At 32.9% G+C, this 57,671-nt stretch carries 52 protein-coding genes (1 of these 52 running past the window's edge); 18 read left to right on the plus strand and 34 right to left on the minus strand.

Annotated elements, in window-relative coordinates:
• The 8 genes from ACI9TV_RS03005 to ACI9TV_RS03040 form a co-directional block, all read right to left on the minus strand.
• Positions 1 to 1,771: hypothetical protein (locus tag ACI9TV_RS03005; RefSeq protein ID WP_415249277.1), on the minus strand; the 1,771-nt coding region annotated here is incomplete at its 3' end.
• A 103-nt stretch (positions 1,772 to 1,874) separates the two neighbouring features.
• Complete coding sequence (locus ACI9TV_RS03010) at positions 1,875 to 2,456, minus strand: response regulator transcription factor (RefSeq protein WP_415249278.1); 582 nt, start codon at positions 2,454 to 2,456, stop codon at positions 1,875 to 1,877.
• Positions 2,457 to 3,794, minus strand: coding sequence for an HlyD family type I secretion periplasmic adaptor subunit (locus ACI9TV_RS03015; protein WP_415249279.1), 1,338 nt, complete (start codon positions 3,792 to 3,794; stop codon positions 2,457 to 2,459).
• On the minus strand, positions 3,787 to 5,946 hold the full coding sequence (locus ACI9TV_RS03020) for a type I secretion system permease/ATPase (RefSeq protein ID WP_415249330.1): 2,160 nt from the start codon (positions 5,944 to 5,946) through the stop codon (positions 3,787 to 3,789). Before ACI9TV_RS03020 ends, ACI9TV_RS03015 begins: the two co-directional genes overlap by 8 nt.
• A gap of 17 nt (positions 5,947 to 5,963) precedes the next feature.
• A complete protein-coding gene (locus ACI9TV_RS03025; protein ID WP_415249280.1) occupies positions 5,964 to 7,094 on the minus strand; it encodes an OmpA family protein in 1,131 nt (376 codons plus the stop codon).
• Positions 7,095 to 9,140, minus strand: coding sequence for a TolC family outer membrane protein (locus tag ACI9TV_RS03030; RefSeq protein WP_415249281.1), 2,046 nt, complete (start codon positions 9,138 to 9,140; stop codon positions 7,095 to 7,097). It lies immediately after the preceding gene.
• A 113-nt stretch (positions 9,141 to 9,253) separates the two neighbouring features.
• A complete protein-coding gene (locus tag ACI9TV_RS03035; protein ID WP_415249282.1) occupies positions 9,254 to 9,934 on the minus strand; it encodes a response regulator transcription factor in 681 nt (226 codons plus the stop codon).
• A gap of 3 nt (positions 9,935 to 9,937) precedes the next feature.
• Positions 9,938 to 12,487 carry an ABC transporter substrate-binding protein gene (locus ACI9TV_RS03040; protein ID WP_415249283.1) on the minus strand — a complete coding sequence of 850 codons (2,550 nt, stop codon included), beginning with the start codon at positions 12,485 to 12,487 and terminating at the stop codon, positions 9,938 to 9,940.
• A 132-nt stretch (positions 12,488 to 12,619) separates the two neighbouring features.
• On the opposite strand from ACI9TV_RS03040, the gene ACI9TV_RS03045 reads away from it, so the two are divergent.
• Complete coding sequence (locus tag ACI9TV_RS03045) at positions 12,620 to 13,114, plus strand: hypothetical protein (RefSeq protein WP_415249284.1); 495 nt, start codon at positions 12,620 to 12,622, stop codon at positions 13,112 to 13,114.
• A 1-nt stretch (position 13,115) separates the two neighbouring features.
• On the opposite strand, the gene ACI9TV_RS03050 is transcribed toward ACI9TV_RS03045, so the two are convergent.
• The 12 genes from ACI9TV_RS03050 to yajC all read right to left on the minus strand — a co-directional run bounded on the left by ACI9TV_RS03050 (position 13,116) and on the right by yajC (position 27,164).
• Entirely contained in the window at positions 13,116 to 13,925 is an 810-nt protein-coding gene (locus ACI9TV_RS03050; protein ID WP_415249285.1) for a TIGR00282 family metallophosphoesterase, read from the minus strand.
• On the minus strand, positions 13,925 to 16,915 hold the full coding sequence (locus ACI9TV_RS03055) for a DEAD/DEAH box helicase (RefSeq protein ID WP_415249286.1): 2,991 nt from the start codon (positions 16,913 to 16,915) through the stop codon (positions 13,925 to 13,927). The genes ACI9TV_RS03050 and ACI9TV_RS03055 overlap by 1 nt, the downstream gene beginning before the upstream one ends.
• A gap of 23 nt (positions 16,916 to 16,938) precedes the next feature.
• Positions 16,939 to 17,250 (minus strand): bactofilin family protein, encoded by a 312-nt coding sequence (locus ACI9TV_RS03060; protein WP_415249287.1) that lies wholly within the window; start codon positions 17,248 to 17,250, stop codon positions 16,939 to 16,941.
• Complete coding sequence (locus tag ACI9TV_RS03065; protein ID WP_415249288.1) at positions 17,247 to 18,203, minus strand: M23 family metallopeptidase; 957 nt, start codon at positions 18,201 to 18,203, stop codon at positions 17,247 to 17,249. The genes ACI9TV_RS03060 and ACI9TV_RS03065 overlap by 4 nt, the downstream gene beginning before the upstream one ends.
• Positions 18,196 to 19,353 (minus strand): bifunctional folylpolyglutamate synthase/dihydrofolate synthase, encoded by a 1,158-nt coding sequence (locus tag ACI9TV_RS03070; RefSeq protein WP_415249289.1) that lies wholly within the window; start codon positions 19,351 to 19,353, stop codon positions 18,196 to 18,198. The genes ACI9TV_RS03065 and ACI9TV_RS03070 overlap by 8 nt, the downstream gene beginning before the upstream one ends.
• The gene (locus ACI9TV_RS03075; protein ID WP_415249290.1) at positions 19,353 to 20,897 is read right to left on the minus strand and encodes a GGDEF domain-containing protein; all 1,545 of its coding nucleotides are present in this window, start codon (positions 20,895 to 20,897) and stop codon (positions 19,353 to 19,355) included. Before ACI9TV_RS03075 ends, ACI9TV_RS03070 begins: the two co-directional genes overlap by 1 nt.
• A 9-nt stretch (positions 20,898 to 20,906) precedes the next feature.
• Positions 20,907 to 21,440: a hypothetical protein gene (locus tag ACI9TV_RS03080; protein ID WP_415249291.1), complete on the minus strand. Its 534-nt coding sequence runs from the start codon at positions 21,438 to 21,440 to the stop codon at positions 20,907 to 20,909.
• Positions 21,441 to 21,442: 2 nt separating this feature from the next.
• A complete protein-coding gene (gene leuS / locus ACI9TV_RS03085) occupies positions 21,443 to 23,893 on the minus strand; it encodes a leucine--tRNA ligase (RefSeq protein WP_415249292.1) in 2,451 nt (816 codons plus the stop codon).
• 2 nt (positions 23,894 to 23,895) lie between these two features.
• The gene (locus ACI9TV_RS03090; RefSeq protein WP_415249293.1) at positions 23,896 to 24,234 is read right to left on the minus strand and encodes a DUF6394 family protein; all 339 of its coding nucleotides are present in this window, start codon (positions 24,232 to 24,234) and stop codon (positions 23,896 to 23,898) included.
• A gap of 134 nt (positions 24,235 to 24,368) precedes the next feature.
• Positions 24,369 to 25,340, minus strand: a complete 972-nt coding sequence (secF, locus tag ACI9TV_RS03095) for a protein translocase subunit SecF (RefSeq protein ID WP_415249294.1) — start codon at positions 25,338 to 25,340, stop codon at positions 24,369 to 24,371.
• 2 nt (positions 25,341 to 25,342) lie between these two features.
• On the minus strand, positions 25,343 to 26,908 hold the full coding sequence (gene secD, locus ACI9TV_RS03100; RefSeq protein ID WP_415249295.1) for a protein translocase subunit SecD: 1,566 nt from the start codon (positions 26,906 to 26,908) through the stop codon (positions 25,343 to 25,345).
• The gene (gene yajC, locus ACI9TV_RS03105; RefSeq protein WP_415249296.1) at positions 26,898 to 27,164 is read right to left on the minus strand and encodes a preprotein translocase subunit YajC; all 267 of its coding nucleotides are present in this window, start codon (positions 27,162 to 27,164) and stop codon (positions 26,898 to 26,900) included. Before yajC ends, secD begins: the two co-directional genes overlap by 11 nt.
• Positions 27,165 to 27,302: 138 nt before the next feature.
• Between yajC and ACI9TV_RS03110 the strand changes: the two genes are divergently transcribed.
• From ACI9TV_RS03110 to ACI9TV_RS03135, 6 genes are read left to right on the plus strand one after another with little or no spacing between them, the layout of a single operon-like run.
• Positions 27,303 to 29,297, plus strand: a complete 1,995-nt coding sequence (locus ACI9TV_RS03110) for a diguanylate cyclase (protein ID WP_415249297.1) — start codon at positions 27,303 to 27,305, stop codon at positions 29,295 to 29,297.
• 3 nt (positions 29,298 to 29,300) lie between these two features.
• Entirely contained in the window at positions 29,301 to 31,154 is a 1,854-nt protein-coding gene (locus ACI9TV_RS03115) for a 7TM diverse intracellular signaling domain-containing protein (protein ID WP_415249298.1), read from the plus strand.
• The gene (locus ACI9TV_RS03120) at positions 31,151 to 31,843 is read left to right on the plus strand and encodes a response regulator transcription factor (RefSeq protein ID WP_415249299.1); all 693 of its coding nucleotides are present in this window, start codon (positions 31,151 to 31,153) and stop codon (positions 31,841 to 31,843) included. Before ACI9TV_RS03115 ends, ACI9TV_RS03120 begins: the two co-directional genes overlap by 4 nt.
• Positions 31,844 to 31,880: 37 nt before the next feature.
• Positions 31,881 to 33,116, plus strand: coding sequence for an apolipoprotein N-acyltransferase (locus ACI9TV_RS03125; RefSeq protein ID WP_415249300.1), 1,236 nt, complete (start codon positions 31,881 to 31,883; stop codon positions 33,114 to 33,116).
• Positions 33,117 to 33,175: 59 nt separating this feature from the next.
• Entirely contained in the window at positions 33,176 to 35,275 is a 2,100-nt protein-coding gene (locus ACI9TV_RS03130; protein ID WP_415249301.1) for an RNA degradosome polyphosphate kinase, read from the plus strand.
• Positions 35,276 to 35,286: 11 nt separating this feature from the next.
• On the plus strand, positions 35,287 to 35,823 hold the full coding sequence (locus tag ACI9TV_RS03135) for a gamma carbonic anhydrase family protein (protein ID WP_415249302.1): 537 nt from the start codon (positions 35,287 to 35,289) through the stop codon (positions 35,821 to 35,823).
• Between the two features lie 11 nt (positions 35,824 to 35,834).
• On the opposite strand, the gene argJ is transcribed toward ACI9TV_RS03135, so the two are convergent.
• The 3 genes from argJ to rpmB are packed head-to-tail and all read right to left on the minus strand — an operon-like array spanning position 35,835 to position 38,358.
• Entirely contained in the window at positions 35,835 to 37,013 is a 1,179-nt protein-coding gene (gene argJ / locus ACI9TV_RS03140) for a bifunctional glutamate N-acetyltransferase/amino-acid acetyltransferase ArgJ (RefSeq protein WP_415249303.1), read from the minus strand.
• Positions 37,006 to 38,136, minus strand: coding sequence for a potassium channel family protein (locus ACI9TV_RS03145; protein ID WP_415249304.1), 1,131 nt, complete (start codon positions 38,134 to 38,136; stop codon positions 37,006 to 37,008). Before ACI9TV_RS03145 ends, argJ begins: the two co-directional genes overlap by 8 nt.
• Positions 38,137 to 38,169: 33 nt before the next feature.
• Complete coding sequence (rpmB, locus tag ACI9TV_RS03150; protein ID WP_013326380.1) at positions 38,170 to 38,358, minus strand: 50S ribosomal protein L28; 189 nt, start codon at positions 38,356 to 38,358, stop codon at positions 38,170 to 38,172.
• Between the two features lie 160 nt (positions 38,359 to 38,518).
• Between rpmB and ACI9TV_RS03155 the strand changes: the two genes are divergently transcribed.
• The 5 genes from ACI9TV_RS03155 to ACI9TV_RS03175 all read left to right on the plus strand — a co-directional run bounded on the left by ACI9TV_RS03155 (position 38,519) and on the right by ACI9TV_RS03175 (position 42,893).
• Entirely contained in the window at positions 38,519 to 39,316 is a 798-nt protein-coding gene (locus ACI9TV_RS03155) for an HDOD domain-containing protein (protein ID WP_415249305.1), read from the plus strand.
• The gene (locus ACI9TV_RS03160) at positions 39,313 to 40,707 is read left to right on the plus strand and encodes a chemotaxis protein CheX (protein WP_415249306.1); all 1,395 of its coding nucleotides are present in this window, start codon (positions 39,313 to 39,315) and stop codon (positions 40,705 to 40,707) included. Before ACI9TV_RS03155 ends, ACI9TV_RS03160 begins: the two co-directional genes overlap by 4 nt.
• A 143-nt stretch (positions 40,708 to 40,850) precedes the next feature.
• Positions 40,851 to 41,492: a ribulose-phosphate 3-epimerase gene (gene rpe, locus ACI9TV_RS03165; RefSeq protein ID WP_415249307.1), complete on the plus strand. Its 642-nt coding sequence runs from the start codon at positions 40,851 to 40,853 to the stop codon at positions 41,490 to 41,492.
• Positions 41,492 to 42,076: a phosphoribosylanthranilate isomerase gene (locus ACI9TV_RS03170; RefSeq protein WP_415249308.1), complete on the plus strand. Its 585-nt coding sequence runs from the start codon at positions 41,492 to 41,494 to the stop codon at positions 42,074 to 42,076. The genes rpe and ACI9TV_RS03170 overlap by 1 nt, the downstream gene beginning before the upstream one ends.
• Complete coding sequence (locus ACI9TV_RS03175) at positions 42,066 to 42,893, plus strand: 3'-5' exonuclease (protein WP_415249309.1); 828 nt, start codon at positions 42,066 to 42,068, stop codon at positions 42,891 to 42,893. The genes ACI9TV_RS03170 and ACI9TV_RS03175 overlap by 11 nt, the downstream gene beginning before the upstream one ends.
• Position 42,894: 1 nt before the next feature.
• Here ACI9TV_RS03175 and accA read toward each other — a convergent pair whose 3' ends face one another.
• The 4 genes from accA to ACI9TV_RS03195 all read right to left on the minus strand — a co-directional run bounded on the left by accA (position 42,895) and on the right by ACI9TV_RS03195 (position 46,349).
• Positions 42,895 to 43,830, minus strand: a complete 936-nt coding sequence (gene accA / locus ACI9TV_RS03180; protein ID WP_415249310.1) for an acetyl-CoA carboxylase carboxyl transferase subunit alpha — start codon at positions 43,828 to 43,830, stop codon at positions 42,895 to 42,897.
• Between the two features lie 13 nt (positions 43,831 to 43,843).
• Positions 43,844 to 45,061, minus strand: a complete 1,218-nt coding sequence (locus ACI9TV_RS03185; RefSeq protein ID WP_415249311.1) for a beta-ketoacyl-ACP synthase II — start codon at positions 45,059 to 45,061, stop codon at positions 43,844 to 43,846.
• Positions 45,062 to 45,178: 117 nt separating this feature from the next.
• Positions 45,179 to 45,406 (minus strand): acyl carrier protein, encoded by a 228-nt coding sequence (gene acpP / locus ACI9TV_RS03190; RefSeq protein ID WP_415249312.1) that lies wholly within the window; start codon positions 45,404 to 45,406, stop codon positions 45,179 to 45,181.
• A gap of 136 nt (positions 45,407 to 45,542) precedes the next feature.
• Positions 45,543 to 46,349 carry a TerB family tellurite resistance protein gene (locus tag ACI9TV_RS03195; RefSeq protein ID WP_415249313.1) on the minus strand — a complete coding sequence of 269 codons (807 nt, stop codon included), beginning with the start codon at positions 46,347 to 46,349 and terminating at the stop codon, positions 45,543 to 45,545.
• A 179-nt stretch (positions 46,350 to 46,528) separates the two neighbouring features.
• Between ACI9TV_RS03195 and ACI9TV_RS03200 the strand changes: the two genes are divergently transcribed.
• Both ACI9TV_RS03200 and ACI9TV_RS03205 read left to right on the plus strand, forming a co-directional pair.
• Positions 46,529 to 47,542 (plus strand): cytochrome-c peroxidase, encoded by a 1,014-nt coding sequence (locus ACI9TV_RS03200; RefSeq protein WP_415249314.1) that lies wholly within the window; start codon positions 46,529 to 46,531, stop codon positions 47,540 to 47,542.
• A gap of 69 nt (positions 47,543 to 47,611) precedes the next feature.
• Complete coding sequence (locus ACI9TV_RS03205; protein ID WP_415249315.1) at positions 47,612 to 48,040, plus strand: desulfoferrodoxin family protein; 429 nt, start codon at positions 47,612 to 47,614, stop codon at positions 48,038 to 48,040.
• Positions 48,041 to 48,191: 151 nt separating this feature from the next.
• On the opposite strand, the gene ACI9TV_RS03210 is transcribed toward ACI9TV_RS03205, so the two are convergent.
• From ACI9TV_RS03210 to mnmH, 4 genes are read right to left on the minus strand one after another with little or no spacing between them, the layout of a single operon-like run.
• Entirely contained in the window at positions 48,192 to 48,395 is a 204-nt protein-coding gene (locus tag ACI9TV_RS03210; RefSeq protein ID WP_415249316.1) for a hypothetical protein, read from the minus strand.
• Complete coding sequence (locus ACI9TV_RS03215; protein ID WP_415249317.1) at positions 48,373 to 48,882, minus strand: toxin-antitoxin system YwqK family antitoxin; 510 nt, start codon at positions 48,880 to 48,882, stop codon at positions 48,373 to 48,375. Before ACI9TV_RS03215 ends, ACI9TV_RS03210 begins: the two co-directional genes overlap by 23 nt.
• Before the next feature lie 50 nt (positions 48,883 to 48,932).
• Positions 48,933 to 49,835, minus strand: coding sequence for a 4-(cytidine 5'-diphospho)-2-C-methyl-D-erythritol kinase (locus ACI9TV_RS03220; protein WP_415249318.1), 903 nt, complete (start codon positions 49,833 to 49,835; stop codon positions 48,933 to 48,935).
• Between the two features lie 12 nt (positions 49,836 to 49,847).
• The gene (gene mnmH, locus ACI9TV_RS03225) at positions 49,848 to 50,939 is read right to left on the minus strand and encodes a tRNA 2-selenouridine(34) synthase MnmH (protein ID WP_415249319.1); all 1,092 of its coding nucleotides are present in this window, start codon (positions 50,937 to 50,939) and stop codon (positions 49,848 to 49,850) included.
• Positions 50,940 to 51,041: 102 nt separating this feature from the next.
• On the opposite strand from mnmH, the gene ACI9TV_RS03230 reads away from it, so the two are divergent.
• From ACI9TV_RS03230 to ACI9TV_RS03240, 3 genes are all read left to right on the plus strand, one after another.
• Positions 51,042 to 51,518, plus strand: coding sequence for an HAD family hydrolase (locus ACI9TV_RS03230; protein ID WP_415249320.1), 477 nt, complete (start codon positions 51,042 to 51,044; stop codon positions 51,516 to 51,518).
• A gap of 181 nt (positions 51,519 to 51,699) precedes the next feature.
• Positions 51,700 to 52,212 carry a YeeE/YedE thiosulfate transporter family protein gene (locus tag ACI9TV_RS03235; RefSeq protein ID WP_415249321.1) on the plus strand — a complete coding sequence of 171 codons (513 nt, stop codon included), beginning with the start codon at positions 51,700 to 51,702 and terminating at the stop codon, positions 52,210 to 52,212.
• On the plus strand, positions 52,209 to 52,805 hold the full coding sequence (locus ACI9TV_RS03240; RefSeq protein WP_415249322.1) for a YeeE/YedE thiosulfate transporter family protein: 597 nt from the start codon (positions 52,209 to 52,211) through the stop codon (positions 52,803 to 52,805). Before ACI9TV_RS03235 ends, ACI9TV_RS03240 begins: the two co-directional genes overlap by 4 nt.
• Positions 52,806 to 52,815: 10 nt before the next feature.
• On the opposite strand, the gene ACI9TV_RS03245 is transcribed toward ACI9TV_RS03240, so the two are convergent.
• Positions 52,816 to 53,193: a group III truncated hemoglobin gene (locus ACI9TV_RS03245; protein ID WP_415249323.1), complete on the minus strand. Its 378-nt coding sequence runs from the start codon at positions 53,191 to 53,193 to the stop codon at positions 52,816 to 52,818.
• A 225-nt stretch (positions 53,194 to 53,418) separates the two neighbouring features.
• Here ACI9TV_RS03245 and ACI9TV_RS03250 point away from each other — a divergent pair, with 225 nt between their 5' ends.
• Entirely contained in the window at positions 53,419 to 56,571 is a 3,153-nt protein-coding gene (locus ACI9TV_RS03250; RefSeq protein WP_415249324.1) for a putative bifunctional diguanylate cyclase/phosphodiesterase, read from the plus strand.
• Positions 56,572 to 56,618: 47 nt separating this feature from the next.
• On the opposite strand, the gene ACI9TV_RS03255 is transcribed toward ACI9TV_RS03250, so the two are convergent.
• Positions 56,619 to 56,972: a DUF1641 domain-containing protein gene (locus ACI9TV_RS03255; RefSeq protein ID WP_415249325.1), complete on the minus strand. Its 354-nt coding sequence runs from the start codon at positions 56,970 to 56,972 to the stop codon at positions 56,619 to 56,621.
• 10 nt (positions 56,973 to 56,982) lie between these two features.
• On the minus strand, positions 56,983 to 57,671 hold the 3' portion of the coding sequence (locus ACI9TV_RS03260; protein WP_415249326.1) for an NAD(P)/FAD-dependent oxidoreductase. 502 nt of this gene lie beyond the right edge of the window; 689 of the gene's 1,191 nt are visible here — the last part of the coding sequence; its start codon lies off the right edge, out of view; the stop codon is at positions 56,983 to 56,985.

Below are 57,671 nucleotides of genomic sequence, written 5' to 3' on the forward strand. Positions count from 1 at the left end.
TTGTTCCAGCCGCAGCAGTAATTGCTACTCCATTTTCATCTACAAGTGTTACTGTATGATCAAGTGTTGCGCCTGTCGCTTCATCTACTGCATCACTGTTTGAGAGTTGTACGAATACTGTATCATCTTCTGCACTTGGAGGAGTATCAACACCTTGTTGATCTGTAATTGTTCCAGTTACTGTATCAGCTGTAGCTTCTATTGCTTCATATATTGCATTAACATCAGTTACGTTTGAGATACTTAATGTATAACTCTCAACACCCTCTGCTAAGAAATCATCCAATACTGTATTTGAAATCTGTGCTGTACCTGTCGCATCTACTGTTACTTGTGTTACTAGTTCAGCTCCAAAGTCTGCTGACTCTGTATCATTGTTTGTATATGTAAGATCTACTGTAATACTTGTTCCAGCCGCAGCAGTAATTGCTACTCCATTTTCATCTACAAGTGTTACTGTATGATCAAGTGTTGCGCCTGTCGCTTCATCTACTGCATCACTGTTTGAGAGTTGTACGAATACTGTATCATCATCATCTGTAATTGTTCCAGTTACGGTATCGTTTGTAGCTGCGATACCTTCATAAGTTCCATTTACATCACTTACATTTGAAATGTTCAGTGTGTAACCTTCTACACCTTCGGTTCCTTCTGCTAAGACATCATCTATAACTTCATTTGAAATCTGTGCTGTACCTGTCTCGCCAATTGTAACTTGTGTTACTAGCTCAGCTCCAAAGTCTTCTGACTCTGTATCATTGTTTGTATAAGTAAGATCTACTGTAATACTTGTTCCAGCTGCAGCAGTAATTGCTACTCCATTTTCATCTACAAGTGTTACTGTATGATCAAGTGTTGCGCCTGTAGCTTCATCTACTGCATCACTCTCACTCAGTTGTACGAATACTGTGTCACTACTACCGAGAATAGGTTCATCTTGTATCGTTCCAATTCCCTCTTCATCTGCGAATACAGCATTAGTACTTGCATTTGTCAATACTAGATCAAATGTTTCATCTTCTTCGGATATAAAATCATCTGTAATACCTAGGCTTATCTCAACACTTGTTTGACCAGCTGGAATGATTCCTTTTCCTTCAATTACTGGCGTAAAATCACTTTCAGAAGTAGCACTATTATCTTGTGAACTAAAGTCAAATGTTATATCTGATGAAGAAGGTTGATTGATAGACACTGTGAATGTAATCACTCCAGCATCCTCATTTACAGTCACATCATTTATACTTATTTCAGATAAAGGTATGATACCTTCATTAGCCACCGTATTATTATTTTCATCAAAAGCAGCATCACGAAGACTAGCAACTATATCCGTTTCTCCAGCATCTCTAGCAGCAAACTGACCTTCTATACCATCTGTAGTCAGTCCATCTTCTTCACCCGCGGCAGTATCTTCATCAAGAATTGCTAAATCTTCTTCATTCTCAGTATCTGTTTTATCATCTTCAAGTGCAGCTAAAACTCCTTCGGAACCATTAACATTTTCTTCTGCCAAAGCAGCTTCCATTGTTTCATCACTATGAAGAGATGCATCAAATGTTTGCTCTGAGTTTCCTGCGATAATTATTTCTTCTTTAGAATCTATCATTACAACATTGATGTACGCACTTGCAGGGTTATTTTTATCACCAAATACAGTCATATTTTCAGTAATTGTATTACCATTTTGTAGTTCCACAACATTGCCTTCTGTATCTTTTGCGAAAAACTTACCTTCTAAACCTTGTACTTTACCAATAATAGCGTCCATAATAGCGCTCCTTGAAGAAATATTTTTTTATTGTGATTAGTATAGGGAAAATTAGGAAATATTACAATTGTCCATAGGGACAATAGATAAGGATTTATGATAATTATTTAAGTAAGAGGGCTAAGCCAAGTCGATCTTTAACAGCTAGTTTTTTATATATATGAGAAGCATGTGCCTTTACCGTTCGAGGAGTAATATCGAGTTCTATAGCTATCTCTTTGTATGCAAGAGCATCTTTTAGTAAAAGTGCTACTTCTTTCTCCCGAGAGCTTAGTATATCTAATTTAAGAAGGTTATTATTTTTTTTTGAAGGAATCTCGGCTATAAGCATTGTCGTAAACTCAGGATACAACCAAATCATATTTTCTCGTATAGTCTCTATAGCTGAAATAATAAAATGATCTCGCATAAGTGCATTTCCATAGCCTTTTGCACCATGTGTTAAAATATATTTTGCTGTATCTATATTTGGTGTACGGTGAAGAATAAGAACCTTATTAGTCTGTGTAAGTTGTTTAAGTATATCTTCACATTGAGAGTTACATGCTGAATAATTTATAATTATTATAGCCCCTGTAACACTTTTAAGTTCCTCAATGTCATCAATAAGAATACACTTTTCTTTGATAGATTTTTCCCAATGTTCTGTAAGTAATATGTCATCACTATGTAATACAATCTGCATTTATCGCTCCGTAAAGGTGTATTGTTTTGTTTTAAGGATTGGCTTAAGTATATAATCAAGTACAGATTTTCGACCTGTTATAATATCAACACTTACTGTCATACCTGGAATGATTTTAAGTTGCTTACCTTGTCTTTCAAGATAATTTTTATTCGTTTTAATTCTTACAGTATAAAAAACATTTTCTTTTTGATCAGTAATAGTATCTGCACTTATATGCACTACCTCACCATAAAGACCACCATATATCGCAAAATCATACGCAGAAAATTTAACAATGGCTTTTTGTCCAAAGTAAATAAACGCAATATCTGAAGGTTTAATTTTCACTTCTACTAATAAGGTAGAATCAGTTGGAACAACCTCAAGAATATCTGCTCCAGGCTGTATTACACCGCCAACTGTATGCACAAATAGTTCTTGAACAATTCCTTTCATTGGTGAACGAACCAAAGTTCTTTTTACCTGATCTTGTAATGCTGAAGAATTTGCCCTATATCCACGTAGCTCCGATACAGATTCATTAAGCTTTAACTTTGCATCACTTTGGAAAAGTAGGGTTGTCTCTTTAATTGTACTTTGTACCTCTTTAATTGCAGAATTTAACCTTGGGATAGATAATCGTACAGAATCATATCTCTCCTTCGCTTCATTTGCCTCACGTTGAAGCTTTAAAAAATCTACTTTAGAGCGCACACCACGGGCTACCATTGGTCTTGTTATTTTCACTTCTTTATTGATAAAACTAAGTGACTTTTTCAAAGAGTTACGAGAACTTTTTGCTTCTGAGAGTTCCTGCTTTCTTTGTATTAATTGTTCTTTTAAAGCATTTAACTTTGAATTCAATTGTTGTTTATTGGTGTTGTATAAACTTTGTTCATTTTCTACAAATTGTGGAATATTTTCCATCATAATCTTTGTTACTTTAAACTTCTTTCCATTTGCTTCTGCAGTTAAACGAAGGATTTTAGCATCAAGAGCATCGGCTTTAATCGTATTTGTACTAAAAGAGGACTGTGATTTTTGATTGTCAATTTTGATAAGAAGTTGTCCTTTTTCAACAATTTGACCCTCTTTTACTAAAATTTCTTCAACTATACCACCCTCCAGATTTTGGATCATCTGGTTTTCGCCACTTGGTACAATATCTCCATCCCCTCGTGCTATCTCATCAATCTGTGCAAAATACGCCCAAGTAATAAACATTGCAATAGCTACTACCCAAAAATACATAATAGTTCTAATCTTGTTTGGAGTCGATTGAAGCACTGCAGAACTAAGAGAATGCATAAACTCATAATCTTTTTCTGTTAGCTGTTTTTCTAACCTTTTAGACATGAGAGCCTCCTCTTAACTTATTTGTAACCTCATTTTTTGGACCGTCTAAAATTAACTTAGACTTATGCATAACAATAATCCTGTCTACTAAATCAAGTAAGGTTAATTTTTGAGTAACTAAAATCATTGTTTTATCTCTGAGTTCCTCTTTTAGATGATTGATGAGTTGTCCTTCACTTGTTTGATCCATAGAATTACTAGGCTCATCCATAAGTATAATATCTCCATTACCTAATAAGGCTCGGGCAACTCCAACACTTTGTCTTTGTCCACCAGAAAGTCCAGCTCCACGTTCACCGATTGGCATTTCGTAGCCTTTTGGATGTGCATGTACAAACTCATATGTACCACTTACGATAGATGCTCGGATAACATCCTCATCACTAGGATGTCTCTCTGAAGAAATGATATTTTCTTTGAGTGTACCTTTAAAAAGATGAATATCTTGAGGCACATAGCTCATAGAGCGTCTTAAGTCTGCTGGGTCAATCTGAGAAATATCAATTCCATCTATTAGTATCGTACCGCTATCTGGTTCATAGAGTCGCAACATCAATTTTGTTATAGTACTTTTACCCGAACCAATACGTCCAATAATTGCTATTTTTTCACCAGGATTAATTTTAAAACTTACCTTCTCAAGAGCTGGAAAATCTGCACCAGGATAAGTAAAGGTAACATCTTGAAATTCAATCTTACCACTTAACTCAGGACGTTCCAAGAACTGTTGTCCTGATGGACGTTCTGCTGGTTGAGAAAGTATGTCATTTAAAGTATCATAAGATGTTCTAGCATCTGAATAATTCGATATTAGTGCCGCAGCTTGCCCCATAGGTGCAACTGTACGAGAAGTTAAAATAACAACTGCGATTAATCCACCCATAGTAAGCTCAAACTCTTGAATCATAAACACACCAAATACAACTACAAATACTGTATTTAACTGAATAAGTAGGTTTGTGATATTTGGGATAGAAGAAGATAAAAGTCTTGATTTAAGATTTTTTTCTGCTATTTCACCCGTTGACTCCTCCCATTCCCATTGCATCTTTCCAGCCATACTCATTGTTTTAACTGTCTCAATATTTTGTAGTGTCTCAATAAGAATACCGTTCTTTTTTGCTCCAGCTTCATGAGAACTCTCTATACTCTCTTGCAAAGGTTTTCTTATAAGAAGTGCATATACAAGCATAAGTATCATAGTAGTTGCAGGAACAAGCACTAAGTTCCCACCTATATAATAAATAACAACTAAGAAAATAATAGCAAAAGGCAGATCTATCACAGCTGTCATTGTGGCGGTAGTAAAAAAGGAACGAACTGACTCAAAGTTTTTTAAATTATTTGCAAAAGAACCTACAGATGCTGGATGAACTGCCATTTTCAAATCAAGTACCTTCTCAAAAATAATAGAAGACATAATAATATCACTCTTTTTACCTGCAATTTCAAGCATATACCCACGTGTAAATTTCAGAAAAAAATCAAGTATATATATAGAGATAATACCTACACTAAAAACCATCAAGGTTTCTTGCGCGTTATTAGGAATAACTCGGTCATATACATTCATTGTAAAAAGAGGTGTAGCTAAAACGAAAATATTTATCAGTAATGATGCCCACAAAACATCCGTATAAATACCACGAGATAAATTGACAGTACTCCAGAACCAATGTTTTTGTTTAACTTGAAGTGTTCTAGAACTTTGTTCACCGTATTGGAACTGACGTTTTAGCATAAAAGCAAAGCCTAAATACTCACTTTCAAGCTCTTCAACACTCATCCATTCCTCAACACCGTCTCCATCAGGATAAATGATTTTCACATCTTTTCTATCCTCCGAGAAGCTTTCAAGTATACAGGTATAGTCATTGCTAAGAAGCAAGATCATGGGAAGTTGTAGTTGAAGCATTTGCTTTACAGGGCGTTGGATAAGTGTAGATTTCAATCCTGCACGAGCTGCAACACGGGAAAAAAGTGATTTAGAGCTTCCAACAGAGAAAAGTTCTTGCGCAGCTTGCGAATTATGTACAGGAAGCCCTGCCATGAGAGCTTCTGCTGTAAATGGTTTGTGAAACAGTTTCGTATATAAAACAAGGGAATCTAAGAGAGAGTCTTGTTGTATTAAGATGGATGTAGTAGCCAATATTTTACCTTTTCTTAGGTTTAGTTAAAAAGTTTTATCTCTATACGACGATTTGTTGCACGCCCTTTTGCTGTTCTATTTGTTTCTAGTGGACTTAATTCACCTCGACCAACAGCTTCAAGACGCTCCGAATGTACACCTTCTGTTTGGAGTGCTGACTTTACAGAATGCGCACGATCAAATGAAAGTCTCATATTATCCCCAGCTTTACCTACACTGTCAGTATGTCCGACAATTCGCGCTTTATATGAAGGATTTTCTTGTAAAAATTCTGCAAACTCTGTTACTTGAGAATATACTTCAGATATAATTTTTGATGATTTAGTTGTAAAATTAAGTCTTAATTCTCTACTTATTGGACATCCATCTGCATCTACTTTTAAACCATGTATAGTGTCTGGACATTTATCTTTATAATCTAAAACGCCATCTTGGTCACTATCAAAAGGACATCCTCTTTCATCTACCTCTACGCCAATTGGCGTATCAGGACACTCATCTAAATAGTCAAGTATACCATCTTTATCACTATCTAATGGACAACCTTTTTCATCTACTTTCACACCTACCGGCGTATTTGGACAGTCATCTTTTGAGTTAAATACACCATCCTTGTCACTATCTTCATCTTTTCGAGCAAGAACATACATTGTAACCATAACACGATTGGATAAGTCTTTACTCTCCTGTGTTGTATTTGTGTAGCTTGAATCATGAGAAGCCCTGTATTCTAGATGTAGTAAATCTTTACTGATGTTATTGTCTTCCAAGTTTTTCACTACTGTTTTGGCAAATATTTCACTCTCCTGAATTGACTTCAGGTATGCTTGTGCATCTACAAGCGCTTTATTGTAGATATCAGTTTTCAAACTTGAATGCCCAATAATTTTAATCACTATATTTTTCTTTTCTTCAGTGTACTTATTAATGGTACTTACAATATCTTGAAAATCATGCTGAGAATCTTTGCTTAACATTCCAGAATGAAACTGTAAGCTGTCAAATCTTTTAATCTCAAGAAATTCACCGTTCATAAATCGATCTTGTTTTTCTGTTGCACCTTTCACTTTGTTTGAAACTACATATGGATCATCATATGTTCCTGCAATCAATGAACTAACGAATAATAGACTTAATAAATAATGTTTCATTTAGACTCCTGCATTTACTTTTTCTCTGATTATCTCAATCTCTACTCTACGGTTTTCGAATCGACCCTCTAAGCTTGCATTATCTGCTATTGGCTGAGAAAAACCTTTTCCTGTTGAAGTTAATCTGTTAGTATTTACTCCTTTCTCTTCTAGTGCTAACAATACTCTTAAAGCTCTTTGTTTAGACAGTTTCACGTTATAAACTCTGCCACTTACTTTTGTTCTACTTGTATGTCCAACCATGTGTGCTTTTAAATCAGGGTTATCTTTTAAATACTCTGAAAATTCTATAATTTTTTCATCTAAGTCTTTTGGTAATTCAATACTGTTTTTCTTAAAATTTACAGACAAGGTTAATGCTGTAGCTTCACCACTCTCATTTACCTCATAACCTTCAGGTGTTTGATTATCTGCATCAATACTATCATCTACCCCATCATTATCAGTATCTCTAGCTACCTTAACTTGACAGCCATTACTCATTACACTTGCATCTAATGGAGTGAAAGGACATTCATCTTTATCATTATATACGCCATCTTTATCATCATCTCTTCTAATTTTCTTACATCCATAGGGCATGATATTATTTTCTTTAAGTGAATTATCACATAAATCTATATTGTCGGTAATATTATCGCTATCAACATCAAGATTTATAGGCACAGTATCTAAAATTTCTTGTGCCTTCGCATCTTCATGAAGGTTTACTTTTGATGTAAATTCATCAGCTGTTCCATTGACAGCAACAACCAAAAGACCCATAGCATCAAGTATACGATACTTAGCAAACAACTGATCATATTCAGCTGAAATGATTTGAGAGCGAGAATTTATTACATCATTTTGAGCAGAAAGTAAATCAAGTAATGAACGTCTCCCTAAATCATACTCTTCTTTATAAAGTTCTAATGTTTTTTCAGAATACTTTGAATAATCTTTTAAATCTTTTAACTGATTTTGAACCATGTGGTATGCATTCCAAGAAAGATCCAATCCTTCAACAACTTGTCTTTTTAAGTCTCTTTGAATCTCAACTTCTTGTGCAATCTTACTAATGTGTTTTTGTGCATTTGCACTATCAGCTCCGCCACGAAATAGATTATATGTCATGACAACACGAGCATTAAAGCGGTCATCAGCTTGATCAAAGCCATTGCCAGTTTCATCATGATCATTGAATACTTGACTTACTTCCAAGTCTACTTTAGGATAATAATCTTTCTTTCTTTGTTTATAAAGTGATTCTGCACCTTTAATATTGTAACGGCTTACAAGTAAGGATGGATTATTTTCTATCGCATACAAGGCTGCTCTTTCTATGCTCTCAGGCATAGTTATATCAAGAGTTGGTCTTTGCATGTTCACTACATCTGGTAATCTACCTAATACTCTTCTATATTCATATTCTGCATCACGAGCATTATTCTTTTGAACACTTAAGTTTGACTTTGCTAAAGAAAGTGTAGCTTGGATCTTTTTAACTTCAGAGTCGGTTGTAAGACCTGAATCAAAAAGTGCTTGCACCTTTGTGTAAATACTATCATTTATTTGTACATTTTCTCTTGCTGTTCCAACGAGTTCATTTGTTCTCAGTACTTTTACATAAGCATTTACCATTTTAAAAGCGATGTCATTTGATTTTTCTAAGTACTTATATGCAGCCGCTAAAATACGGGAGTCCTCAAAGTCAACCTGATGTGTCGTTCCAAAACCATTAAAAAGATTTTGTGTAAAAGTAAGAGAGCTCTCATAGTTTCTATAATCACTATCTTGTACTCCATGATTCCAATCACTAGAACCACTTGTTTTTAGTTCACCAGCTCTGTTGTATCCAGCTGATAATCTAAGGTCAATTTGGGGGTAATAATCAGCTTCTGCAATATTTAAATCTTGTTGTGTCGCTCTGAAATTTTTAAGTCTCTCGAGGATTACAGGATTTGTGTTTAAACTTTCTACTATATCACTCTGTAAAGTATTCGAGTAAAGACTCGAGATAGAAACAAAACTTAAAGATATTATATATATAAAACTTTTTTGTAGCATTTATTTTCCTTTTTGATAATTAGAACTATTTATAACAGTAATGATATCTTAAACTCATGAGTAAGTAGTGAGTTTTTTACTTTATTATTAAAATTTATTATTAAAATTTATTATTAAAATTTATATCCAACCCCAAAAACATTTTTAATGACATTCTTTGGTAACTTCTTTCTTATATTTTTTATCATCGTTTTTAAAGGATCTACCTTATCTTGAGAATAATCATCCCAAGTTTCACATATAATATCGTCATAAGTAAACACATTATTGGGATTACTTATGAGTAATGCAACAATTTTTTTTTCTTTATTGGTCAAATATACTTCACCTACATCATTTAACATAGACTGAGACACTGTCTCCCAACTATAACCTTCTTGTAATTGTATGACTTGTTTTTGTATTATCTCAAACTGTGTAAATTCGCCGAGTGCTAAATCTAAACTTTGAGTTAATTCACCCCTTGATATTGGTTTTACCAAATATTTTATAAGTTTTAATTCTGCAGCTTCAAGTAAATACTTTACATCAGAATATGCTGTTAGCATAATTATTTTTACCCCTTGATCATGTTCTCTAATCCTTCTCACTAAATCAAGTCCATTTAATTTTGGTAAATTTATATCTACAATCATTATATGTGGCTTTTTTTCTTTGTATACTCGATAGCCATCTTCACCATCAACTGCTTCAAAGACGTTTAAAAAATGTCTTTGAAGATATTTCATATAATTATCTCGAATCTCTTTTTCATCTTCTACAAACAAAATAGTATATGGATGTTTATCATTCATCTTCTACTTTCCCTCCCTAATAATCTCTACAGCTTCAAGCTTAATTGTAAATGTAGCACCATGAAAATTATTTTTCACACTAAGTGCACCACCTAAACTTTCTTCAACAATAAGCTTTGATATATAAAGTCCAAGTCCTGTTCCTTGTGACTTATGTTTTGTTGTATAGTACGGTTCAAAAATTTTATTATGCAAGTCTTCAGGAATACCTCCTGCGTTATCACTAATTGTAATTGTATTCACAGAAGAAATTGCATTTATTTTGATAGTTATTTTTCCTTTTGAACGTTCTTTTTCATGTATTGTATCTATCGCATTATTAAGTATCGATATAAATACTTGTTGTAATTCACTTGGGTACCCATAACAATTATGCTCAGTAGCAAGGCCACGTACAATTTCAATTTTATTTGAAGCTATCTTTCCACTTAGTACTTCCAAGGACCTATCTAGAACTTCTTCGATATAAAAATATTCTTTTTCTTTGTTTTGATCGAAAAAGTTCTTAAAATCTTCTATAGTTCTTGACATATATTTAGTTAAAGATTCTATTTCAAGTAACTTATCTTCTAATTCTTTATCATGAATATCTTTCACATCAAGGATGTCATCTATAACAAGTACACAAGAGTTAACTTGAGAAAGAGGTTGCCTCCACTGATGCGCAATATTTTCAATCATTTCGCCCATAGCAACTAACTTACTTTGATGAAACATCACTTTATCTTTTGCTTTTGCTTTTTCAAGTTCTTTTGCAACTTTTATTTTCAATTGAGTATTTGATTGTTTCACATAATATATTCTCATAGCAATGAATAAAAAAACAATGAAGCTTATCCCTAAAATCTGGTAAACAACAGTATAGTCAGACCTTTCTTCATATTCTAAACCTAACCATTTATCTCTAATTTTTTGTTTCTCTTCTTCACTCAAACTTTGCACTACTTTTTGCAAAATACTATGAAGTTTTACGTCATCATCCCTTACACCCAAATGCAAAGACTTTTTTTCATTAAAATAATTTCCTATTTTGAAATGTAAATTATCTTCAGTTTGAAAAAAATAATCAATGGTAAAAGCATTATCAATAAAACCATATACTTCACCGCTAGAAACCTTAGCAAAACCTTCTTTCATATTTTCTACTTCAAAGACTTCAAGATTCGGGTACTTATCTCTCATAAGTTCAACTTCCCCATAATCTCTTACAATCGCGATCTTTTCATTCTTTAAATTTTTCATATCTGTAAGTATTGGTTTATTAGTTCTAGTTATAAGGACATTTGTAAAATTAGTATATGCCTTTGTAAAATTCAAGAATTTTTTTTTCTCTCTCGTTTGAACAAGCATACTTAAGATATCACACTTTTTTGCTTTTGCAAATCCTACTGATTGACTCCAACTTTTAGTATGGTATATTTCTATTGGAATTCCCAATTTTTGTCCAAAAAGTTCTAGAAAATCTGCATCTACCCCTATATACTTTGCATCTACAATAGCAGAGAATGGCATCCAATTTGGATCAACACATGCCGTTATATACTCTTTCTCTTTCAAGTATTTTTTTTCTTCTAAAGAGAGTATATTATTTTCTTCTTTTGCCTTAAAAATAAACTTATCTATATCAAATACTTTTTTCGTGTCTACAAATCCAGATTGCTTAAAGTTGTCTGCAATTATCTCAACTTTATCATTATCTATACTTCCTATTTTATGTACTTTTGTAAGCATAATTTGCTCTATTTGTTTTGCTTCAAATAGCAATGCCTTTTTAGATTTATTTTGTGTGTTATATTTTTTTAAAATAAGTTGGACAGCTTCCTCTTTATGCAAAAGCGCATATTCCCACCCTCGTATAGAAGCATCTCTAAATTTTTCAACTCTTGGAGAATGTTCTACTGACTCCTGTTGTGATGTAAATAAATTTGCATCATAGTACTTTGCACCATACGTAACAGGGCTAAAGATATTATATTCTACACCAGACTCTTCTAAAAGAAATAGTTCATTTGTTATAAACACACTCATAGCATCTACATCTTTGTTAATAAAAGCATCCACACTAAAACTTGGGGGCAGTGTTTGGATGTCTTTATCTGAAATTCCAAATTTATCTAACATTGTATAGAGAGTTATATTGTCAATATTATTTGCAAGTCCTTCAATCTTAGAATCTTTGAGTTGAGACAAAGAAGTTATCTCTTTTTGTGTAATAAGGACAAGGGGACTTTGCTTAAAAAAATTTGCTACAAAGACAATAGGTTTATCATTTAGATAGTCTACAATAATTGATGAATACCCAAGTCCGTATTGTGCCTTTCCACTTGTAACCGAATCTACAACGTCTATATTTTCATTAAACTCTATAAATTCTACATCTATCCCAAGGTCTTTATAAAAACCTTTTTCTTGAGCCATATAGAACCCGGCAAATTCAAACTGATGTTTCCACTGAAGCTGTAAACTTACTTTTTGTAATTTATCTTCATTAGCAGATAGAGAAGTACTTATTATACATAACAAGGCTATTGCACATATATATTTCAGAATCATCTCTACCTCTCTTCTATTATTTGTCTTATTATAGTCAAAAAATATAAGTAATTAGTGAGTTTTATAAAATTTTAAGTATAAAAGATTTATAATTGTAGTGGATAATTTTAGTTCAAATCTTAAGGAGTTCCTGTGTTTGTATCATCGTATAATACTTATGTTCAAACAGACTCCTCTGTAAAGGACGCAAAACAGAAACTCCAAAAACCGAATTCTAGTTCTGACTCTTTTGCTCAAAAATTAGCGCAAAAAACACCTACCGCAAACTTTACTTCCTCTCCTATTCCTGCTGAATTTATATCTAAGAATCAAGCAAATATAAATAAGCAAAACTTAGAATTTCAAAAAGAACAAACAAAAAATCCTCAAGATGTATCTGCAAAAGAAATCAAAGAAACGCTGAAGAAATTTTCTGCAAACAATTCTTTAACAAGTGCAAAAAATGCCTATGAAAATAGTAACAAAATGTATTTTCTATTTCCTAAACAAGCTATAAGCATAGATCAAACTCCAAAAATGGATAAAAACTTGCCACAAGAAGCATACGAAGCTAAAGAGTTAAATATGCGTCACAAAATGGTAAATACTTATGTATCAAACGACAAATATTACCAAATCACTGCCTAAACTACTCTTCCACCCAAGCATCAGTTTTTAAACATTTTCCATCGTCAAACTGTTTTAATTTAAATGCCTTAGTACACTTCCCTGCATTTATATCCATTACAGCTATCTGAAGAATTTTTTTACATTTCTTAGGAATATCAAAATGTCCCCGCATCCCAGTTAAAAACTGCTTTAAGGGAACTTTCTCATCCATCCCAATAACATTATCTCGACAACCTGTAAGACCAATATCACTTAAGTATGCGGTGCCTTGTGTAACCTGAAAATCATCTGTGCTTACATGTGTGTGTGTTCCAATAATTCCACTCACTTTACCTTGAAGTAACATCATCATTCCACGTTTCTCACTTGTGGCTTCAGCATGAAAATCTATAAAAATATTTTCTACTCCATCTTCTTGTAAAGCTTCCACGGTACTTTGCGCACATCTAAATGCATTATCACACATTGGCATGGAAAAATGCCCCATTAGATTTAGGACAGCTAGTTTTTCGCCTGCAACTTCATACGTTTTACAACCAGTACCAGGAACACCATCAGGGTAATTATGAGGACGAAGCAGTTCATGTGTTTCAAACAAAGGAATAATATCTTTTTTATCCCACGTATGATTTCCACCACTCATTACATCAATTCCATAAGAGACAAGTTCATTCGCATTTTTTAGTGTCAAACCAAAACCATGGGAAGCATTTTCATAGTTTGCTATAACAAAATCTATTTGATGTTCTTCTTTAATTTTTGCTAAATAACTCTTCAATATATCACGACCAGGACGACCTACAATATCACCAATAAATGCGATTCTCATTAAAGTACCTTTCTTTTGTTATTTCTTAGATAGAACAGTGTTACTTTTATGATGTCATCATCATCTTTAGAATCTGCTTTGATACTCTCTTTTGAGTTATTAAAGTAGGTAAAAGTTATATTTTGTCCATAGTTCATGATAGACTTGATATCTTTTTGTAATGCAAGAAGTTTGATAACCATTAACTCAATAAACTGTTTTGTTGGCATATTTAATTCACCAAATCTATCTATGAGTTCTTCTTCAACTTCATAAATTTCAACTGCTTCTTCACATTGTGCCAAACGTCTATAAATATCTAAACGCAATCTATCTTCAGTAACAACTTCATCTGAAATATATGCCGAGATTGTTAGTTTGATATCTACTTTTATTTTTTTATTTTCTTGCGTATTACTTAATTCTTTTATAGCATCTTCCAACATTCGAAGATAAAGTGAATATCCAATATTTTTTATGTGGCCACTTTGTGCATCCCCAACTAAGTTACCACCACCACGTATTTCTAAATCATGATGTGCTAATACTGAGCCAGAACCTAAAAATGAGTTTGACTCTAATGCAAGAAGTCTTTTTTTAGCATCATCCGTAAGCACTTCTTTATTCTTCACTATGAAGTAAGCAAATCCTTCTACATGCCCACGTCCAACACGACCACGGAGTTGGTGTAAATCTGCCATTCCAAATCTATCAGCACCATCTATTAAAATCGTATTTACATTTGGCATATGGATACCTGATTCTATAATGGAAGTTGCTATCATTAAATCATACTCCCCTGCTTCAAACTTTAATAACTCTTTTTCAGTTTGAACTGCTGGAATTTTTGAGTGTAACATTACAACTCTCAGCTCAGGTAAAAGTGCTTTTAATTCACCTAACTTTATAGGCATATGATCAATAGAGTTATGCACATAAAAAACCTGTCCACCACGACGAAGTTCTCTTAGTATTACCTCTTTTACAAGCTTCTCTTCATATTCCTTAACAAATGTTCGCACACCCTGTCTTTCACTTGGAGGAGTTAAAAGTTGTGACATAGTTTTTATAGAACTAAGTGCCTGATTGAGTGAGCGAGGAATTGGCGTTGCACTCATACTTAGCATATGCACATTATGGTACAACTCTTTAATTTTTTCTTTTTGCTTTACCCCAAACTTATGTTCTTCATCTATGATGACAAGCCCTAGTTTTTTAAACTCTAGTGCAAACAAAGAATGTGTCCCAACTACAGCATCAATTTCTCCAGATGCAAGGCCTTTTATGATATTCTTTTTATCTTTAGTAGATACAAATCTATCTAGTTTTGCAATCCTAATTCCTAGTGCATCAAAGCGCTCAGCTAAAGAACGATGATGCTGAGAGGACAGTAATGTAGTAGGAACTATTAAAGCTGTTTGGTAACCAGATTTATATGTCGCAAAAATAGCGTTCATAGCTACTTCTGTTTTACCAAAACCAACATCCCCACTTAAAAGTCTATCCATAATATGACCAGATGATACTTGCGTAAGAATCTCGTTTATTGACTGCGATTGATCCTCTGTATATTCAAACCCACTTAAGGCTTGAAACTCTTTTAATTCTTTTTTATTTACACTGATTTTTGGAGATTTTATAAGAGCACGAGCGGCAGCTGTATTTAAAATAGCTCCAGCAATTTCAAAGAGTCGTTTTTTAACCTTCTCTTTTAACTTTCCAAAGCTACCCTTTCCTAGTCTATCTAAAACTGGTGTTGAGCCTCCAGAAGCAATGTAACGGTCGATAAAGTCAAGGTTTTCTACAGGAAGGAGTATCTTATCATCGCCAATATATTTAATAACTATAAAGTCTTTAACCCCTCCAAGAATTTCCATCTGTTCAATATTTTCAAAAATACCTACACCATAATCTTCATGGACTACATAATCACCTTTTTTCAAGTCATCTAAAAGAATTGCAGACTTTCTACGTCGTCTTTTCTTTTCTGGTTTATTTAGCGAAATTACAAGTTCATCTTTAGAAATTATATTTAAAATATAAGGAGCATACACTTGCGTAATATTTCCTAAATCAAATATTCCCATCTGTTTCATTACAGCTTTATTTGAAGCAATAATTGTTATTTTTTTATTTTTATGTACTTTTAAAAGTGAAGTAATGTCAGCAACAATTAATTCTTTGTAATCATCTGAATCTGGGAGTTCATCTAAGTTAAAAAATTCACGTGGGACTTGAGGATCATTGATACCATAAGCATCTATTAAAACTGAGTCTAAATTACGAGAGAGTTTGGTGTTTTTATTCTCTAAAAAACTTGAAGATAAATCTTCTAGATGCCAAAAACCAAGTGATGCTATATCTTTACTCATTGAATCAAATTCTGAGGACTCTACTTTTTTATGTAAAGCATTGAAATTTTCTTCATTAAGTGAATAAAAAGCACTTGTAATTTCAAAATTACTCAACTCTTCACCAATAGTTCTTTGAGATTCTAGCTCAAAAAACTTCATCTGCTCAATCGTTTCATCGAACAAAGAAATACGTATTGGATGTGAAGCAGAAGGGACATATATATCTATAATATCCCCACGAAAAGAGATTTCACCCTCAACCTGTACCATATCTACAAATGTGTATCCCCAAAAAAGCATCTTCTCTTTAAAAGATTTTAGTTTAATATCTTCACCAAATTCAATAGTGATTGATTGAAGTAGTTCTTCTGAGGGGAGATGAAAGAGTAATGTTTTAAGAGGTGAAATAATTAAAGGTTTTGTTTTAGCTTTATAGTACACTCTTAATTGTGAAAAAAGTTGGTGGAGTTCTTCTTTGTAAACACGAAGATCATCTCCAAAGCTTGGACGAAAGTCTGGAAAAACTACGCTCTCTTGTTTAAAAAACGTAGCCACACTTTGTAATTCTTCAGCTTCTTTTGAATCTTCGCATATGAGTAATTCTAAGTCTTTTTTCTTAGAGGTTTTATAATATTCGTATAGAGAACTTTGTGACATCTATTTCCTAAAAATCCAAGTACTTATGACTTAGCTAAATCGATTTTTTTCTTTGTAGGTGCAGACTCAATATCTTTAACAATACTATTTCCTTCAAATACACCTTTTGATTCAATAACAAGTTCCGCAGACTCAATAGTACCACTTACCCGTCCAGCTGATTTTATCTCAACTATCTCAGCATTAATAGTTCCTTCAACATAGCCTTGAACCACTAATCTCTTTGTTATGAGATCACCTTTGATATGTCCATGTTTACCCACATTAACTTCATTTTTAGAGTTAATAGAACCTTCAAAATCTCCGTCTACATATAAGTTACATGTTAGGGTCATTTCCCCTTTGATGGAGGAACCGGTAGTGATGATGGTTGTGCTCGAGTCGGTTTTAGTACTTTGATGTGTGCTGTCGCCGTTATTAAAGATTGCCATGGTATTTTCTTTTCCTTTTCAAATATTTCATTATAATTTTGTGCATTCCATTTTACAAACCGAAATGGATTAACAGGTCGTGACATGAACTGTACTTCATAGTGTAAATGTGGGCCACTACTCATACCGGAATTACCCGTATATGCAATCAAGTCACCTTTTTTTACAAATGTACCTGATTTTATCACAACTTTCTTTAAATGCCCGTACAAAGTCTTAAATCCATAGTTATGCTTTAAAATCACAAGTCTTCCATAACCACTTTTTTTATGGTACCCAGCATACTCTACCATCGCATCAGCCGTAGCATATACTGGTGTTTTCATCTTGGCTTTCATATCTGAGCCACGATGGAATTCTCTTCTTTTTAATTTTGGATGGTGTCGATATCCAAACTTACTTGTTATACCCATGTATTTAATAGGTGAACCGCTTGGGATAAACTGTAACATAGTTACCATATCTTCAGAATTTAGTTTTGCTAAGTCCACTCTCTCTTGTAATGGCATATCTTCAATAGGAGAGATCCCTATTAAACTCTCAATCTCACTCAAAGAATGTGACATTTTATCTAACTCTTTTTTCTTGTCTGCTAACTTCTCTTGTGTACCTTGTATATGGCTATTTAAGTCTTTATTTTTTTCTTGAAGTTTAGTAAAATCATTTTGTTCTTTGAGTCTTTTCACTTCTATAGCATCTACTTGATAATCCAAATAAACGATTGTACCTATAGATATAAGTCCTAATGTTCCTAAAAATAATGTAGCATACAAAAAAGCTTGTTTTACAAAATGGTGAAGGTTATATTGCTTTACACCATTATCATCATGAATGGTAACTGTAAAATGGTTATTCACTTGACTCCCTCATTCTCTGTAAAAATTCTTCAACTACTGAAAAAGAGCCGAAAACTAAATACTTTTTATCAGTATCAATTACTTTAAAAGTTTTGTATTTTATCTCTAAATCTGTTAAAGTTGTTTGAAGAAGCTCTATTGCTTCGATTCTTTCACCCTTTATGTTGATAATTTCTACATTCTTAATGATTGGTTTTAAAATTTGAAGTATTTTTTTATAATCCTTATCTTTATAGGTGTTATACACTAGTGTGTATTTTTTTCCATTTAAAGCATTCAAGATTGACTTAGCTGCCAATGGATTATGCCCAACATCCACAATTATATTATCTCTAAAGTAAGTCAATCTTCCAAAAAGTTTGGAGTTTTTAAAATATTCGCTTTTATAGGGAAGCTTTAAAAAATTCAAGCATGCCATAGCCAGCTTTAAATTATCTTCTAAATATTTTACTAATTCTAACTCTTTGGATATCATTTTTATATTGGAAAGATCTTGTTTTTTTATAAATGTATCAAGAGCATAAATTGCAATATTTTTTTCTTCTATCATACTCTGTGCAATATTATCTATATCAATGTACTTTTGTTTTGCCATGATTGCAATATTTTGTACGGCACCTAGCTTTTCTCTTGCTATGCTACTTATATCACTCCCTAAAAAACTTTCATGATCATAAGCAATGGGAGTTACAAGGGTAAGTCTTTTTGGGAATACTGCTGTAGCATCATGTATCCCACCGAGTCCCGCTTCAAGGACTATATAATCACAATCATTAAAGACAAGTCTTGCCAGTAATGTTGTGTACTCAAAAAATGAAAGAGAATCTGAATCTTCACGTGTTAGGAGTGTTTGTAGTTTTTCATGTGTTGCTTGAAGTGATACATCGCTAACATTTTTACCATCCATCCAAATTCTTTCATTAAATTCTAAAATATGAGGGGAAGTATAATGTGCTGTTTTATAGCCCATATTGTGTAGTGCAGTAGCTAAAAATCTACCCGTGGTACCTTTGCCATTTGTTCCCACTATATGAATAGTATTTGTCTGCGTAAAATGAGATTTTATTTTTTCATACACTCTTGGCATACGCGTATAATCTATTTCAGTATAATAGAGAGGTTTATCAGATAAAAAGAATTCTAATGACATTATTTTTTATATGCAACCTGATTGCGACCATTTGTTTTTGCAGTATATAAATATTCATCAGCAGATTTAATTGCTGCATCATAGCTTACATGCTTTTTTCTCTCAGCCACACCAGAACTAACTGTAACTTCAATTCTTTGGCCTTTATACATAAATCTTGCTTTTTGTACATGTTTACGCACTTTTTCAGCGAAGACGACACCACCTTTTGTATCTGTTGCACTAAGGATAGCCATAAATTCTTCACCACCAAAGCGGCCTACAATATCTTCTGTTCTAGCCTCATTTTTGAGAATTTTTGCAAAAGCAGTGAGTATAGCATCTCCAGCATCATGCCCATAGTTATCGTTGACACTTTTAAATTTATCAAGATCAAACATAATAATAGAAAAGTTATGTCCATGTCTTTTAAATTCTGCTTCTTTTATTTCTAAAAGTTCATCAAGTGCTCTTCTATTGTATAATTTTGTTAAAAAATCTTCTTTTGATTCTTGTCTTGAAGCTTCTAGTTCTGCTTCAAGTGTTGCAATTTTTTTAGCTAACTGATTCACTTCACCGCTATGGTCTTTTAAGTCTTTACTCAGTAATTTCGTATTTTGTTCCAAAGCTAAAGCTATTGTGAAAAGCTTTTTATGCGCAACTTTGAAGTTAGTTGTTTCTTGCGTATTGTATTGTTCTAATTCTTCTTTTATTTTTTGAATTTCTATAGTTGAGCTATCTGACTTTTCTATCATATCTATAAGACGTAAAGAAAGTTTATCTAATACGCCATCTATAGACTCAACCATCTCTTTAACACTATCTTTATCTAATGCTATTCTCAAGGATATTGCAGCTTTTATTTCTTGCGCAATGCTAACGCTATCTAAAAGCTCTGGATTTGTTCGTATTTTATTACTTACACTTGCTATTTTATCATTTACACTCGAGGCAATGGAAGGAACTAAAGAAGAAATAAGCAAAGACGAAATTTTAGAAAGGTTTACAGAAGAACTTGTAGTATCAGAACCACCAAGGTTCAGGTTTTGTATGCTGTCTTTTAAGTTTTTTGTATCCATAACACCATAAGAAGATAAGGTTTGTAAAAAAGTATCATCATACGTTGTTAAAAAATTAACCCATGACTGTCTGTATTGCTCTAGCTGCGATGGATTTGGTGAAGAGTTTAACAAATCAATACTTTTTTGTGCTAAGTCACTTGCTTCTTTATTATGGAGTACTGAAACAACTTGTAGTATCCTTTTACCCAAAAGTGTTTGAGCATCCAGCATTTGAGCACAATGACTAGGACTTGTTCTATTGAGCTTAGCAATCATAAATCTTGCTAATTCATGCATAGTTTTTATTCTGTAGTGTTTAAGTTCTTCTTGAAATTCTTTATTCATGCTCTTTTGAAGTCTATCTACATGGTTACAGTCATCCGTTGTCATTCCAGCTTTTTGTGCTTCTTTACAGAATGCTTCTGCATAAAAATCAGGTGTTAAAAGTTTACCTTCTAATTCTAGACGCTTAATAGCTTTTTTAATAATACTTTGCATTGTCATATTGATTCCTTACTTTAAACTCTCTTTTGGCTTATCTTTATTTTTTTTTGCTCTTGCACCTTCTGCTGAAACTTTTGCTACAAATGATTTTATTGCCTTTACTGAGGAAAATTTAATTGCATCGAATCTTTCTTTATCGGTAATTACTGCATTTGGTGTGATACTGAAATCGTATGTTCCTTTGACATTATAGTTTTTACTTATATTTTTTGTTGTACGTAGAATCTTTAAACTAACCGTAGTTCTATATGCCACAATAAAACCATCTGAGTCATATTGAATTGGTAAATAAGATGGGTCTGACAATCCTAATAATAAATGTGTCTGAGAAATATTTTCAGGTACTAAAGAAGCATGAAAAACCTTAATAATAGCAGCATCAACCGCATCTTTAATAATTACTGTATTTTCTGGGTCAATAAGAGATATTGTAACACTTGTACTTATTTTTTCCCCAACAACTCCACGAGAAAATTTAGCACTAGGTTTATAGCCACATCCACTCAGAAGTAATGCTACGAGTAAAAAATAAATAAACTTCATCTTTAGCCTTTGACCACTATATTTACTAGTTTTTTAGGAACCACTATCTCTTTAACAATAGTCTTATCTTCTAACCATTTAGAGGCCGCCTCTTTTGCAAGACTTATAATATCTTCTTTACTCGCATCAGTAGCTACTTCTATCTCCGCTCTTCTCTTTCCGTTAATAGATACTCCAAGAGTAATACTATCTTCAACAAACACTTCATCTAAAACTACTTGTGGATTCAAGTTGTTTAATCCAAAATACTTATCACTAATCTCATAAGCAATATGAGGAATAACAGGTTCCATAATCGAAGCTAAAATCCAATATCCTTCAGACCATACATCTGAATTCTCTTGAGTATTTAAAGCATTCATAGCTTCCATCACACCAGCTATCATAGTGTTAAATGTATGTCTTTCATTATACACCTCATTTGCACGAACTAATGCTTCATACACTTTTTTACGAGCAAATTTTTCATCTTTAGAAAGTGATGCATGTTCGATAATTGGAATACTTTCACAAGCTACAATATTTGAACTTCTCTCATAAAATCTCTTAATGAATTTGTACGAACCTTCCACTCCACTATCGTTCCATTCTAGCTCTTGTGTTGGTGGTGCTGCAAAAAGTATAAATAATCTTGCAGTATCTGCACCGTACTTTTCTATTAGCTCATCAGGATCAACTGTATTACCTTTAGATTTTGACATTTTAGAACCATCTTTAAGAACCATACCTTGTGTAAGAAGGTTATCAAATGGTTCATCAAAATCTAAGTATCCCAAATCACGAAATACTTTGGTAAAAAAACGTGCATAAAGTAGGTGAAGAACAGCATGTTCAATCCCACCAATGTAATGATCAACTCCCATCCAGTATTTTATTTGTTCTGCTGAGAAAGCTTCTTTTTCCCAGTTCTCAGGTGATGCACAAAAACGTAAAAAGTACCAAGAAGATTCTACAAAAGTATCCATAGTATCTGTTTCACGTACTGCATCTTTTCCACACTCTGGACAAGCACAATGCTTCCAAGTTGGGTGGTTATCTAGTGGGTTTCCTTCACCAGTTATTTCAACATCCTCAGGTAATGCTATAGGAAGATTTTCTTTTTTCTCCATCACTAAACCACATGAGTCACAATGAACAAAAGGAATTGGTGCGCCCCAGTATCTTTGACGACTTACACCCCAGTCTTTGAGTTTATAGTTCGTAGTCTTTTTACCAATGTTATTTTCTTCAAAATACTTAATGATGTTGTACTGAGATTTTTTAGAGTTCATTCCATCAAATTCGCCAGAATTAAATAATGCACCGACTTCAGTATAAGCTTTGCCATCTTCTAATTCACCATCAAACGGCTTTATAACTGCGTTGATTTCTAAGTCATATTTCTTTGCAAAATCATAATCTCTGTCATCATGAGCAGGAACAGCCATAACAGCACCAGAACCATAGTCCATAAGTACAAAGTTAGCTATCCAAACTGGAACTGATTTACCTGTAAGTGGGTGAAGTACATTTAAACCAAGTGCAATACCAGACTTTTCTTTTTGTCTGTCAATAGACGATGCACTTTTCATTGTTTTTATTTCAGATATAACAGCATCACTTAAAAGATTATTCTCAATCATATAAGTCACAATTGCATGTTCTGGAGCAAGTGCTGTATAACTCACACCATAAATAGTATCTGGACGAGTTGTAAATACATCAAAACTATCAAACTTTGAGTCTAATTTACTTTTAGACTCTTCATCAAAAAATAAGTCAAACGCTAAACCATTTGACTTTCCAATCCAATTATCTTGCATAGTTAGAACTTGTTTTGGCCAACCATTTTCAAGCTTTTTTAAATCATCTATAAGTTCATCAGCATATTGCGTGATTTTGAAGTAATACTGATTCATATCTTTTTTGACAACCTCAGTATCACATCTCCAACAACAACCATCAATCACTTGCTCATTTGCAAGAACTGTTTGGTCATGCGGACACCAATTTAAGAGTCCCTTTTCACGATAAAGAAGACCTTTTTCATACATGTCAATAATAAAAGACTGTTCAAACTTTGTATACAATTCATCAGAAGTAGCCATTTCTCTTTTTTTAGAGAATGAAAAACCTAAAGATGCAAATTCTTTTTTCATATAGTCTATGTTGTCATACGTCCAACCCTTAGGATGTGAACCATTTTTTATAGCTGCATTTTCAGCTGGCATTCCAAAACTGTCAAAACCGATTGGGTGGAGTACGTTGAAATTTTGCTGACGATAGTAACGTGCAAGAGCATCAGAAATAGAATAATTTCTTACATGACCCATATGTAGTCTTCCACTTGGGAAGGGGAACATACTCAATATATATTTTTTCTCTTTTGTAAAATCTTCACTAGGCTCAAAACTATCATTCTCTACCCAATAATTTTGCCACTTTTTTTCTATTTCTTTTGAATTATATTCCAATTTTAATACTCATCTCTTGATTTTGAACTCTCAATGTAAACTAGTCCCATTGAGAAAAGGTTTGCAATTAATGCACCAAGAGTAAGCGCTATTGCCCACTCTAAATTTCCAACTATTTCCAGATATATAAAGGCAGGAATAAGGTGTAAATCAGCTACTAATGAGGAAGCTAGTAATTCTGCTGAAAGAAGGTTTCTCACACCAATTTTCAAAAATGTAGAAACAAGATTTAAACTAGCTGCAACAAAAAGTGCTACAGCGCTATGCTCATATAAAAAGCCAACTATGGAAGTCAAACTCATTAAAGAGAAAAATACATATATTACTTTACCCCAATCCATACCAATACCTTTGTGATTAAATTAATTAGGTAGATTATACAAAAAGTATCTTAAGGAGTGACTGAAGAGGGTATTTATTTGGCTTATAGCCCTCTTTAAAAGAGGGTAGAGTTATTTCAATAAAGCGTTATTATTTACATAACTCCAGATTCGTACTGATCACGCATACGTTGTTTATCTGTTTCTCTTTTTGCTTTGGCTGCAAGTTTAACATGATAATTTCTCACATCAAAACCGAACCAAATAAGAGTCGGTGAAGCAACAAATATTGATGAATATGTTCCAACTACAATACCAACTAAAAGTGTAAATGCAAATGGATGAATAATTTCACCACCAAACATAAACAGTGTAAATACAACAAAGAAAGTCGTAAGTGACGTTAAAGTTGTTCTTGCTAATGTTCTCGTAATAGATTCATTGACAATAGCTGTCAAATCAGTCTTTTTAGAAGTTGTCACACCCTCACGGATCCTATCAAATACGATGATAGTATCATTGAGTGAATAACCAAGGATTGTTAAAAGTGCTGCTAAAACATCAAGGTTTACATCTAAACCCACAAGAGTGATAGCACCAAGAGCAATAGAAACATCATGTACAAGTGCAATGATAGAAGCAACAGCAAAACGCCATTCAAATCTAAATGCTACATAAATAAGAATTCCCATCATTGCTAAGAGCATTGACATAATCCCTTTTTCTTTAAGCTCCGCACCAACAGTTGGACCAACTATGTCAACACGACGCACTTCAAAGTTACCAGTTCCTTGTAATGCTTCTCTTGTAATATCTCCGATATCTACACTTACATCACCTGTTGTAGTCTTCATACGAATAACTACCTCATCAGGTGAACCAAATTCAGTTATAGATGCATTTGCAAAAATCTCATTCGTCTTAAGCTTTTCTCGCATATTGTTAATTGGTGCTGTAGTATCATACTTTACCTGAACAATAGTTCCACCTGCAAAATCTACACCATAATTTAGACCTTTAGTTGCAAGAAGCACAAGTGAGGATAAAACTAAAAATATTGAAAATACTAAGGCAAATTTCGACTTGCCCATAAAATTAAAGGTTCTTGTATATTTGAAAAATTCCATAATTAACCTTTAATTCCAAACCAAAAACGGTTGTTTTTAGATTTTTGTATTTTGTTCTCTAACATTTCGTAAATTCCGTGTGTACCAAGGATTGCAGTAAGCATTGAAGCTAAAATACCTATACTTATAGTAATTGCAAAACCTTTAATCGCACCAGTTCCATATGCATAAAGAACTACAGCCGCAATAAGCGTTGTAATATTTGCATCTAAAATCGCGCGCATAGCGTTTGAATATCCATCTTCAATTGCTTTGTGCATTGACTTACCTTCATACACTAATTCACGAATTCTCTCCGAGATAATAACATTCGCATCAACTGCCATACCAACGGTCAGGACAATACCTGCCATACCTGGTAATGTCAATGTAGCTCCAAAGAGACTCATTACAGCTAAAATAATAAATAAGTTTGCAATCAATGCAATATTTGCGATTACACCTGCCATACGATAATAAAACACCATAAAGATGATTACTAAAATAAATCCACCTATCAAAGCGATCATACTTGCCTTTATAGAATCAGCACCCAAACTTGGTCCAACTGAACGTTTTTCCATTAAGTAAATTGGAGCGAGTAAAGCACCCGAACGTAAAGCAATAGCTAAGTCTTTTGCTTCCATAACAGTATAGTTTCCAGAAATCTGTCCAGAACCACCACCGATACGCTCATTAATAACTGGATCAGAATATACTTTTCCATCAAGAACAACAGCTAATCTTTTTCCAACACTTTTACCGGTAAAATCACCAAATATTTCAGCACCTTCAGCATTTAACTTAAAGTTAATCTGTGGACGATTATTTTGATCAAACCCCATATTCGCATCTATTAGCATTCCACCATCTAAAATAGGAATTTCACGGACAAGGTGCTTAATCTGAGGATTTTTAGCATCTTCTAAAATTATATCGCCGTATTCTCTAGCATCACCATTACTCATAGTATATACACGAGCGGCTCTGTCTTCATCAACAGCCATAAGTTCCAGTTTTGCAGAACGAGAAATAAGCTCACGAGCACGTTGTTCTTCTTCTTGTGTTTTAATCCCAGCTAACTGAACAAGAATTTTTTCTTCACCTTGACGAGCAACGATAGGTTCTGCTAAACCAAATTGATCAAGTCTATTTCTAATCGTTTCTATCGCTTGGCTAATAGCTTCTTTTTCAGTTTTAATAATTTCTTCGGGTGTGAGACTTAAAGAAAATGCTTCACCATTTACAGATACATCTGCTCCCTCGATTTCTGCTAAAAACTCTTTAACTTGAACAACATCATCTTCATCTAAAAGAGCAAACGACACACTTGTTTCATCAAACTGAAGTTCGTCAAGTAAAATATCTTTACGATCAGCATAATGCTGAATGCTTGCCGCCGTAGATTTTATACGACTCTTTGTAGCTTCTTCTGTTTTTACACCAAGAAGCATATGGAGTCCACCTTGAAGATCAAGTCCAAGCGTTACTTTTTTTCCATCTTCCATCTGCAAAAGAGATGGTGCTGAAAAAAATAAACCAAAGCTTATCGCTAAAGCGAAGACAACTATGCGATAATTAAGCTTCATCCTCGTACTTTTTCGCAATAGAGTCTCTAGTGATTTGAGCAATTGTATCAGTGTTTACTTTTACACTTAAAAACTTTTCTTCAACTTTACTTATCGTTACTATGAATCCACCATTAGTAATAACTTTATCGCCTTTAGTAAGTGCTTCTATCATTGCTTGTCTAGCCTTAGCCTCTTTTTGTTGTGGGCGTATAATTACAAAATACATAATTGCAATTAAAAATACGAATGGTAATAGTTGAGTAATGATTTCCATGTTTGGACTTCCTTTGTTTGGTTAAAATTGTCGCGATTATACAAAAAAAACACTAATAAATGACTGAAAGACACTCAGTAAGATATAGCTTATTAAATATGTCATATTTGCTCAATAATCTTGTGTTATACTATTCACATGAAGTGGCTTGTATTATTACTAATTATTAATCTATCTCTTGGTGCTCAAATTAAAGACTACAAATTAGTCCTTCCTTGGAAACATCAATTCCAGTTTGCAGGCTATTATATGGCAAAAGAAAAAGGTTTTTATAAAGATGTAAATCTTAATATAAATATCAAGGAGTATACTTTACAAGGTGATAATGTAAAAGATGTAGCACTTGGAAAGTATGAATTTGGCGTTGGTCATTCCTCTTTAATCCTAGATAAAATAAGTAAATATCAAAATATCCTCTTTCTTAATGCCATTCACCAGTCTTCTCCTTTTGTCTTATTATCCATAAAGTATAAAAACGTAGAAGATATTGTTGGTAAAAAAGTCATGATGAGTAAAGACCAATCTCATACGGCTTCTATAAATGCTATGCTCTATACAAAACAAATTAAAAAAGATAGCTATCAACTTATCGACACTGACTTTACTCTACACAACCTCATTAGCTCTCAGGTGGATTTTATGGAAGCATATATATCTAATGAACCGTATGCTCTCAAAAAAAAAGGGATTGAATCATTTGTTTTAGATCCTAAAGATTACGGTTATGATTTTTATGGGGACATCCTTTTTACCTCCCAAGAAATGATTCAAGATAACAAGCAAGATGTTGATAACTTTATATTGACATCACTACAGGGTTGGAAATATGCATATGAGCATATAGATGAAACTATTGACGTAATCATGAAACATTACAATACGCAAAATAGAACAAAATCAGCTTTACTTTTTGAAGCAAATGCCTTAAAAAAACTCGCTTTTAACGATAATGTAAACTTTGGAGATATCAACCATAGAAAACTTCAAGAAATCACTACTATATACAGACTGCTTGGTCTATTGGAAAATACTGAGAGAATAGACTTTAAGACATTTATATATGGAACTCCAAATGATTTTACCTTTATTATAAATGATGATAAGAATGTAACAAGTATCCTTTTACTAATTCTTGACAATATTTATTTTAAATTCTTATTTTTACTTATTCTTATTATAGTTACTTTAAGTATATTCTTCAATATAAGAACGAAAAAGTTATTACGAAAAAGAGAAAAAGAAATTCAGCTACAAAATAGAATTTTTGATAAAAATATTTGCTCCTCTATAACTGATAAAAATGGTAAAATAACACATGTATCTGAAGCATTTTGTACACTCACGGGCTACTCTAAAGAAGAACTTATACATCAAACACATAGTATATTTAGAGATGCTACTACACCTAATGAGATATACAAAGACTTATGGTTTAGTATTTTAAGCGGACATACTTGGAAGGGTGAAATGCAAAATGTCAAAAAGGACAAGACTATATACTGGATAAACCTCATAATTACACCCATTGTAAATGAGGATGATTCATTGACTTCCTTTGAAGCAATAGTACAAGATATAACACTTAAAAAAGTGCTTGAAGAATTTAATCATAAATTAGAAAAAGAAGTAAAAAAACAAACATATATATTAGAGCAACTTGCGATGACAGATAAACTTACTGGCTTATACAATAGGCTAAAAATTGACGAAGACTTAGCATCCAATTACACTAACTTTAGAAAATTTAATGAAAACTTTTCTGTTATTATTATAGATATTGATCATTTCAAGGATGTTAATGACACCTACGGGCATCAAGTTGGAGATATTATTTTACAAGAGGTAACTAAAGAAATAAAAAATAGTATCCGATTAACAGATACCCTTGGTCGTTGGGGTGGCGAAGAGTTCATGGTAATTTGTCCTTTAACAGATAAAGAAAAGGCTTATGAAGTTGCTCATAAAATCAGATTAGCTATAGAAAATTATACATTTTCTAGAGTTAAAAAGCTCACTATATCTGCTGGTGTGAGTGATATAATTCTTTCCCAAGATGTTGAGCAAATGGTTAGTTACGCAGACACGGTTTTATACAACGCGAAACATTCTGGTCGCAATCAAGTAGGGAGATAAACTATGCTAAAGCTATTAGTATTTTTATCTTTTTTTACTTTTTTAAATGCTTCCATTCTTGAGTTAAATTATGCTCAAAAGAAATTTGAAAACTTCACTTTATCTTATCTACTAGATAAAAACTCAAATCTAACATTGCAACAAGTCAAAGAAATGCAATTTAAAACTATCAACAACAAACATGCTTTTAATGGTCATACAGGAACCAGTTGGTACAAAATAAAATTCAATAACATTACAGATATAAAACAAAAAATCTACTTGCATAATAATTTTGCTTATTTTTTTAAAGAGATTAGTATTTTTGAAGTACTTGACGGTACATTGTTTGATCAAAATAAATACAATATTTTAGATTCATCATCCGAAAATGAACTTACCGGTTCCATTTTAATTTATGAAACCACAGTTCTTCCTCATTCTACAAAAGAAATATTTCTAAAAAATCTACCTATGGTTAGTAATTTATTAGATTTAAATATATACGATAAAAAGTCATCTATTGATGCTCTTATTCAATCTTCTATTTACTCAATAATGATAGTTTCAATCATGCTTACACTTGCTTTTTATAATGCAACACTCTACTTCTTTAATAAAAGAAAAGAATTTTTATTCTATGCACTTTATATGATTACACCAGCTATAGGACTTACGTATAAATACGGAATTATTTTTCGTCATTTTCATTTGTATGGGGAGGATACATATTGGTTAAACCTTACTGCTATAGTTTTGAACGCATTTCTAGCTCTTTTTCTCATACAAACTTTAAATACAAAAATACTAAGTAAAAGAATCCACAACTTACTGCAAAGTATTATCATCTTTGTTAGTATTAATATCCTCATAGCGTTCTTTATAAACTTAACATTTGCTATTGAAGTATTTAAATTAATATTTGTCTATACACTTCTTGTTATGCTATACCTTAGTTATTATCTTTTTAGAGTTTCTCATCCATTAACAAAGATCTTTATTACAGCATATAGCTTTTACTTTACTGGAATGATTATAACAATTCTAGCTATGTCAGGTGTAATAGAACTGAATTTCTTCACGTTTCACTCTGGAGGAATTGGTCTTATCATGGAAGGTTTATTCTTTTCTTACTTAATGCATTACAATGTAAAAAATTTAGAACGAGAGATACGTAAACAAAGAGATATTATTATTACAAAAAATAAAAAAGCTCAGATTGGCGAAATGGTAAATGCCATTACCCATCAATGGAAACAACCAATTAGTAGAGTTGCCTCTATTACAACACTTTTAGAATTTCAAATCAATCAAAAAACTGAAATTAGCACTATATACTTGCAAGATAAAATCTCTCAAATTAATTCAAATATATTTTTCCTAAACGATACAATAGATGATTTTAAAGATTTCTTCAATCCTAATATAACTGGTAAAAAACATTCTCTAGAAGCTATAATAAATAAGGCCGTCACACTGAGTCTAGATGATACAGTTGTAAAAAATATCTCTATCAATGTCGACATAAACTTCAATAAAAAAGTAAAAATACATAGCAATGAAATATTGCATATCTTACTCAACATTATCCAAAACTCAAAAGAGGCATTTAAAGATAATGTGCGTGATTCAAATATGATTAAAATTATCGGTTTTACAAAAGACAATAAAACATATATAGATATTGTAGATAATGCAGGGGGAATAGATGAAGAAACATTGCCATTTATCTTTAATGAATACTACACAAGTAAAAAAGACAAATCTGGAAGTGGCTTAGGCTTATACCTTACAAAGGTCATTTTAGAAAATCATTTAAAGGGATCAATTGAAGCAAAGAATATTAAAGATGGTGCTATGTTTAGAATTATATTATGAGAAGTAATTTAACACTACTTTATGTAGAAGATGATGTCTTAGTCAGAGAAAATTTCATACAAATTTTCCAATGTTACTTTAGTAATGTTATTAGTACCGATAATGGAATTGATGCATTAGAACTCTATAATAAGAACCATATTGACGTAGCAATACTCGATATTTCAATTCCAGGTATCAATGGGCTTAAGGTAGCTACAAAAATAAGAGAGTCCAATAGTGATATAGTTTTGTTTATTATCAGTGCGTATTCTGATAAAGATAAATTACTCGAAGCTATCAACCTTAGATTATTTGGATATTTGGTAAAACCTGTAACTTCCAAAGAAATAGATGAGAGCATACAAAAAATTATACACTCATGTGCACAAACGCATTATATAAAACTTTCTATAGAATATTCTTGGAATGAACTTACCCAACACTTACTCTATAATAATATGGAGATAAAGTTAACAAATAATGAGTCTAAAATAGTGCAACTACTCATAAAAAATAAAAATAATTTTTTAAAAGCCCCTACTATACACGAGTTATTATTTTCTAGAGAAGGTTTATCCGATGTCCAAGCTAATAATATTGTTCAAATAATTTCTCGATTTAAAAAGAAAGTATTAAAGCTTTGTCATACTCAAGATTTCTTTATCGAGAATTGTTATGGCTTAGGTTATAAAATAACTATCTCATAATATATACCCTAGTTCTCTGTTTTGCTATAATTATGCCATGATAAAACAATCGATAAACACATACAAATCTACATTACTTTTGCATAACCTCTTTTGGGGAGTCCTTATCTCCCTACTTTTTAGTTCTTTTATTTATTTAGAGCACTTTGGACATACTTTTAAACTCTTGAATACGCTCAGCGCTTTATCTGCTCTAGCCTTACTTTTATATGCAACTAAACGAACTATCTTAATCTCTGGATTTTTTATAGGATTACTTTGGTTTTATTGGATTGGCTATAGTTTTGAATACCAAGGTGTTGGGTTTATGACACCTGTCATTACTGTTAGTTTTGGATTCATTTATTTACTATTTTTTGGAATTTTAGCACTTAGTAACAAAATTTATATACGTGCCCTTTTACTTTTTGGACTGAGTTTTGTTGAACCTTTTGATTGGAACTGGATGCAAATTGAACTTCTTTTTGTTGAGAGCTACATTGGTGTGTCTAAGTATCAACTAGCACTTGTCTTAGCTGGCCTAAGCTTACCTTATTATATTAAAAAGCCTTTTACCTACCTTCCCCTTGTACTCATTGTTTTAGCCTACAACTATAATCCTCCTGAGCAAGAAGAGAGTCAGCTTAAAATAAAACTAGTGCAAACAGATATCAAACAAGAAGATAAATGGCTTAGTAAAACACTCAAACCAACATTGCAAACAATCTCCAGAGAAATACATTCTGCAATCGATAAAAAATATGACATAGTAGTGCTCCCCGAATCTGTATTTCCATTGTTTATGAACCGTAATAAAATTATTTTAAAAAAAGTTCTAGAACTATCACACGATATTGCAATAGTAGCGGGCTCGCTTATTCATGAAAAAGGAAATAGTTATAATGTAACATACATTATGCAAGATGGAAAATACGTTATCGCTAAAAAATTAATTCTTGTACCTTTTGGTGAGTATATCCCACTTCCAAAGTTTGCACAAAAAATTATTAATGATACTTTTTTCTCAGGTCAATCTGACTTCACAAGTGCAAATAGACCAACTGACTTTACCATTAAAGGCGAAGTGTTTAGAAATGCTATTTGCTATGAAGCAACCTGCCAAGAAATCTATGAGGGGGATGTAAAATTCGTCATTGCTACTAGTAATAATGCTTGGTTTTCACCTTCTATTGAACCAACTTTACAAAACCTTTTGATGCGTTATTATGCTCGAAAAAATGGTGTTATTATTTATCATTCAGCTAATTATAAAGGGACTGGCATTGTGAAGTAATCCATTTGTAGTTACTCTTTAGATATAATGAAAGAAAATATATTCTAATAGGAAAATATGTGGTTATAAACTTAAAAAATCCAAGTCTTTATAATAATCGTGAACTTTCATGGTTGCAATTTAACACTCGTGTTTTAAAACAAGTTCATGATGAGTCTTTACCACTTCTTGAACGCCTTAAATTCTTAGCAATATACGGAACAAACTTGGACGAATTTTATATGATTCGTGTAGCTGGACTTAAAAAACTTTTCGCGGCTGGAATCATTGTTTCAGGTGCAGATAGACTCACGCCCTTACAACAACTCCAAGAAGTGAGAAAGTATCTTCACCAAGAACAACAAGTAGTTGAACATTGTATGAGTGGTATACTTAAAAACCTTGAAGAGCATGGTCTATTTATAAAAACATATGATCAAGTAAACCAAAGTGAAAAGAACACTTTAAACAGGTACTTCAAAGAAAATATCTACCCTGTTATTATTCCTATTGCTATTGATCCGACCCACCCTTTCCCACACCTTAATAATCTTAGTTTTGGGCTTATAGTAAAACTTAGTGATAATGACAACCCTTCTATTGAAAGATTTGGGCTTGTTCGTGTTCCTCGTCCTCTAGAGCGATTTGTTGAACTTGGTAAAGGTACATATATCCCAATTGAATCTCTTGTTGCAGAGCACATTGAAGATTTATTTCCAGGGTATTCACTTTTAAAACACGCTGCATTTAGAGTGACAAGAAACGCTGACTTAGAGATCGAAGAAGAAGAGGCAGATGATTTTATGGAAATTCTCGAAGAAGGCCTAAAATTACGTCGTAAAGGTGCAATGGTAAGACTCGAAGTTGGAATTCGTGGAGATGAAGAAATTGTCAATTTTTTCAATCAACATACAAATGTTTATAAAGATGATATTTATAGATTTCATACCTTTTTAAACCTCTCTTCTTTATGGCAAATAGTTTCAAATAAAAACTTTGCACACCTTTTACTGCCTCCATTTAAGCCAAAAGTCTTGCCACCCTTTGATTGTGGCGAATCCATCTTTAGTACTTTAGAAAAGCAGGATGTACTACTTTATCATCCATATGAAAGTTTTGAACCAGTGGTGAAGTTAATTCAGATTGCATCTCTAGACCCAGATGTTGTAAGTATTAAAATGACACTTTATCGTTCAGGAACAAATTCTCCAATTGTACAAGCACTTATGAGTGCCAGTGAATCTGGTAAACAGGTTACGGTTATGGTTGAGCTAAAAGCAAGGTTTGATGAAGAAAATAATCTTATCTGGGCAAAAGCATTAGAAAAAGCTGGGGCACATGTTATTTACGGGATTAAGGGCTTTAAAGTACATGCAAAAGCGGCACTAATAACTCGAAAAAAGAATGGAAAACTCAAACAATACGCTCACCTAGGAACTGGAAACTATAATCCAGCTACTGCAAAAATCTATACAGATATGAGTTATATGACTTCTAAAGATGAAATTACAAATGATTTAACACGTTTTTTTCACTTTCTCTCAGGTTTTAGTAACAAAGGAAAACTTAACGAACTTTATATGGCTCCAGCACAAATAAAACCAAAAGTTTTATCTCTCATTCAGAATGAACTACGAAAAGGTAAAGATGGGCATATCATCGCAAAAGTAAATTCTTTGGTTGATGAAGATCTCATAAGAGGTCTTTATAAAGCATCTCAAGCTGGTGTAAAAATAGACCTTATTGTTCGCGGGATATGTTGTCTTAAACCAGGGATTGAAGGTGTAAGTGAAAATATTAAAGTTATTTCGATTCTCGGAAAATACCTTGAACATCCAAGAGTTTTTTACTTTAAAAATGATGAAACACAGGTCTATATTTCATCTGCAGACTGGATGCCTAGAAACTTAGTACGACGAGTAGAGCTTTTAACAGGAATTAAAGATACAGATGCACGAGAAAAAATTATTCAAATTTTACTCCTTCAATGTTCTGATAATGCTTTAGCACATCAACTTCAAAGTGATGGTAGTTATATAAAAATCAAAAGAGAAACTGGGAAAAGTATAAACAATCATAAATTCTTAGAAGATTATGTGAACCGTATTTCTAAATCAACCAACAAAAAATCTCCTCAAGAAATTCAACAAATTGCAGCACGTCTGTTTATGGAAAGTTAAGGATAAGTAAAATGTTACACAAATATAAAGATACATTTCCAGTAATTGGAAATAAAACATGGATTGCCCCTTCTGCTGATGTAATTGGCGATGTTACTTGTGGTGAAGATTGTTCTATCTGGTTTGGTACTGTAGTACGTGGCGATGTTCATTACATTAAGATTGGAGATCGTGTAAGTATCCAAGATTTAAGTATGGTGCATATAACACATCACAAAGGTGAAGACAGATACAAAGTTGGAGATGGAACTCCAACTATCATAGGTGATGATGTCACTATAGGACATCGTGTTATGCTTCATGGTTGTACTATCGAAAAAGCGTGTCTCATCGGTATGAGTGCTACTATACTTGATGGTGCTGTTATAGGTGAAGAAAGTATTGTAGGGGCAAGCGCACTTGTTACAAAAAACAAAGTGTTTCCACCTCGCTCACTCATTATGGGAAGTCCCGCGAAGGTTGTTCGTCAGTTAACTGATGATGAAGTAAAAGAGTTATATGCTTCAGCGTCAAGATATGTAGAATTTAAAAATAATTATATGGACTAATCTAAAAAAGATTACGTCCGATAATCTGCATTAATTTTGACGTATTCATGTCCTAAATCACATCCGTATGATGTAAATACCCCATTTGCAATTCCTAAATCACAAGAGATTGTAAATCTATCTAACTTCATAACTTGTGAAGCTTTTTCTTCCATAGTACCATCAAAAAGAAGTTGGCCTTTATCATACACACAGAGATCATTAAAAGAAATACTTAGAGTCTCTTCATTCGCTTCTACACCAGCTGCACCAACTGTTGAAGCAATTCTTCCCCAATTAGGGTCTTCGCCATATAAAGCAGTCTTTACTAGTAGTGAATCCGAGAGTGCTTTTGCAACCTTCTCAGCCTCTTTGTTATCTTTAGCACCTGTTACTTTATACGTAACTAATTTTGTAGCACCTTCGCCATCTCTTACCATCTCTTGCGCTAAGAAAAGCATAATTTTATGAAGGGCCTCTTTAAATGCTTCTCTTTGATATGTTTTACTTTTAGCATTAGCTAAAAGCATTACCGTATCATTTGTAGAAGTATCTCCATCTACACTTGCCGCATTAAAAGTTGTAAGAGTAACTTCATCGAGAATTTCTTGCATCTCGTCTTTTGAAACTAAAGCATCAGTAGTAATAAAACAAAGCATTGTAGCCATAGCAGGATTAATCATCCCTGCTCCTTTAGCCATTGCACCGATGATAAAAGAGCTTCCATCTTCAAAAGTGATTTTAAATGCTTTTTCTTTTGAGAAAGTGTCAGTTGTCATAATTGCATTTGCTGCTGCATTTGGATTCTTAACACTTAAATCAAAAAGTCTCATACCATCAATAATTTTTTGTTTAGGAAGTCTTACACCAATAACACCGGTAGAACTCATAAGAGGATTTATAACATCTTCACTACAATGACTTAAAATTTCATCAATATCTTTTATACCAGCCTTACCGGTCATAGCATTTGCATTTTTCGCGTTAATAAGGACAAAGTTCGTTTTAAACTCTCCCTTTGCTCGAAAATGTCTAATAGGTGCTGCTGTCATTTTATTTGTCGTAAAAACAGAAGCTATCTTACATTCTGCATCACTATATATAAAAGCCATATCTTTTGCAGCATTTGCTTTTAAGCCTGCACTTATGCCATCAGCATAAAAACCTTGACTTGCACAAACACCGTTACTTACTTCTTCAATCTTATACAAATCTCGTTTCCTTTGGTCTTTTTCTCTGCGTCAATATCTCTTTAGATATTTGTATATTACTTTGTGTTCCAATTACAAGAACTTTACACTCACTTGTAATGAGGATATCACCCTTAGGCATAGAAAGAAATTTTCCATCTTTACGTGTAATTCCAATAATGGAAGTATTTGTAATATCTCTTAGATGTGTTTCTTTAAGCTTTTTAAGTACTGCCCAAGAATATTTTGGAATAAATACTTCTTCCATATCAAGAGGATTATCACTTTTATATAAAAATTCTTCAAGTAAGTTTTCCATATCTGGACGTGCAGCCATTGCAGAAACTCTTTGAGCAGTTAATTTTGTAGGAGAAATAACAGAATCAGATCCAAGTTTTTTAAGCTTTTCAACATCACCTATTGCTTCAGCAGTCGCAATAACAAAGTAAGGATTAGGAAGCGCGTGTTCTTTTTCAAAAAGTCTCACAGATGCTATTAAAGCAATATTATCAGCAATAGAATTTGATAGAGTAATTACACCTTTTGCCGAAGCAAGATGTGATTTTAGCATCGTTAATTCTGTATATGGCTCAGCTTGAAGATATGTTGAATATCTATATTTAACAGCCCATTCATGAATCTCAGGTCTTGGATCAATCACAACAAAAGGAATATGATTTTCACGAAGCTGTTTCGTAACTTCTATAGTGTAATCATTATGATAACAAACAACGAAATGATTTTTGAGTCTTGCTATTTGATACAGCATTCTTCGCTCCTTTAAGATGGAAACAACTATTCCCTTATTTAACTCCGCAACTAAAATACCTATAGCACTTGAAAATGTCGCAAACCCTGCAATAATAAGGGTAATTGTAAAAATTCTTCCAGCATCTGAGACTTCAGCGATTTCACCAAAACCAACAGTTGTAAATGTTATACCCGTTTGATATATCGCATCCATGAGGGTAAAGTTATCAATGAGAACATAGCCGATTGTTCCAACCATCATAGTCATAACTGTAAGAATTAAAGGTAATCGGAATGCTTTTAAATGTGGGTAAATTTCAGGTAGTAGTTTAACATTGGGGGTGGGAGATTTCTCCCAGTGTAGAAATTTGCGAATCCTTTCTAAAAGATTCAAATCATTTTCCTATACTTAAAAAGATAAGAAGACTTAAGAGTTTTTCTTAAGTGTTCTTAATTCTCTAGCAGAAATTTTAATTTTCTTTGTAGTACCATCTTCAAGAGTGATACGAACTGTTCTTAGGTTTAGTAAGAAACGACGTTTTGTTCTGTTTTTTGCGTGAGAAACATTGTTTCCACTCATAGGGCCTTTGCCGCTAATAGCACATCTTCTTGCCATAGTGAGTTCCTTTTAATATTTTTAAAGTTGCGGATTATAGCAATATAAAGCAAAACTCCAACTTAAGCACGTTAAAGTTTTATATATATTAGTAAATTTATTTATTATTTAGACTTGAAGGGGTAAAATATATAAAATTCACATACAAAAGTAGAATATATTGATTACAAATGAAGAAATTAATACTTTTATAGACAAAATCCCCCCTGCTCCTAAAGCTTTACAAGCGACTATTATGTTTTTAAATAATGGTGAACTCGCTAAAGCTTCTCAAATTGCTGAAACAGACTTAGCATTAAAAGCTTATTTAAAAAATATAGTGAATAAACCTATTTATGGCTTTAAAAATGAAGTATCTGAGATTTCACAAATTTTTGGTATTTTAGGTGTTTCATCTTCACAACAAACTGTTTACAACTATATGATGACACTTTTATCTCCCAAAAAATGGGAACTTTTTAAATTACGTGAAAGTACTTTTCATGAGCTTCAAGCAAAACTCTCACGCAGATGGAAGCAGATCCTGAATCACTTACATATAGAAGATATAGAGATAGAAAGTGCTATCACGCTTTTACCCGCTAGCATCATCGTTTCAGAAGCTCTATTTAGTGAAAAAAAAGAAGATGTAGATTTGCTTAGAAGTGTAAATGATCTCGATTTAAATACTATCCTCTCAAGGCTCTGTGGAGTTGATCTTTTTGACATTTGCGAAAAGATTTCTCTAAAATGGGAAATGCCTAAAAATATCATTACAATTGTTCAAGCTTCATCTGGGTTTAAACCTTCTAAAGCAGAGGACCTCAATCTGCTTGGGAAATGGATGCACCTACTTCTTTTTTATGAACTATCGCAACCAATGTTCATAGAAGCAGGACTTAATGACTTTATAGATTTTCAAGTAGATTATGTGAGTGATATATATGATGAATTTGCTACTTTGATGGAGGTTATATGAGAGCCGTAGTCAAAAATGGTGTAGGAGTTTTTTCTCCTCAAGGGTTTCTAGATGGAAGCAGTGCATCTGCACTATTAAGTATAGAAGACATTCATGCTACTACAAAATTAAATGCAGACATGATTTTAGTCTCACTCAAAAAAGTAGTCTTTTTCAACCGTAATGGACTTGATACTTTTGTAAAGATGTTTGCAAAGGTAAGAGAATCAAATAACACTTCTGTAGGATTTTGTGATTATAATTTTAAAAAATATAAAGCTATTTTAAATTTTTACCATGGTGAAGTAAACTTTTCACTCTTTGGTTCTCAAGAGATTGCACATCTTTTTAGTTCAAGTTATAAAGATAAAAATCAAAATGTACTCCTATTCAATGAAGATAAATCTCAACGTTCGGCTATGGCAATTGAACTTCACGATGGTGGTCATAACCCTATCATAGCACAAACACAAGAGGAGTTTGACACTAAAAGAAATGCTGAAAATGTATATGATGTTGTTATTGAAAATAGTTACTTAGGGCAAATGGGACAAAATGTATCTGCCCGTGTTACAGGAAATGCAATTATATACACAGTCTCATCTTTTTTAGATGCTGAAATTGGGAATATGTTTAATATTGCCTACCATAACAACTCTTTGAATGTTGGTTTTAGACTCTTTATATTTGATGCGTATAAGGTTATTAGTATGAATGTTCATGCTCTTAACTTTTTTTCTAAACTTTCAAGCTCCGGTGCTGAGTACAATGCCACCATCTGCTTTGTTGGAATGACTTTTGATAAAATTCCAAATGCTTTTAAAGAAACAATGGAAGACTCAGGAATTATGTTTTTTGACCAGATGGAAAATATACTAGGAGATAAAGAACTTTTAAATGATTTAGGGGCGAGTTCTGCCGCAGCTGTGCAAAATAAAAGAGTTATAAACAAGCTCACTGTAACCGAACTACCAAGCTTTATTGATGCCACAGTCGCAACAATAGAAATGATGACAAACTCAACTGCTATCAAAGAAGCAGTAGAAGTACATGCAATTAAGGTCGAGGAAGACGATGATAGGATAGCGAGCTCGATAGGTTTTTATGGAGATATAGATGGAATGGTTATATTGATTTTTCCAAAAGATATCGCTAAGAAAGCCTGTCAACTTCTTATTGGTGAAGAGACTGATGATTTAGAATTAATTCTTGATACTCTCGCAGAGCTAGTAAATATTGTCGGTGGTAAAGTAAAGTCTCTTCTTGCCGGGAATAAGGTCAATGTTAACATAACTTTACCAAGAACATACCCTACCATTGCTTCTTTACAAGAGATTGCACAAGATAGAAAAGGCGTACAGGTTGACCTTTCCTTTGATAATGACAAGTTCCTATTTTTCTTGACCAGATAAAATTATGAATTAGGGGGCAAAGCCCCTTACTCTACGTTAATACTTGATTTTCTCAGCATAATACCACGTACAGTAAGCTGTGCCAAAAGTTTTTATAAACTTACTTTGTTATAATTACGCACTTTAAATAAAGAGGTGTAATTGTGCAAGTAGCTCCAAGTGTATTATCTGCTGATTTTGGAAATTTACAGCGTGATGTAGAAGAGATATGTAATGCTGGCTGTGATTTCGTTCATATAGATGTAATGGATGGTCATTTTGTACCAAATATGACGATTGGACCAGTTGTTGTATCTGCCATTGCAAAAGTTGCAACTAAACCTCTTGATATTCACCTTATGGTTGAAAGCAATACTTTTTTTGTAGAACTTTTTGCACCTTTAAAACCTGAATATATCTCTTTTCATATTGAAGAGGAAAAACATCCCCATAGACTTATTCAAAAAATACGCTCTCTTGGGATTAAACCTGCTATTGTTTTAAATCCTCATACCCCACCTGAATCTGTTGAGTACCTATTAGCGGATTTAGACATGGTTTTACTTATGAGTGTAAATCCCGGTTTTGGTGGGCAAAGTTTTATTAACTCCGTTATTCCAAAAGCTGCACGATTAAATGAGCTACGCAATAAAATAAATCCAAACTGTCTCATACAAGTAGACGGCGGAGTAAGTGATAAAAACATTCAAGCACTTAAAGATGTTGGTGTTGATGTTGTTGTTGCTGGAAGCTATGTATTTAAACACAAAGATAGAGCTGAAGCTATAAAGAGCTTACAGATTTAATGCGTACTAAGATTTGTGGAATTACTTCTTATGAAGATGCTATGCACGCAATTAATGCTGGTGCTGATGCTTTAGGTTTTGTATTTTATGAAAAATCTCCTAGGTATGTCACAATAGCTCAGGCAAAAGCAATTATAGAAAAGCTTCCTCCATTTGTTGAAAAAGTTGCTTTATTTGTCAATGTAGATGCAAATACAATAAACACTACCTGCCAAGAAGTTGGTGCGACACTAGCTCAACTTCATTTTGATGCAGAAGTCAACATATACAAAGAACTTATGGTCCCACATATCAAAGTAATCCGTGCACAATCACAAAAAGATATCCTTAAATACCCTAATGAATACAAACTCGTTGATGCATACTGCGAAGCTTATGGTGGGGCTGGAAAAAGAATCAATATTGAATGGTTTGAGAATACTGATAACTCTCAAATTATTTTAGCAGGTGGACTTGATAACACTAATGTTATAGCACTTAAAAAGTATGGATTTTATGGTGTTGACGTTAGTTCTGGCGTAGAAAGTTCAAAGGGAATCAAAGACCCTCAAAAAGTAAAAGATTTTATACATAATGCTAGCTAACCATTTTCCCCTTGATGAGAAAAGTATCTCACGACTTTCGACTCGTGGACTCCCACTTGAAAAACTAAAAGAACAAATAAATGATAGCTTAGATTATTCTCTAGAATTATGGAGAGCACAAGGTTTAGACATTGTTAAAAGTAAAGGCTACTACTACTTTGGCACCAAGTTTTTACCCCTTGAGAAAGCAGAATTTTGTATTGTAGATATAGAAACAAATGGTTCTAAAATTGACAAGCATCAAATTATTGAAATTGCAGGTGTCAAAATTAAATATGGAAAGATCACTGAAGAATTTGAATCTTTAGTACATTGTACGGAGATAAATTCTTATATCTCCGATATCACAGGTATCACAGTAGAGGATACAAAGGATGCTCCAAGTTTAAAAAGTGTTTTGTATGAATTTAAACAGTTTTTAGGGGATGCTATCTTTATAGCACATGATGTAAAATTTGATTATAGGTTTATCTCTTTATCTTTAGAGAAAATTGGACTAGAACCTCTACTCAACAGAAATTTATGCTCACTTGCCCTTGCTGAGAGAAGTTTAACATCGTACAGATATGGATTATCATACTTAAATGACACGTTTAACTTAAATCCAAACCCAACGCACCATAGAGCAATGAGTGATGTAATCACTACCTATGGTCTTTTTAAACTCTCATTAGAAAGTATGAATGAAAATGTAAATAATGTGGAAGATTTGATAAAGTTTTCTAAAACTGCTCCAAGAAAGAAAAGACCAAAATTTGATCCATTTCTTGAAGAGAAGAGACTTGAGAATCTTGAAAAAAAAGAAGATTCAAAATAAATTATTCTGAAAAAGCACCTACACTAGTAAGTCTTGTATATCTAGATTCCATTCTAGCTTCTTTACCCATCTCACGAAGCTCTTTGACTTGTGTTAAAAAGTAATCAGAAATAGCTTTTGCACTCTCATCTCGTGTTCTATGTGCACCAATTAATGGCTCATTAATAATATCATGAATGAGATCTAATTCTTTTAAGTCTGAAGCTGTAATTTTCATAGCGTTAGTTGCAGCTTCAGCTTTTTTAGGATCATTCCATAAAATTGCAGAACATCCTTCTGGTGAAATAACCGAAAATACAGAGTATCTCATCATAGCAAATCTATCAGCAACACCAATTGCTAGTGCTCCACCAGATCCACCTTCACCAATAACTATAGATACAGTTTGTGTGTCCAGTTCTGCTAGCTCTAAGAGGTTTCTTGCTATTGCTTCTGATTGGTTTCGCTCTTCGGCACCAAGACCAGGATATGCACCTGGAGTGTCTATTAGCATTAAAAGAGGTATGTTGAATTTCTCAGCTAATTTAGCCGCACGAAGTGCTTTTCTGTATCCTTCAGGATGAGGCATGCCGAAGTTTCTTCGTATCTTATTTTTAGTTCCTCGACCTTTTTGTTCACCAATAAGCATAACTTTTTCATCGCCAATATAACCCATATAACAAAGAATCGCTTCATCATCACGGTAATGTCTATCTCCATGAATCTCATACTTATCTCTCATTATAAGGTTTATGTAGTCGAGTGCGTAAGGGCGATCCAAGTGACGTGCAAGCTGAAGTTTTTGAAAATCTGTTAAGTTTCCGTAAGTTTTTTCAACTTCTTTATCTAATTCTAGTTGATATTTTTCAATATCACTTTCATTATGACGCACCTGAGCAGAAATAATATTTTCTTGAATAATCTTTATTTTTTTTTCAAACTCTAAATATGTAGCCATTACAGATCCTTATCTAGATTTTTTTAAAGATAAGAACACCATTTGTTCCACCAAAACCAAATGAGTTACTCATACAAACATTTAATTCAGCTTTACGGGCACCAGTTGAGACATAATCTAAATCACAGTTTTCATCAGGAGTTGTATAGTTAATTGTAGGAGGAATAATTCCATCTCTCATAGCCATTAAACATGTAACAGCTTCTATACCACCAGCAGCACCAAGACAGTGACCAATTTGACCTTTTATAGAGCTCATTGGAGGACAAATTTCTTTACCACCAAGTAATTCCTTAACAGCAGCAGTCTCATTTTTATCGTTAATTGGAGTAGATGTACCATGAGCATTTACATAATCAATTTTAGGTTCTCCTGCCATTGTATATGCAGCTTTCATCGCACGTGCTGGACCATCAAGTGATGGTGTAGTGATATGATTTGCATCTCCACTTTCACCAAAACCGATAAGTTCACCATAAATATTTGCTCCACGTGCCTTTGCAGATTCATATTCTTCTAGTACTAAAGCGGCAGCACCCTCGCCCATTACAAAACCATCACGGTTTGCATCAAATGGTCTTGAAGCGCCTTTTGGATCATCATTGTTTGTTGAAAGTGCTTTCATTGCGGCGAAACCACCAATTCCTGCGCCAGTAATTGCAGACTCAGCTGAAACAACAAGCATCTTCTCAGCACCATTACACATAATTGTTTTTGCTGCCTCACTAATAGCATGCGTTCCGGCTGCACATGCAGTTACACTTGAAAGATTTGGACCTTTCGTTCCATGTTCAATTGAAACAAATCCACCAAGCATATTTACAAGAGCTCCAGGAATAAAGAATGGAGAAATTCTTCTAGGTCCTCTATCTGCTAAAATCTTTGAGTTTTTTTCAATCGAAGGAAGGCCACCGATTCCAGAACCTGCAGAGATTCCGAATCTTGTCATATCAGTATCTTCAGATATATTTGCATCAGCCATTGCTTCTTGAGCAGCTTTTAAACCGAGGTGAATAAATCTATCTGCTTTTTTTACCTCTTTTGGAGCCATAACAGTTGAAGGATCAAAATTTCTTACTTCACCTGCAATTTTAACACTGTAAGCTTCAGGATCAAAAATTGTAATAGTATCAATTCCACATTCGCCATCACATATTGCTTTAAACGATGTTTCTTTATCATTACCAACTGAATTTATCATACCTAGACCAGTTACTACTACTCTTCTCATTTACTATTCTCCCTGAAATATAAAATACTTTTAAAAATTAGCAGGAACTAACTATTAAAAATATTTGTATTTTTAACTAAGAGGTTTCCCTCTAGTTAAAATAAGTAATTCTACTAATTACTTATTTTCAATGTATGTAACTACATCGTTAAGTGTTTGAATTTTTTCTGCTTCATCATCAGGAATTTCAATATCAAATTTTTCTTCAAGAGCCATTACTAATTCAACAACATCTAGGCTATCTGCACCTAAATCCTCAACAAACTTTGCATCTTCTTTTACTTCATCTGCGCTTACGCTTAATTGCTCTACTACTACTTCTTTAATATCGTCTATAAGTGCCATCATAGCTCCTGTTTTTTAATTTTAATCAAGTAAGTATAACAAATTTAACTTAAAATATATTATTTTCACTATTTTTTTTGCTAATTATGAAAAGATGTAGATATTCGTAATTAGTACCTAATAAAAAAACTTTATTCTATTTTTTTTTTGATTCTTTAATGATCTCGTAGGCTTGATTTATCTCTTGTGTTTTAGCTGTTGCCTCTTCTATATAGGCTTCATCTTTGTCTTGTGATTTAATAATATCTGGATGATACTGTCTCACAAGTTTTCTATATGTCTTTTTAACTACGCTGATATCATCACTTTCACTCACACCTAAAATTTTGTACGCATCATTTAGACTCATGCTTTGTTGTTTGTTTTTTACCATACTTTCAAACTTACTGAGTAGCGCCTCATATTCATGTAGAGTTATATTTAGCTCAGTTACAATTTCACGTAAAACCTTATCTTCATCAGGACTAATTCCATTATCCACAAAAGCAAGTTGAATTAAAAACTCTACAAACTGTCTACGTTTTAATCTACTACGACCGAGTAATATATTTAAGGATTGTGCTATCTCCTTTGTGTCTCCATCTTTTTCTTTTTCTTCGTTAAAAATATCTTTTAATATAGTTCTTGTTTTTTCTTTATCAGGAAAGACTCCAGAGATATCATCAAACATCATACCTATGAGTTGTGCTTCAAGCTCTTGAACTCGTCCATCTGCTTTAGCAACCTTTGCAACAAGTGCAATAAATAATCCTAACTCACTTTCTCTAAATAATTCTTTAGAACTTGATATCTTTCTTAATTTATTTTTAGCGTAGACCTTATAGATTTTAAATAGTATATATAAAGCAGCAATAATTGAAAGTGTGACTAATATATTTACGATAAATATGTAATAAAATAGTACTAACACTATTGCTAAAACTATCCATTTTTTTAATTTCATTATCTTTGTCCATTTTTCATAATATGAGGGGATTTTAGCATAATTTTTTTAAACATACGAATTAAACCCCTATTTATACGCCTCAAGTAAACTCAATAGAAAACATATAGTTAAAGATAATAATTTTCCTTTAAGGTTTACTTTACTAGAATTCGCCCACAATTATATAAGGCTAAATAATGAAAATTATAACTTCCGTAGCATTTGCTACACTAACACTAAGTGCTTCAAGTTTAATAGATACAGCTAAAAAAGCTGGTCTTGAACCAATTCCTAACTCAAAAACTGAGCTTATGAAATTGATTGACAATCCAAAAAATCCTCTTACTGATGCAAAAGTACAACTCGGAAAAAAATTATATTTTGACCCTAGGTTATCTAAAAGTGGTATTATTAGTTGTAATACTTGTCATAACCTTGGAGAGGGTGGAGACGACGGCGTATCAGCAGCAATTGGACATAAATGGACTGCAAACCCTCATCACTTAAATTCACCAACTGTTTACAATGCAGTGTTTTTTGATGCTCAATTTTGGGATGGAAGAGATCCAGACTTAGAAAAACAAGCACAGGGACCTATACAAGCTCACCCAGAGATGGCAGCAACTAAAGAACATGTTGAAGCAACTATAAACTCGATACCTTCGTACATTGCTGAATTTAAAAATGCGTATGGTTCTGATGTAAAGATTAGCTTTGAAAAAATTACAGATACAATCGCTACATTTGAAAGAATTCTTGTAACTCCATCTCCTTATGATAGTTTTTTACATGGAAATGAAAATGCATTAAATCAAGCTCAAAAAGACGGACTAAAAACATTTATGAATAAAGGTTGTGCTACTTGTCATACTGGCATAAGTTTAGGTCAAAGTATGAATGCGATGAATGTAACAGCTACATATAAATACCAAAATGTAGGTGATTTTAAAGGTGATGCTAATGGTATGGTTAAAGTACCAACACTTCGTAATATTACGCAGACAGCTCCATATTTTCACAATGGTCAAATTTGGAGTCTTAAAGAAGCTATCATAGAAATGGGTCGTATCCAACTTGGCTCATCTATTACAGATAAGGAAGCTAGTTCTATTGAGACCTTCTTAAAAGTACTTAATGGTAAGAAGCCTGTCTTAACAATGCCAATACTTCCTGCATCAACAGAAAGAACGCCTAGACCAGACATGAACTAAGTTTAAAACATAGTGAAAGTTACAAACTTTCACTATAATATTCTCAAACATAAAATAAGAGGAAAAAACATGAATAGAAGAGAAGCATTAAAAGTAGTTGGAGCAACAGCGGTATTAGCAGCAGTAGGTGCTGAAGCTAAGATGAAAGAAGAACATATGAATCGTACTCAAATGAAACCAAAAGATTCAGCAAATATGGATAAAGGTGAACTTAAGCATTCTCCTCAAGTAACTGTAAAAGGTAAAGATGCTAAAGGTTATACACTAGTAGAGATTACTGTTGGTCAAGGTGGAATTATTCATCCAAGTACACCTGATCACTGGATAGATTTTATCTCTTTATCTGCAGATGGTAAACTTATAGGTAAAAGTACTTTAGAGCCGGAAATTTCTCGTGGTGCTGCTTCATTTTCAGTAAAACTTGATAATGTTCAATCACTTACCGCAATAGCCGGTTGTAACTTACACGGTATTTGGACAACAACTATCTCAATATAAAAATTTGTATGAGTTGAGCGTAATGCTCAACTTGATACTTAGTGTTTACGCTGCACCAATTTGATTCATTAAACCGAAGCTTTTTACAAATGGAGTAGCCATACTTGGTATTTTAACCATTTGTTTAAAATTACCTTTCTTAAATTTTAATTTACCTGTAGTAAGTGCTATACCTAATTCCTGTCATACCGAAAGGTTTTGCAACCCATTTCATCCAGTCACCTGGAGATGCTCTCATATCCCAATCAGATTCTTTACCACTATAAAAACCGGCACTCACTGCCTCCCCATTCTCAACTGTAAATACACAGGTAGGTTCATCATATAAATAACTAATAACAAACCTCTCTAACATTTTCGTAGTCAAGTTGATATGATTTATTTCCGACTGTATCATAGACAAGAATTGGACCATCTAACATTCCATTTGTAAAATACTTTTGATAATGTAATGTACCATTAGTATAATATTCATCATATCTTCCATCCATTTTATCCTGAGAATATGAAACTGTTGCAGCAAGTATTCCATCTTCATAATAAACTTTTGAAAGTCCATTTTTTATATCAGCTATATAAGTACTAATTAAATAAATTTGTCCAGATTTGTAATACTTTTTTACTATAATTTCATCTTTTTTAATGTAATTATATTCTAGGTGTAACTCACCCGTATTATAATAATATTTTTTTGAACCAGATAGTAAAGTTTTTTTATCTACATTGTTTTTTTCAAATGTACTCACAGCAATTTGTAATATTTTCCCATCCTCAGTATAAGGCTTTAAAATATTTTCAGCGAGTAAGGTAGCAGTAAGAGTAATGAATAGTATTAGTTTCATATTATTATACTACCTTGAAGTAATTTAATTTTACTTTAATTTTTTTTTGTTTACTTGAGTACTCTAAAAAAACTACAAGTAGAAAACAACCAACCTTTTTTGGATTCTTTTTTTAATTCTGGATAAGTAAAAAGTGCCGCTGCATAGAAGTCATTTAAATAAACTGGGTCTGAGCTTAGCTCTAAAATATTTTTTGAATCCAGTTTCTCCCAATCAGAAAATGACGACGAAGAGATTTTAGTTAAGGAATGTTTTTTAACTATTTTAGAGACAAGAGTCTTATCACATTTTATGTCTGGCGTATAGAATTCAAACCCAAGTGGCTCCTCTTCAAATGGCTCAACAATTTCTCCAAAACCTGAAATATTGGCAGAGGGATAGTTATAGATAAAGAAAGCCAGTTCTGAACCTATACTACTTCCTATTTTTACTAATTCCTCAGTACTTAGTATAAGATTACATACCTCTTTAGTCAAACGAATAAACGCTGAGGCATCAGAAGAAGCTCCTCCAAGACCTGCTTGATAAGGAATAACTTTACTCACGACCACCTTATGTTCATTGAAGAAATCTTCAATCTCTGAATCAGCGGTGAAGTCACACAGTACTTTATAAGCTTTGTAAATGCTGTTAGATTCTAAAAGAATTTCATCACAACCCTCAATTGTAAAAGTGTTGCACTTACAAGGCACAAAGCTTATGCTATCGTATAAATCTTCTACACGCATGCAACGTGTGAGTATTGTAGGTTTCCCTTCGTTATAGCCAGTAACTTTTGAAAATATATTTACTTTTGCATGGGCTTTAATACTGTAGCCTGAATCACTTGTTTCTATATATAACTTTTCTTTTTTCGTATTCTTCGATTTATTGTCATTTTTTTTGTCTATTAAAGTGGCAATACTATCAACATCCCAAAACCCACCTTCATCTCCGCCTTCAAAACCACCCATTAGTAAAACCTTTTATATAAACTCACTTTTTTCACTATTTTTTATAAACTCAAATACCTCTTGTGCATTTCCTTCAAATAATATGGGTAAAGAACTTTTTTTAATCTGGTACTCATACATAGGATCATAATATTCACTAAGTAAGATTTTTATCCATTCTTTGTGTCCCTCATCTGAACCCGCAAAACTTTGTGCAAGTAGATTTTTTATAATAAGATAACGCTCACTTCCTAAGCGTTTTTTTATTCTATCAAAGCCTGCACTCATATTTTCATACCACTTAACCCTTCCCTCTTGCCCGAAGATAGTTGTATATTCCGCTAAATCATTGATAATATATTCTTCGTATGTTATCTCCACCCGTTCATCGAGTGGAGTGTGTAAAATAACAAGACCAGCTTTATTAAAGTTTTCAAAAATTACTTCTGGAATATATACACGTCCAATATTACGACTCTCATGCTCAATAACTAAGTGCTTATGCCCTTGGGCACTATGCTGTATCAGTTTATAATATAATGCATTTTCAAAGTCAATTTGTGATGGTTGAGAGGATATAAACTTTCCAAACGAAGATCCTCTATGCTTTGCAAGTCCTTCAAGGTCAACGGTATTATCAAGTCGATTAAGTAAAATAGTCTTTCCTGAACCAGTATTACCCCCTATTATAATCGTCTTTGTATTAGTACTAAGCTCTTGAGATTTTTCCATCAAAAAGTTTCGAAAGGCCTTATATCCACCTTTAAGTCTAGAAATACTTACTCCAGATTCTTCCAACCAAGATTGAGTTATACCTGAGCGCTGGCCTCCTCTAAAACAATACAGATATGCATAAGGGTTCTCACTAAGGTAAGTTTTCCACTCAAATACTCTTTGTGCCTGAACTTCTTTATTTACCAATTTTTTACCTAGTTTTACAGCGGCCTCATTCCCATTTTTTTTATAACATATTCCAACTAGATGCCTCTGTTTATCATCTAAAATTGGAATATTTGTAGATGTAGGAAAAGCACCTTTTTCAAACTCAACCGGAGCTCTTACATCTAAGAGAGGTTTATTTTCTAAAACTATTGAGAGAAAATCATCTATTAATACTAAACTCATAAAACTTCCATATTTATCTTTTTTCTAATAGTATCAGAAACTATAGGCTAGTATAATAAAAATGCTATCATATACAAAATCCAAACAAAAGAGTTTTAACAAATGAAATATCTAAATATATCTATACCAAACTTTAAAGAGCTTACACTAAGACACGTTGTATTAGATTATAACGGTACATTAGCCAAAGATGGAATACTTAAAGTACAAGTAAAAGAGCGACTAAAAACACTTTCTAAACTACTCAATGTCCATGTAATAACATCTGATACTTTTGGAAATGTACAATCACAACTTAAAGATTTCAAGCTGAAAATAAATGTACTTTGCAGTGATGATCATACACTTGAAAAAGCTACTTATGTAAAAGAACTCGGGGCAGAGACTTGTTTCGCAGTAGGAAATGGAAATAATGATGCACAGATGTTAAAAGATGCAGCAGTGTCAATTGCAATTATAGGTGATGAAGGGTGTAGTACAAAAGCTTTAATTAGCAGTGACATTGTTTGTAAAGAGATATCCGACGCACTTGATTTACTCTTGAATAAAAATCGACTTATTGCGAGTTTACGACAGTAGCTTTAGATAGTTTAAAACTAGTTAGCATGATTAATTAACTTGCAAATTGCATTACCCTTATCATTTTTTATATTGTTTCATCTAAGTTACTGCAATAAATTCTATAAGACTTCTATAAGTTTTTTCCTCTATAATTTTAAAACGACAAGTAGAACTTAACGTTTTAAATAAAGGATTTTATATGCCAAAAAGTATACCTTGGTGGGTTGGTGGAATTGCAATGAGTTTGCTCTTTTTCCTTTCGTTTTCAGTTTGGGGTGCAGACCGTCCCATAGGAGCATCTACAGGAATGAGTTATCTAGCGAATATGCTTTTTTCTCTTGAACCAGAAGAGTATAAATATGCTGCGATGGTAGAAACGAGTGGTGCTTGGGAAGGGGTAATGCTCATAGGAGCATTCTTTGGTGGACTTTTTATGTCTGTGTTTGTAACTAAAACTTTTCATATAAGCTACGTACCTACACTATGGAGGGAGCGAAAAAACAAGTCTGTCAAATCTCGTATGCTTTGGAGTTTTATAGCAGGTTTTTTACTTGTGTTTGGTGCTCGTCTGGCTGGCGGATGTAATGCTGGACATATTTTATCTGGCGGTTCTCAAGTCGCTGTGAGTGGCATAATATTTGCCGTTGTAGCTTTAGGGACAGGAATGATAGTAGGTCGATTTTTTTATAAAAAAAAAGGATGTAAAGTATGATAGAAAAAATCTCAAATATGTTTGATACAGTTGCTAATGGATCAAATGGCTCTGTGTGGCTTGTACTGCTTATAGGGTTTTGTTTTGGTGCTATTATCCTCTACTCTCGTCTTGATAAGTTTGAAAAGATGGCTGGATTTATGATATTTGAAGACACCTTAGTACCGAGAATGGCTATGACTACAGTAGCTCTTTCAAGTCTAGGGTTTTACTTCCTTGTCGATGCTGGTTATGCTAGTTATGCCATTAAACCTACTATATTAGGTGGTCTTATTATTGGTGCCATTCTCTTTGGTACAGGCTTAGTCATTCTCGGCAAATGTCCCTCTGCATTTTTTGTCTCAGTTTCAGAAGGACGAGTCGATGCTTTTGTAGGAGTTCTTGGTGGCATGGTTGGTGGAGCTGTTTTTACTCTTGCTTATCCATGGATAGAAAATTTCATCGGACCAGACTTAGGAAAGATAAGGCTAAGTGATATTTTGGGTGGCTACGACCTTACAATTGTGCTTACTCTGAGTAGTGTACTTTTACTAACTGCTTACCTTCTTCCAACTATCAACTATGTTGATCCTGCAGATGAAAAAAGTAAATAACACAGTAGATTTAAATACCTAAGACTCTCATAAAATTGTTTGCAATGGACTGAGAGCGAGTTTTAAAAATGTCAGCTGATTCTTTAGTATAGTACTTATCTACAGTCTCAAAAAAAAGTTCTAACCAACGCTCAAATGTTACTCGCTGAAGACCTTCCATATGTATATGTGGCTTGACAGGTTGACCTTTATAAGAAGTCTCACTTAAGATAGTAGATGCCCAAAAGTCACTCAGGAGATCCAAATGTCCTTGCCACTCATCACTAATCATCTCATCCCCAAGTTTATCTATAAAAAAATCAGCGACGATTTCATCTTTAAGTACCTGACTATAAAAGCGATCCATCATAGAGCGGATATTTTTTCTGGTAATAGTTTGATCTTGCATAAATCTCTTTTTTAATGAGATTATACTCTGGAAACTTGAGACTCTAATAAAATACATTTATAAATTTAAATGCAATAAAGAAGGCCTTACATTATAAAGTAGAGAAAATTATTTCAACATAATTACGGAATAAATTGTATAAAAACCGTTAATGTTATCTATATTTAATCTAATAAATGTAAGAATACAAAGACTTTATTTTACATGTAGTTATTGAGGATAGATATGAATAAAATACTTTTGATTCTTCTTTTTACGACTTTAGGCCTATTAGGAAATTTTTATAATGTAGAAATGTTCTTTGGTGTAAATCAAATCTTTGGGTCTATCTTTATATTTTTATCTCTCTACTATTTTGGTATCAGTATAGGTCTTATTGTAGCTATTGCAGTGCAGAGTTCTACCATCTATTTATGGGGACACCCTTATGCTTTTTATAGTTTTGTCTTAGAGGCCTTAGTCGTCGGGATACTTTTAAAATGGCGTATTAAAAATATATTTATCGCCGATATAATGTACTGGCTAGTTATTGGTATTTGGCTTGTTCCATTGTTTTATGGAGAATTTATAGGGCTCGCTGATAATCAGGTTGAACTTATAATGTTAAAACAGCCAGCTAATGGTATTCTCAATGCTCTCTTAGCAAGTGTCATCATCATTATATTTTCAAGATTTAATATTCTTCAAAAAAATATCAAAGATAAAATAACTTTACATAATTTAATTTTCATTGTAATTATGACTAGTATAGCACTTTCACTTTTTACTACTGCAAACTTAATTAGTAAAAATACATTTGAACATTTTAAAAATCAGAATATAAAAAAACTAACGCAAGTAGGAAAGCATCTCGAAGGAGAAGTGGAACATTTCACTCAGTATATATTCACTGAACTTTCTCAAACTATAGATATTCACAAAGAAAATAATAATATAATTAAATTGAATATATCCTCTGATTTTAATCGTATATGGAAAATGGGTATACATGACTTAGAAATTGTAGCTACAAATAATTCTCTTGAAACAACAGAAGCTCCAAATATACAGTGTTCAGAAAATAATAATTTATTTATAAAAGATGAAACTATTTTTGCACATATACACCATAATAATCATTGTTATATTGGTGAAGTTAAATACTCATTACTCATGAATTTCTTCCAAAGCCAATCTATATATCCAAATATTGAATTGCTCTTGTTGATTGATGATAGAGTTTTTGCTGTTACTAGAAACGAAGACCATATTAACTTGCAAAAGTATATTCAAGAATCTACAAAAACTCCTTTAGCGGGTAATTTATACCATTTGCTTCCATCCAAAAAAATGCCAAAGATGCTTAAATGGAAAAAATCTGCTTATATGTATGAGATACCGGCATCAAGTACTTTGAACTATCCATTACTTATAAAACTTAGTATTGCGGACTCGATTGATAAACTGCAAGAAATTTATATATACACCTTTTATGTACTTTTGGGAATTATTATTTTTGCCGCTATTCTCTCATTCCTTGTTACAAAAAGTATGTTCGTATCTATTTCTCGCTTAAATAATGTTGCAAAGGATTTACCGCTTAAAATAGAAAATAATGAGAAAATGGAATGGCCTGATAGTTATATCCAAGAGATAAAAGATCTTTCTCAAAACTTTTCTGAGGTAACTAGTGTACTGCAAGATATATTTAGCCAAAGCAAGCTTAGATCAAAAGAAGATCTTAAATTAATCAATATAGTATTTCAAACAACCTCTGAAGGTATCATGGTTACCGATATAGAGAAAAATATCATTATGGTTAATCAAGGGTTTAACAAAATCACAGGCTATAGTAGCGAAGAAGTTATTGGTAAAAAACCAACTATACTCCAATCTGGGAAGCAGAGCGAGGCAGACTATAAAAGAATATGGACCGCTATAAGCAATGATTTAAGTTGGTCAGGAGAAATTTGGAACAGACGTAAAGATGGTTCACTTTATGCAGAGTGGCTTACAATCTATAAAGTTTTCAATGAAGAAAATGTTTTAACAAACTACATTGGTGTTTTTATAGATATAACTGAGCAAAAAGAGACACAAGAGAAAATAAACCAGCTTGCATATTACGATACGCTTACAAATCTTCCAAACAGACAACTTTTTCAAGATAGAGTAGATCACGCGATTAGTAAAACTAAAAGAGCAAACACAAAACTAGCAATGATATTTATTGATCTTGATAATTTTAAAAGTATTAATGACACTCTCGGGCATCATACTGGAGATGAGCTTCTTAAACATATTGCGAAATGTATCAAAAAAAGTGTACGAGAAAGTGATACAGTTGCAAGACTTGGTGGTGATGAGTTTACTATCTTAGTCGAAGATATACGTGAAGACAACCATGTTACATATCTTGCAGAATCTCTCATAAAGAACATTAAACAATCACTTGTACTATCTTCTCAAGAAATTTACCCCTCGGCTAGTATCGGGATTTGTCTTTACCCTGATGATACAACTTCTAAAGATAAACTTATGCAGTTTGCTGATACCGCTATGTATAGAGCAAAAGAAAATGGTAAAAATAGATATGAGTACTATACAAGTAGTATGAATGAGAATGCCTTAAGAGAACTAGAAATTGAATCAGGTCTACGCTATGCTATAGCACATGAGCAATTAGAATTACATTACCAACCTCAAGTACTACATGATGGAACAATAATAGGGTGTGAAGCACTTATCAGATGGAATAAAGATGGAGATTATATTTCTCCTGCAGAATTTATTCCCATTGCTGAAAATACTACCTTAATGAAAGATTTAGAACACTTCGTAATTAAAACTGGAGCATCTATGCTTAAGTCATGGAGAGAAAAAGGATATGATCTTGTCATGTCTTTAAATATATCAAATAATCAATTTAAAAAAGAAAGTTTTGTAGAAGATTTACAAAGGATTGTTGACTCAGTTGGTATAGACTATAAATATATAGATCTTGAATTAACAGAGCGTATAGTGATGGATAGTGATGATAGTAAGATTAAACTTGATAAGCTAAATAGCTTAGGTTTTCAGCTCTCGATTGATGACTTTGGGACTGGACAATCATCTTTGAGTTACCTCAAACGCTTCGATATGGATAAGCTTAAAATTGATAAGTCTTTCGTTGATGATATTCCAAATGATCATCAAAGTTGTGATATTGCAAAAGCAATAGTATCATTATCTAGCTCACTTAATATGAAAAGTGTCGCTGAAGGTGTTGAAACACAAGAACAACTGGAATTTTTAGTTAGTATAGGTTGTGAATACTTTCAAGGCTACTATTTTAGCAAGGCCTTAGACTCAGAAAGTTTTGAGCAAGTATACTTGATAAATAAACAATCTAAATAATTAATAGCCACTAAAGAAGAAAGTCTACGTGGCTACTAAGAAAGACTTTACATCTGTTTCCCGATTCCTTTGGTTAGATTTAACATAAATGCCAATCCTTTCCTAGTATCTTCATCCCTAAGTAGTTTTAACATACCAAAAAGGCTAGGAACTTCATTCTTTACACTTTCACGTTTAGCATATCTAACAGCATTTTCTGTTACAAAACCTGCACTTGCCATATTATCTATAGAATGAACCATTTTCTCAACTATTGGAGTTGTTGTCATCTCTATTTGATCTGAAACAACAGCAAGTAAATCAATTAAGTTATCAATTCTTCCAGTTTGAACCAACATCGTCATTTTGTCTTCTATCTCTTGCATCGCTGCAGTTTTTTGTACTTTTATTTCTTCGCTCATAATAATCCTCCTATAACATACCGCGTGCGGCAGCCCAATATAAACTTTTGTTAAAACCTAAACGCACAAAACTACCGAGTTTACTACAAGGTGTTGGTTTAACATCTTCTTCATAGTCATACCAAAGTGGCATACCACACTGTAAGCCCATTTGAGCAATGGCAATAACTTTACCATCATAAGATTCAGTTGGATAACCAAAACGTAACTCCGCGGCGATGTTATCTACAAGTACATCTACTTGATTATGAACAGTACCACCAGCTTTTGATACAGATAAATCTACAGTATCGCCTAGGGTATAAACATTATCTAAACCTTTAACTTTCAGAGTCTGTTTATCAGTTGGTAACCAACCTTCATCATCGAGTGCTTCTGATAATCCTGATTTACGAATAACTTCAGCAGCAATAAATGGTGGCGTTGACATTAATATATCAAACTCCATCTCTTCACCTTCTTCTGAGTATGCTATCTTTTTCTTAGGATCTACCTTAGCAAGGGTAAACTTAGTTTTATATTTTACATTGATACTATCAAAGATACTAGGAAGTACATCAGAAGTTGGAGCTTGTAAGAAAAGACCATTTTCTACTGCTTGAGATTTTGTTGGGTATGTGTATATAATCTCAATATCATCACGTATACCTTTTTCAGTTAAAAAGTCATGTAACATCATTGTAGTCTCAACTGGCGCGA

Origin of the sequence: Sulfurimonas sp., from assembly GCF_047622445.1 — a bacterium.
Classification (GTDB): domain Bacteria; phylum Campylobacterota; class Campylobacteria; order Campylobacterales; family Sulfurimonadaceae; genus Sulfurimonas.

Coding starts and splice junctions, on each gene's coding strand:
- ACI9TV_RS03010 (WP_415249278.1), bottom strand. CDS start 2,456: ATGCAGATTGTATTACATAGTGATGACATATTACTTACAGAACATTGG.
- ACI9TV_RS03015 (WP_415249279.1), bottom strand. CDS start 3,794: ATGTCTAAAAGGTTAGAAAAACAGCTAACAGAAAAAGATTATGAGTTT.
- ACI9TV_RS03025 (WP_415249280.1), bottom strand. CDS start 7,094: ATGAAACATTATTTATTAAGTCTATTATTCGTTAGTTCATTGATTGCA.
- ACI9TV_RS03030 (WP_415249281.1), bottom strand. CDS start 9,140: ATGCTACAAAAAAGTTTTATATATATAATATCTTTAAGTTTTGTTTCT.
- ACI9TV_RS03035 (WP_415249282.1), bottom strand. CDS start 9,934: ATGAATGATAAACATCCATATACTATTTTGTTTGTAGAAGATGAAAAA.
- ACI9TV_RS03040 (WP_415249283.1), bottom strand. CDS start 12,487: ATGATTCTGAAATATATATGTGCAATAGCCTTGTTATGTATAATAAGT.
- ACI9TV_RS03050 (WP_415249285.1), bottom strand. CDS start 13,925: ATGAGAATCGCATTTATTGGTGATATTGTAGGTCGTCCTGGTCGTGAT.
- ACI9TV_RS03055 (WP_415249286.1), bottom strand. CDS start 16,915: ATGTCACAAAGTTCTCTATACGAATATTATAAAACCTCTAAGAAAAAA.
- ACI9TV_RS03060 (WP_415249287.1), bottom strand. CDS start 17,250: ATGACCCTAACATGTAACTTATATGTAGACGGAGATTTTGAAGGTTCT.
- ACI9TV_RS03070 (WP_415249289.1), bottom strand. CDS start 19,353: ATGTCATTAGAATTCTTTTTATCTGATAAACCTCTCTATTATACTGAA.
- ACI9TV_RS03075 (WP_415249290.1), bottom strand. CDS start 20,897: ATGACAATGCAAAGTATTATTAAAAAAGCTATTAAGCGTCTAGAATTA.
- ACI9TV_RS03080 (WP_415249291.1), bottom strand. CDS start 21,440: ATGAAGTTTATTTATTTTTTACTCGTAGCATTACTTCTGAGTGGATGT.
- ACI9TV_RS03090 (WP_415249293.1), bottom strand. CDS start 24,234: ATGGATTGGGGTAAAGTAATATATGTATTTTTCTCTTTAATGAGTTTG.
- secF (WP_415249294.1), bottom strand. CDS start 25,340: ATGGAATTTTTCAAATATACAAGAACCTTTAATTTTATGGGCAAGTCG.
- secD (WP_415249295.1), bottom strand. CDS start 26,908: ATGAAGCTTAATTATCGCATAGTTGTCTTCGCTTTAGCGATAAGCTTT.
- yajC (WP_415249296.1), bottom strand. CDS start 27,164: ATGGAAATCATTACTCAACTATTACCATTCGTATTTTTAATTGCAATT.
- ACI9TV_RS03110 (WP_415249297.1), top strand. CDS start 27,303: ATGAAGTGGCTTGTATTATTACTAATTATTAATCTATCTCTTGGTGCT.
- ACI9TV_RS03115 (WP_415249298.1), top strand. CDS start 29,301: ATGCTAAAGCTATTAGTATTTTTATCTTTTTTTACTTTTTTAAATGCT.
- ACI9TV_RS03120 (WP_415249299.1), top strand. CDS start 31,151: ATGAGAAGTAATTTAACACTACTTTATGTAGAAGATGATGTCTTAGTC.
- ACI9TV_RS03125 (WP_415249300.1), top strand. CDS start 31,881: ATGATAAAACAATCGATAAACACATACAAATCTACATTACTTTTGCAT.
- ACI9TV_RS03135 (WP_415249302.1), top strand. CDS start 35,287: ATGTTACACAAATATAAAGATACATTTCCAGTAATTGGAAATAAAACA.
- rpmB (WP_013326380.1), bottom strand. CDS start 38,358: ATGGCAAGAAGATGTGCTATTAGCGGCAAAGGCCCTATGAGTGGAAAC.
- ACI9TV_RS03160 (WP_415249306.1), top strand. CDS start 39,313: ATGAGAGCCGTAGTCAAAAATGGTGTAGGAGTTTTTTCTCCTCAAGGG.
- ACI9TV_RS03170 (WP_415249308.1), top strand. CDS start 41,492: ATGCGTACTAAGATTTGTGGAATTACTTCTTATGAAGATGCTATGCAC.
- ACI9TV_RS03175 (WP_415249309.1), top strand. CDS start 42,066: ATGCTAGCTAACCATTTTCCCCTTGATGAGAAAAGTATCTCACGACTT.
- accA (WP_415249310.1), bottom strand. CDS start 43,830: ATGGCTACATATTTAGAGTTTGAAAAAAAAATAAAGATTATTCAAGAA.
- ACI9TV_RS03185 (WP_415249311.1), bottom strand. CDS start 45,061: ATGAGAAGAGTAGTAGTAACTGGTCTAGGTATGATAAATTCAGTTGGT.
- acpP (WP_415249312.1), bottom strand. CDS start 45,406: ATGGCACTTATAGACGATATTAAAGAAGTAGTAGTAGAGCAATTAAGC.
- ACI9TV_RS03195 (WP_415249313.1), bottom strand. CDS start 46,349: ATGAAATTAAAAAAATGGATAGTTTTAGCAATAGTGTTAGTACTATTT.
- ACI9TV_RS03200 (WP_415249314.1), top strand. CDS start 46,529: ATGAAAATTATAACTTCCGTAGCATTTGCTACACTAACACTAAGTGCT.
- ACI9TV_RS03205 (WP_415249315.1), top strand. CDS start 47,612: ATGAATAGAAGAGAAGCATTAAAAGTAGTTGGAGCAACAGCGGTATTA.
- ACI9TV_RS03210 (WP_415249316.1), bottom strand. CDS start 48,395: ATGTTAGAGAGGTTTGTTATTAGTTATTTATATGATGAACCTACCTGT.
- ACI9TV_RS03215 (WP_415249317.1), bottom strand. CDS start 48,882: ATGAAACTAATACTATTCATTACTCTTACTGCTACCTTACTCGCTGAA.
- ACI9TV_RS03220 (WP_415249318.1), bottom strand. CDS start 49,835: ATGGGTGGTTTTGAAGGCGGAGATGAAGGTGGGTTTTGGGATGTTGAT.
- mnmH (WP_415249319.1), bottom strand. CDS start 50,939: ATGAGTTTAGTATTAATAGATGATTTTCTCTCAATAGTTTTAGAAAAT.
- ACI9TV_RS03230 (WP_415249320.1), top strand. CDS start 51,042: ATGAAATATCTAAATATATCTATACCAAACTTTAAAGAGCTTACACTA.
- ACI9TV_RS03235 (WP_415249321.1), top strand. CDS start 51,700: ATGCCAAAAAGTATACCTTGGTGGGTTGGTGGAATTGCAATGAGTTTG.
- ACI9TV_RS03240 (WP_415249322.1), top strand. CDS start 52,209: ATGATAGAAAAAATCTCAAATATGTTTGATACAGTTGCTAATGGATCA.
- ACI9TV_RS03245 (WP_415249323.1), bottom strand. CDS start 53,193: ATGCAAGATCAAACTATTACCAGAAAAAATATCCGCTCTATGATGGAT.
- ACI9TV_RS03250 (WP_415249324.1), top strand. CDS start 53,419: ATGAATAAAATACTTTTGATTCTTCTTTTTACGACTTTAGGCCTATTA.
- ACI9TV_RS03255 (WP_415249325.1), bottom strand. CDS start 56,972: ATGAGCGAAGAAATAAAAGTACAAAAAACTGCAGCGATGCAAGAGATA.